This is a genomic window from Pseudomonas sp. 58 R 3, assembly GCF_900006605.1.
Classification (GTDB): Bacteria; Pseudomonadota; Gammaproteobacteria; order Pseudomonadales; family Pseudomonadaceae; genus Aquipseudomonas; species Aquipseudomonas salomonii.
The window spans coordinates 1-57,671 of sequence record NZ_CVTT01000022.1; the positions used below are offsets into that span (position 1 = coordinate 1).

General features: G+C 62.0%; 26 protein-coding genes and 2 riboswitches (1 of these 28 running past the window's edge). Of the genes, 11 read left to right on the forward strand and 15 right to left on the reverse strand.

The window, feature by feature from the left end; all coding sequences use genetic code 11:
• Nucleotides 1-191 precede the first annotated feature (191 nt).
• Complete coding sequence (locus BFP92_RS01970) at nucleotides 192-833, reverse strand: FMN-dependent NADH-azoreductase (protein WP_065911397.1); 642 nt, start codon at nucleotides 831-833, stop codon at nucleotides 192-194.
• 95 nt (nucleotides 834-928) lie between these two features.
• Here BFP92_RS01970 and BFP92_RS01975 point away from each other — a divergent pair, with 95 nt between their 5' ends.
• Complete coding sequence (locus tag BFP92_RS01975) at nucleotides 929-1,783, forward strand: LysR family transcriptional regulator (protein ID WP_058421483.1); 855 nt, start codon at nucleotides 929-931, stop codon at nucleotides 1,781-1,783.
• A gap of 3 nt (nucleotides 1,784-1,786) precedes the next feature.
• Here the strand turns inward: BFP92_RS01975 and poxB are convergent, their stop codons facing one another.
• The 7 genes from poxB to BFP92_RS02010 all read right to left on the reverse strand — a co-directional run bounded on the left by poxB (nucleotide 1,787) and on the right by BFP92_RS02010 (nucleotide 11,624).
• Complete coding sequence (poxB, locus tag BFP92_RS01980) at nucleotides 1,787-3,511, reverse strand: ubiquinone-dependent pyruvate dehydrogenase (protein WP_065911399.1); 1,725 nt, start codon at nucleotides 3,509-3,511, stop codon at nucleotides 1,787-1,789.
• Nucleotides 3,512-3,629: 118 nt separating this feature from the next.
• A complete protein-coding gene (locus BFP92_RS01985) occupies nucleotides 3,630-5,183 on the reverse strand; it encodes a type VI immunity family protein (RefSeq protein ID WP_065911401.1) in 1,554 nt (517 codons plus the stop codon).
• 2 nt (nucleotides 5,184-5,185) lie between these two features.
• Nucleotides 5,186-6,064, reverse strand: coding sequence for a VRR-NUC domain-containing protein (locus tag BFP92_RS01990; protein ID WP_065911403.1), 879 nt, complete (start codon nucleotides 6,062-6,064; stop codon nucleotides 5,186-5,188).
• Nucleotides 6,064-8,430 (reverse strand): type VI secretion system Vgr family protein, encoded by a 2,367-nt coding sequence (gene tssI, locus BFP92_RS01995; RefSeq protein WP_065911405.1) that lies wholly within the window; start codon nucleotides 8,428-8,430, stop codon nucleotides 6,064-6,066. Before tssI ends, BFP92_RS01990 begins: the two co-directional genes overlap by 1 nt.
• A gap of 23 nt (nucleotides 8,431-8,453) precedes the next feature.
• A complete protein-coding gene (gene icmH / locus BFP92_RS02000; RefSeq protein WP_083221682.1) occupies nucleotides 8,454-9,245 on the reverse strand; it encodes a type IVB secretion system protein IcmH/DotU in 792 nt (263 codons plus the stop codon).
• A gap of 242 nt (nucleotides 9,246-9,487) precedes the next feature.
• Complete coding sequence (locus tag BFP92_RS02005) at nucleotides 9,488-9,982, reverse strand: DUF934 domain-containing protein (RefSeq protein ID WP_058421468.1); 495 nt, start codon at nucleotides 9,980-9,982, stop codon at nucleotides 9,488-9,490.
• Entirely contained in the window at nucleotides 9,966-11,624 is a 1,659-nt protein-coding gene (locus BFP92_RS02010) for a nitrite/sulfite reductase (protein WP_017136919.1), read from the reverse strand. Before BFP92_RS02010 ends, BFP92_RS02005 begins: the two co-directional genes overlap by 17 nt.
• Before the next feature lie 422 nt (nucleotides 11,625-12,046).
• On the opposite strand from BFP92_RS02010, the gene BFP92_RS02015 reads away from it, so the two are divergent.
• Nucleotides 12,047-13,114: an ABC transporter substrate-binding protein gene (locus BFP92_RS02015; protein ID WP_065911406.1), complete on the forward strand. Its 1,068-nt coding sequence runs from the start codon at nucleotides 12,047-12,049 to the stop codon at nucleotides 13,112-13,114.
• Here BFP92_RS02015 and BFP92_RS02020 read toward each other — a convergent pair.
• Nucleotides 13,111-13,329, reverse strand: a complete 219-nt coding sequence (locus BFP92_RS02020) for a DUF2970 domain-containing protein (RefSeq protein ID WP_065911407.1) — start codon at nucleotides 13,327-13,329, stop codon at nucleotides 13,111-13,113. The two genes, BFP92_RS02015 and BFP92_RS02020, sit on opposite strands and share 4 nt — an antisense overlap.
• A 63-nt stretch (nucleotides 13,330-13,392) precedes the next feature.
• On the reverse strand, nucleotides 13,393-18,249 hold the full coding sequence (locus BFP92_RS02025) for a dermonecrotic toxin domain-containing protein (protein WP_065911409.1): 4,857 nt from the start codon (nucleotides 18,247-18,249) through the stop codon (nucleotides 13,393-13,395).
• Between the two features lie 236 nt (nucleotides 18,250-18,485).
• Here BFP92_RS02025 and BFP92_RS02030 point away from each other — a divergent pair, with 236 nt between their 5' ends.
• Nucleotides 18,486-25,646: an NEL-type E3 ubiquitin ligase domain-containing protein gene (locus BFP92_RS02030; protein WP_065911412.1), complete on the forward strand. Its 7,161-nt coding sequence runs from the start codon at nucleotides 18,486-18,488 to the stop codon at nucleotides 25,644-25,646.
• A 16-nt stretch (nucleotides 25,647-25,662) separates the two neighbouring features.
• On the opposite strand, the gene metH is transcribed toward BFP92_RS02030, so the two are convergent.
• Nucleotides 25,663-29,373, reverse strand: coding sequence for a methionine synthase (gene metH / locus BFP92_RS02035; RefSeq protein ID WP_065911414.1), 3,711 nt, complete (start codon nucleotides 29,371-29,373; stop codon nucleotides 25,663-25,665).
• A gap of 164 nt (nucleotides 29,374-29,537) precedes the next feature.
• Here metH and BFP92_RS02040 point away from each other — a divergent pair, with 164 nt between their 5' ends.
• Complete coding sequence (locus tag BFP92_RS02040; RefSeq protein WP_065911416.1) at nucleotides 29,538-31,829, forward strand: fatty acid cis/trans isomerase; 2,292 nt, start codon at nucleotides 29,538-29,540, stop codon at nucleotides 31,827-31,829.
• A gap of 94 nt (nucleotides 31,830-31,923) precedes the next feature.
• On the forward strand, nucleotides 31,924-32,508 hold the full coding sequence (gene nfuA, locus BFP92_RS02045; RefSeq protein ID WP_065911418.1) for a Fe-S biogenesis protein NfuA: 585 nt from the start codon (nucleotides 31,924-31,926) through the stop codon (nucleotides 32,506-32,508).
• 117 nt (nucleotides 32,509-32,625) lie between these two features.
• Here nfuA and cobM read toward each other — a convergent pair whose 3' ends face one another.
• From cobM to BFP92_RS02065, 4 genes are all read right to left on the reverse strand, one after another.
• Nucleotides 32,626-33,372, reverse strand: a complete 747-nt coding sequence (cobM, locus tag BFP92_RS02050) for a precorrin-4 C(11)-methyltransferase (RefSeq protein ID WP_065911420.1) — start codon at nucleotides 33,370-33,372, stop codon at nucleotides 32,626-32,628.
• A 71-nt stretch (nucleotides 33,373-33,443) separates the two neighbouring features.
• Complete coding sequence (locus BFP92_RS02055; RefSeq protein ID WP_065911423.1) at nucleotides 33,444-33,836, reverse strand: cobalamin biosynthesis protein; 393 nt, start codon at nucleotides 33,834-33,836, stop codon at nucleotides 33,444-33,446.
• On the reverse strand, nucleotides 33,833-34,534 hold the full coding sequence (locus tag BFP92_RS02060) for a CbtA family protein (protein ID WP_065911425.1): 702 nt from the start codon (nucleotides 34,532-34,534) through the stop codon (nucleotides 33,833-33,835). Before BFP92_RS02060 ends, BFP92_RS02055 begins: the two co-directional genes overlap by 4 nt.
• An 11-nt stretch (nucleotides 34,535-34,545) precedes the next feature.
• A complete protein-coding gene (locus tag BFP92_RS02065; RefSeq protein ID WP_056859468.1) occupies nucleotides 34,546-34,734 on the reverse strand; it encodes a CbtB domain-containing protein in 189 nt (62 codons plus the stop codon).
• A 96-nt stretch (nucleotides 34,735-34,830) separates the two neighbouring features.
• Nucleotides 34,831-35,049, reverse strand: a riboswitch (cobalamin riboswitch).
• Nucleotides 35,050-35,091: 42 nt separating this feature from the next.
• A riboswitch (cobalamin riboswitch) is annotated at nucleotides 35,092-35,292 on the forward strand.
• A 91-nt stretch (nucleotides 35,293-35,383) separates the two neighbouring features.
• On the opposite strand from BFP92_RS02065, the gene cobW reads away from it, so the two are divergent.
• From cobW to BFP92_RS02095, 6 genes are all read left to right on the forward strand, one after another.
• Nucleotides 35,384-36,451 (forward strand): cobalamin biosynthesis protein CobW, encoded by a 1,068-nt coding sequence (gene cobW / locus BFP92_RS02070; protein ID WP_065911427.1) that lies wholly within the window; start codon nucleotides 35,384-35,386, stop codon nucleotides 36,449-36,451.
• 3 nt (nucleotides 36,452-36,454) lie between these two features.
• The gene (cobN, locus tag BFP92_RS02075) at nucleotides 36,455-40,216 is read left to right on the forward strand and encodes a cobaltochelatase subunit CobN (protein ID WP_065911429.1); all 3,762 of its coding nucleotides are present in this window, start codon (nucleotides 36,455-36,457) and stop codon (nucleotides 40,214-40,216) included.
• Between the two features lie 136 nt (nucleotides 40,217-40,352).
• Complete coding sequence (locus BFP92_RS02080) at nucleotides 40,353-41,351, forward strand: magnesium chelatase ATPase subunit I (protein ID WP_065911431.1); 999 nt, start codon at nucleotides 40,353-40,355, stop codon at nucleotides 41,349-41,351.
• A 53-nt stretch (nucleotides 41,352-41,404) separates the two neighbouring features.
• Nucleotides 41,405-42,007, forward strand: coding sequence for a vWA domain-containing protein (locus BFP92_RS02085; RefSeq protein ID WP_065911441.1), 603 nt, complete (start codon nucleotides 41,405-41,407; stop codon nucleotides 42,005-42,007).
• 215 nt (nucleotides 42,008-42,222) lie between these two features.
• A complete protein-coding gene (locus BFP92_RS02090) occupies nucleotides 42,223-55,128 on the forward strand; it encodes a non-ribosomal peptide synthetase (protein ID WP_065911433.1) in 12,906 nt (4,301 codons plus the stop codon).
• Nucleotides 55,125-57,671, forward strand: partial view of a non-ribosomal peptide synthetase gene (locus BFP92_RS02095; RefSeq protein ID WP_065911435.1) — the 5' portion only. It continues 8,778 nt past the right edge of the window; only the first 2,547 of its 11,325 coding nucleotides appear in the window; its start codon is at nucleotides 55,125-55,127; its stop codon lies off the right edge, out of view. The genes BFP92_RS02090 and BFP92_RS02095 overlap by 4 nt, the downstream gene beginning before the upstream one ends.

Here is a 57,671-nt window from a genome sequence, read left to right on the forward strand (position 1 = left end):
CGCCATGGATGGCGCGTGGCGGCGGCCCCCCAAATCAGTGTCGGATTGCGGGCATGCCGAGCCACAGCGAGGCACCGAGTGTTGGGGCGAGGACCTTTTGCTTACTTTTCGGTCCTTCGAAAAGTGAGTCGCTGTAAGAGCGAAACCATAAGCCGCCGTTACCTAAATAACGGATATACACTCAGCAGACCCTAACCCCCAACCAACCCCAATCGGTCAGCAAGCTTCAGCGCCACCCCCGCACTTTCAAGGCGCGACACCAGATCCACCTCCGCCCCCAAAATAGTTTTTTCCACATAAAGCGAGTGCACATCGGTCACCCCGATAAACCCCAGCCAAGCCTCCATATAGGGCTTCTGAAAGTCCATCGCCTGCGCGCCAGGCGCCGAAAAATCCATCCCCCGCGCATACACATTCACCGCGATTTTGTTGTGCAGCAAGCCCCGCACCCCATGCTCCGGGCTGAACTCAAACAGCACGTCCTTCTGCGACACCACGTCGATAAAGTGCTTGAGCTTGTAGGGGATCGCGAAATTCCACAACGGCACCGAGAACACCAACACATCTGCCCGATGCAGGTGAGCCGCCAGCGCTTTGAGGGTGGTCCACGCCGCGCTTTGCTCATCGCTTAATGGCGTACCCGCAATGCCCGCGTATTTGGCGTCCATCACCGGCCCGGCAAACTCCGGCAAGTCCAGCGCCCATAAATCCAGGGTCACTACTTGAGTATCCGGGGCGTTCTGCTGGTAGCGGGCGATAAACTGGCGAGCGATTTCCAGCGACGCGGAGCGCTGTTTGCGCGGCGAACATTCGATGTGCAGGAGCGTGGTCATGGTGGGGCCTCGGGTAAGTTGACCAGAGCATTGCAACATAATGCTGATTGGAATATAAATCGTCTTTTCATCACCTATTGATCACCAATCAGAATATGTTCGACGCCTTGTTGCTCAAAACCTTCGTCGCTGTGGTCGATGAAGGCGGTTTCAGCCGCGCCGCAGAGCGCCTGCACCTGACGCAATCGGCCGTCAGCGGGCATTTGCGCCGTCTGGAAGAGCAGGTGGGCAAACCCTTGCTCACCCGCACCACGCGCTCACAGCAATTGACGCCCGATGGTGAACGGCTGATGGCCTATGCCCGTGGCATCCTCGCCCTGAACCGGGACGCCTGGGCCGAGCTGACGCGTTCGGCGTTTGAAGGAAACCTGCGCGTAGGCGTGTCGGAAGAGTTCGCGGACGCGCGCCTGTTGCGTGAGCTGCAAAACGTCGCGGCGCAATACCCTGGCATGCATATCAGCGTGCAGGTGGGCATTCCCGGTTCGTTGCTGAGTTTGATGAAGCAGGGTGAGCTGGATGTGGTGGTCGGCTCGTTGTGCGAATCCAGTGAGCCAGGTTTGGCGCTGTGGCGTGAGCCATTAGTCTGGGCTTGGTCCGGGCAGCCGCTGGTGGCCTTGCCGAACCCGTTGCCACTGGCCTTGTTCCCTGAGCCATGCCCGTACCGCGAGGCGGCGCTGACCCGTCTGGCCCAGGCCGGCATCGCCCAGCGCAGCGCCATGCAGTGCAGCAGTTATGCGGCGCTGCATGCCGCCGCGTTGGCCGGGTTTGCGATTGCACCCATGGCGCAGAGCCAAGTCGGGCCGGGCTTGACGGTACTCGGCGCCGAACACGGTTTACCCGCGTTGCCGGATGCCGAATTCCGCCTGTTCAGCGCGCCCGAGGCGGACCCGCGCCTGGTTGAGATAATCACCCAGGTGGTGGTCCGCTACGGCGCTGTGCGTCGCCACTGACGCTCAGCGCAACCAGTTGGTGCGCGCCAGTTCGAGCACTTCGTCGCCACGCCCGCTCATCACCGCCTTGAGCATGTACAGGCTGAAACCCTTGGCCTGTTCCAGCTTGATGGTCGGCGGCATCACCAATTCCTGGGTAGCGGTGACCACGTCCACCAGCACCGGGCCGTCATGGGCCAGGGCGCGGCGCAAGGCCGGTTCGAGGTCTTCGGACTGTTCCACGCGAATGCCGAGGATGCCCATGGCATTGGACATGGCGGCAAAATCCGGGTTTTTCAGCTCGGTGCCGGTGTCCAGGTAGCCGGCGGCCTTCATCTCCATGGCGACAAACCCGAGTGACGAGTTATCAAACACGATGACCTTCACCGGCAATTTCAATTGCGCCAGCGAGATGAAGTCGCCCATCAACATGGCGAAGCCGCCGTCGCCGGACATCGAGATCACCTGGCGCCCGGGGAACGCGGCCTGCGCGCCGATGGACTGGGGCATGGCATTGGCCATCGAACCGTGGTTGAACGAGCCGATCAGGCGACGTTTGCCGTTCATCTTCAAATACCGCGCCGCCCACACGGTGGGCGAGCCGACGTCGGCGGTGAAGATCGCATCGTCATCGGCCAGCTCACTGAGCAAGCGCGCCACGTACTGCGGGTGAATCGGTCGGTCGGCCTTCGATGGCTGCGCCAGGTCATCCAGACCTTGGCGGGCTTTCTCATAGTGCTTGAGCGAGGTGTCGAGGAAGCTGCGGTCGGTCTTGCGTGTCAGGCGTGGCAGCAGTGCGTCGATGGTCTCGCTCACGTCGGCGGCGATGCCCAGGTCCAGGGTGGCGCGACGGCCCAGCGCCTGCGGGTTGCGGTCGACCTGAATGATCTTGGCATCGGTCGGGTAGAACTGGCGATAGGGGAAGTCGGTGCCGAGCATGATCAGCGTGTCGCAGTTGAGCATCGCGTGGTAACCGGAGCTGAAGCCGATCAGGCCGGTCATGCCCACATCAAACGGGTTGTCCCACTCCACATGCTCCTTGCCGCGCAAGGCATGCACCACCGGCGCGCCCAGGGCATCGGCCAGGGCTACCACCTGGTCGTGGGCGCCGGCACAGCCGCTGCCGCACAGCAGGGTGACTTTCTCGCTGCTGTGCAGGATTTCGCTGAGGCGCTGCAGGTCTTGTTCCGCCGGCAAGGTGCGCGGCGCGTGCAGGGCCGGCCAGGGCTTGAGTTTGTCTTCCACTTCGAGCAGCGAGATATCGCCTGGGATCACCACCACCGCCACGCCGCGATTGAGGATCGCCGAACGCATGGCGCGGTGCAGCACCTGGGGCATCTGCGCCGGGTTGGTGACCAGCTCGATAAAGTGGCTGCACTCTTTGAACAGTTCCTGCGGATGGGTTTCCTGAAAGTAGTTCAGACCGATCTCGGAGGAGGGGATTTGCGCGGCGATGGCCAGCACCGGCACATGGTTGCGATGGCAGTCGAACAGGCCATTGATCAAATGCAGGTTACCCGGCCCGCAGCTGCCGGCACACACCGTCAACTCGCCGGTGGCAGCGGCCTCGGCGCCGGCGGCGAAGGCGGCCACTTCTTCGTGGCGCACGTGCATCCACTCGATGCTGTCCATGGTGCGCAGGGCGTCGGTCAGGCCATTGAGGCTGTCGCCGGTCAGGCCCCAGATGCGCTTGATGCCCGCCTGTTCAAGGGTGGTCGCCAACTGCTGGGCCAGGTTGATTTTCGCCATGAAGAACTCCAATCGTCAGTGAGGTTAAAGGCTGCTGATCAGTAGAGGACAGTTTGAACAGGGCGGATGTTCAGCCTTTAATGTGAAGATTGGGTCATGGCGGCGCAGCAGGTGTCACTCAAACCTGCACTATTCCCAGCCAACGCCAGACAACTTTCTCATCATCAACCTGGGGAAGTCGGACCCCGTATTCGAATACCTGTTCGGTTCCCGCTTTGTAATCGCAGACCCACAGTCCTGGATAAGGGCAGGTTTCACCGCTGCATGCACGCATGCCGCTCACGGCCCACAACCAGCGCACGCTCCTGCCTTCATGCAGTGGAAGGTGTTCATTCAGCTGGACCGTGCAATTCACGCAGCGATCAAGCTCCATTTCCCAGTGGCCGGCGCGAGGTGCCGGTTCGTTGCTGTGAGCCTGCCGGGCGGGTTCTGGCGGTGTCTGGTCTGGATCGCGTTGCCAAAACACGAGATTGTCTGCGAGCGTTGGCAAAATATCCCCTTGTTTGAATTCGCGCCGCGAATCAGCCAGCTCCGGTACCCACCACCATCCGGCTTGGTTGCATGCCATACCCGCAACCATACTCAACGGCACGGACGTTCCCGACGTTTTGGCTGGGGCGGTGGGCGCAGGTGCTATGTGGCGGGATGCAGTCGTTGGCCAGTCGCTGTTGGCATCGAAACGGGCCATCCAACGTCGACTGTCGGCGTCGGTAAAACGCTCATTGGGGTCACCGTCCCATTGGCCGAAGCCCAGTAATCCCAAGTCGTCATAGCGGATAGGCTTGAGCAGTTTGTTCAAGAGCATGGGCAGCTCGGGCACGCCGTGTTCGACGGGATAAAGCTCGGGTTGTTCACCCAGCTCGATCCACTGGCCGCTGTGCAGTTCGGTGATGCTGATACGTGGGTGAGCCAGCGCGTCGCGTACCTGTTCACGGGTGAGGTTGAGTTTTTCGCGCCAGTGGTCGGCCAGCAGGAAGGCCCAGGTGGGAGGGCGGATGCCGTTGGGTAGTTCGTCGCGCATGCCAAAAGGGTATTCGATGTCGAGCCCATAGAAAGCCGAGGTCAGCGCGCGCTCCCAAGTGGTAACTTCCGCCCGCGTGCCATATTCCATTGGGTTGGCCATGGCGAAACCGCTGTAGACCTGATGAGCCTTGAGCAGGTCAATGGTCCTGAGCACGAACTGGCGCCACGCATCGCGGTTGTCCAGCCACCATTGCCAGCGGTAGTAGAATGAAATTGAGGAATAATTGGTTCTGGTTCCCTCTGCCTCGAGCGGACTGCGCCAGAAATGACCTGCCGTCGTCGGGGAGGAGGCATGGTTTGCTTCGTCTGTGAACCAGAAAGCGAAGGTAAGGCTTGGATGGGCATCCATGGCCTGCTTGCGCAGCTCAGGTTCCTCCTCGGGGTAGGGATGAGGGCGATCTGCGTCTGGATGAATTGTCATGGTGTATGGGTGGCCAAGCAGTTGCTCGAAGGCTTCGTGAATATCCACCATCAATAGCGCGACATCCCGATGGTCGTCACGGGAGGGATGGAAATAGAAGCTTAGGAAAGGGCTGATGCTATGACGGGCTACCTCATCAGTACCCCAGTCGGTGTTGGGCCACTCTTTAAGCTCTGCAATAAACTCATCACGCTCTTCTTCGTCAAACAGTCTATGAGTGGTACTCACGGCTATCTCCTGTTTTTGTTGCCTTTGGTTGTTGAGTTGTTCTTCTCATCTGCTGCGAAACCAACGCAATCCTCCGGCACCCTCAAAAGCGCAACTTTCTCCTTGCCGACTTTGGGTGGATTGACGCCTGTTTGCGGTGTCATGAGCCGGACGTAATCATTCAGTTGTTCGTCTCTCACCCAATCCCCCGGAAACTTGATCTCCACCGCCGCAAACACATTCTCGGTTTCAAAAGGCTCCTGCCGGTACTCAACCACCACCAGGTCCGGCGCAAGCAAACCCTTGGGCCGTGGCCAAAAAGGCTGTACTGCACTTCCAAAGCGTTTGGGCCGCGTAGCCGGGTCACCCAACAACGCCTTCTTGCTGTTGCCGTTGTAGTTGGGCTCTGCCTTGAGCGGGCTACGCCACCCCAGCGCCTCGTCCACGGCTTCAAAAAACAGTGAGGCGGTGAATTGCTTCAGGGCGATTTCAATGGTGGTTTCCACGGTATCGCCGGCGATTTTCTTGCGAATCCGGCGTGGCACCTTGATTGGCATCTGCAACGCAACGGTGCAGACCTGGCTGATCGCCGGGCGAAAAGGCACCTTGCGTTCGATGTACTCCTTGAACGTAATGTTCTCCTGGCCTCGCCGGGAAACCGTGCTGTTGCCGCCGCGATCCACCACGGCAAAGGTTGAGCTTTTGACCTCGATTTCATGGGTCATCGCTTCAATGGTGGCCCGAAGCGTGTCCTTGATCTGTTTCCTGCGCTCGGCAATCTCCAAGGCGAGCTGGGCGAGCTCGGCGGCGGTTTTGGTGTTTTCAAATGCTTGATTAGTACGATAGGCGCGATAGGCACCGTCGATAATCCGAGCGACAACGGGGGCTAGAGGACCTGGCATCAGTCACGTTCTCCCTTGTGTTGATCCAGAAAACCGTCGGGGAAAATGGCGGTGGCTTCAACGGGGGAGCCTTGGTCATCAACGGCCATCAGATAGGGCTGCCAGGTTTCGGTAATTTGCTGGTCGTCGCGCATGATTGCCTTGTGGGCCTGCACGGAGGTGGATGTCTCAGTCACTGTCCACTCAGTTCCACCCCGAGGGCAGGTCAGGCCTTCGGCAAGGAGCGCCGTGCCGTCCGTGATGCGATATCGATAGCCTGCAAAAGCACGTTGATCGTTTTTGAGCAACGTGTAGCGTCCCAGGAACGCTCCCGTCGGTAGTGCAGGATTCTGTGGAAGGCCAAGTGGGTTAGCCGTGCCGAGCGGGTCTGTGGTTACGGGACCTTTGATCCTGATGGCCAGACCATCGAGCGTAATGCCGTTGCCATCGATTGTGATGCTGCCCCCGGGAGCTCTCAGAACAAGGCGCTCGCCCGATGCAAGATCAAACACTCGAGTTTTTTGCTCAATACATTGTCCTGCCGAGAGGTGGAAACGGTTGCCCACGGATTGCTCAACGTTGCCGCCAATCTGCACGTTGTGGTCAGCAGCAATATTGTCAGATCGATCATTGGCAATTTCCTCGATTCGGTCACCACCAATGCTGATGTGATGGTTACGCCCCAGTTTGTGTGTTCGATCGCGGCCCACTTCCAGATGCTGGTCCTGAACGACAACAACGCGCTCATCGTTGCCCACTCGCTCGTTACGGTCGTGACCTATTTCTATTTGTTCGTTACGCTCGACTTTTTCGCTTCGGTCGTTACCCACGAAAGTGGTGTTGTTGTGCTTGATGTGGATGTTCTTGTCTTTTTCAGCATGGATAAACACCTCTTCCTGGCCCAACTCATCCTCGAAGCGCAGCTCATTGAAGCCAGAGCCCTTGTGGGTGCGGCTTTTGATGGTCATTCGTGTCTTGTGTTTGGGCAGTTGATAGAGCGGCAGATTGGTCTGTCTGTAGGCCGCCCCAGTGGCGATCGGCTGGTCAGGATCACCGTCCAAATAGCTGATCACTAGCTCCTGACCCACACGTGGAATGGCCATGGAGCCCCAGGTCGCCCCGGCCCAGCTTTGGGTGACACGGATCCAGCACGAGCTGTGGTCGTTGTTTTTGTCCGCGCGATCCCACGGGAACTGCACCTTGACCCGGCCCCATTCATCGCAATAAATCTCTTCCCCTGGCGGGCCGACCACCGTGGCGATCTGCGGGCCGTCGATGCAGGGTTTGTCACACAGCGGCGCTTTCCAGTCGGACATCCAGTGGATCGCGCTGGCCGTCATTTCGTAGGAGGTGCCGCTGTCGCTGCCGAATGCTTCCTCCTCCAGGCTGCAGTGCTGTTTGCCTTCGTGTGTGACAGTAACGGTGCGCCAGCGATCATTGAAGTCTTCACGCGGATGCTCGTTGAGGTCGAACGCCAGCCCCGGTTGCAGGCGCGCATCGTCACCGGCCACGTGCGCCAGCTTGGCGTCATTGCGCAGGGCGGTCAGGCGGGTCTTGGTAAAGGGCTTGCCGGCGATGTCGCGTTTGTAGCGGCCGGGATAGTCGTAGCGTTCGTAGTCCTTGTGCTGGTTGTTCAGGTCCTGGTCGCCGGTGGCGGTGTGCTGCTGGTTGTAGCGCGGATGGGTGAAGGTGTAGTCGCGCTGCACCTGGCGCGCAGTGCGTACCTGTTCGGTGTAGTGGAATCGGGTCAGTGCCGGTTCCGTGGCGTCGCCGCCGCCCATGGGTTGGTAGATCACCGGGCAATCGGTATGGGTGCCGATGGTGCCCAGGCCGCCGACGCGGTCGGTGAGGATGAGGGTGTGGCCGTCGGCGCGGTGTTCGAAGGTGTAGAGCAAGCCCTCTTCGGCGGCGAGACGGGCGATGAAATCGAGGTCGGTTTCACCGGCTTGTACGCAGTATTCGCGGGGTTGGTGCTCGAAGCAGATTTCGCTGCGGATATCGGTCAGCTTATGCTCGGCCAGCATGCTGGTGATGATGTCGGGCACGGTCTGGGCCTGGAAGATGCGCCAGTTGGAGCGCAGATCAAAACGCTTCAGGGTCGGCTCGACCACGGCGGTGTAGCGGGTGCGGCGAAAGCCGGTATCACCCTGCTGGAACAGGCTGACCAAGCCGTGGACGTGACGCACCGGGGTTTCATCGCGCCAGAGCGTGAACAGCCCGGCCAAATCGAGTACCCGGTTAAAATCGATGGCGGCATTATGGGTTGCCAGCTCCAGTGTTAACTTGAACGGTTGGGACAGGCCTTCTTCGAGCTTGAATGAAACAACTTCTAAGGCATCGCCTTTGAGCGGCTCAAAAGTGAAACGCAGATCGCTGTGACGGGACATGGCGGTTCTCTGGGGGGAAGGTGTTAGAGCTCCAGCACCCGCTCCAGGGATACGAGCACTTCTTGAGTGATTGCATCCAGGCGTATTGCGTAGATTGTGTATGCCACGCTCAGCACAACGACGGCCAAGGCCCAAGGTGTCCACAGCGGCCAAGTGCGTTTGATCCGATAATTGCGTGGTGCCACGTTAGTCAGCGGGTCAGTCAGGCGTGTGGGTGTCTCGCCGCGCAGGGGGCGCAGCAGGCTATGCAAGTGGTCGATGATTTTCTGTATTTCATCATCACCGTTGGCCTGGGTAGCGTATTTGCCTTGCAGGCCGGAAATCAGGCACTGGTACATGAATTCCAGGATGTGTTGGTATCTGGCGGCGTCCTGGGTCATACGCGTCAGCACCGTAAAAAATCGCTCGCCGCCCCAGGTTTCCTGGTGGAAGGCGTTGAGCAGCGAGCTTTGGCTCCATTGCGAGGATTTTCCCCACGGCGTGCGCATGACCACTTCATCCAGCAACAGGCACAGGCTGTAGGAGTAGGCCTTGAGCGTGCCGGGTTCATAGCCCAGTTGGCCTACTTCCTCCATTATTGCGGCGATATCGTTGTGCACGCTTTGGTATAGAGCCGGCACATCATTGTGTTGGTCCAGCCTGCGTAGACGGATGACCAGTCCGATCAAGGGGGTTGCCGCATCGCACAAAGGGTTCCATGCCACGCCACGCAAATCGAACTCAGGATCCGATAGCAGTGGAGCGGTTACGGTGGACACAGGAGCGGGCTGATCGCGCAGTGCTTGTGAGTCAGAGGGGGAGAGCAGTTCCGACATTGGAAAAATCCTGTTCTAAAGTGCCGCTATTAGAAACGCCGGAGTTCTGTTTAGTCATGTCGGATGGGGCTGGTTTTGTTGTGGTTCTTGGATGTAGGAAATTCCTCTTTTTCAATAGGCTTTATTGGATATTGCGGGTATGAAGGTTGCTCGGCCGAGGGCGTGGGTATTTGGTTCGTGTATTGAACTAAATGCAGCCCATAAAAAACCCTGGCAAGCCAGGGTTTTTCACAGCAGCAGGCTCAGCGGCGACGGAACAGCGGCAACGGTTCATCCGTGGCAGCCTGGTAGGTCACCGAAAAGTCCTTGAGGCTTTCCAGCGCTTCATACGGGTCTTTGTCGGCGCGCAAGGCGAAGGCATCGAACCCGCAACGGCGCAGGTAGAACAGCTGGTCGCGCAGCACATCGCCAATCGCGCGCAATTCGCCCTTGTAACCATAACGGTCACGCAGCAGGCGCGCGTTGGAGTAGTTGCGCCCGTCAGTGAAGGCCGGGAAGTTCAGGGCGATGACCTGGAAGTGCTGCACGTCGTCGCCGATCTCTTCGGCTTCCTCGTCGGCGTCCAGCCACACACCCAGGCCGCCGTCGCGGGCCTTGAGGGCGTGTGCGTGTTCGCGCCACAGGGCCAGCGGCACAATCAGGTCGTCGCAGTTGGAAATGCCGTCGAAGCTCGCGTCCTTGGGCAGCAGGTGCCAGGTTTCGTCGAGGACTTCGTTGTTCTTAATGATTCGCTGCATAGACGCGCTCCTTGAACAGGTCGATGCCGATGCGCTGGTAGGTGTCGATGAAACGCTCATCTTCGGTGCGCTGTTCGATGTACACGTCGATCAGTTTGCCGATCACCTCGGGCATGGCTTCCTGGGCGAAGGACGGGCCGAGGATCTTGCCCAGGCTCGCATCGCGGCTGGCGCTGCCACCCAGGGACACTTGGTAGAATTCTTCGCCTTTCTTGTCCACGCCCAGGATGCCGATGTGGCCGACGTGGTGGTGACCACAGGCGTTCATGCAACCGGAGATGTTCAGGTCCAGCTCGCCGATGTCGAACAGGTAGTCCAGGTCGTCGAAACGGCGCTGGATCGATTCGGCTATCGGGATCGACTTGGCGTTGGCCAGGGAGCAGAAATCGCCGCCCGGGCAGCAGATGATGTCGGTCAGCAGGCCGATGTTCGGCGTGGCAAAACCGCCTTCGCGCAGCTCGCCCCACAGGGTGAACAGTTGGCTCTGCTCGACGTCCGCGAGGATGATGTTCTGCTCGTGGGAGGTGCGCAGTTGGCCGAAGCTGTAGCGCTCGGCCAGGTCGGCGACGGCGTCCAGCTGCTTGTCGGTGATATCGCCCGGGGCAACGCCGGTAGGTTTGAGCGACAGGGTCACGGCCACATAGCCCGGTTTTTTGTGCGCCAGGGTGTTGCGCGTGCGCCAACGGGCAAAGCCTGGGTGCTGCTGGTCGAGGGCCGCCAGTTCGGCGTCCTGATTGCTCAGGGCCTTGTACTCAGGGTCGACGAAGTGCTTGGCCACACGGTGGACTTCGGCTTCGGTCAGGGTGGTCTGGCCGCCGCGCAGGTGTTCCATCTCGGCGTCGACCTTCTGGGCAAATACCTCAGGGGTCAGCGCCTTGACCAGGATCTTGATCCGGGCCTTGTACTTGTTGTCACGACGGCCATAGCGGTTATAAACCCGCAGGATGGCGTCGAGGTAGCTCAACAGGTCCTGCCAGGGCAGGAACTCATTGATGAAGGCGCCGACCACCGGCGTACGGCCGAGGCCGCCACCCACCAGCACACGGAAGCCCAACTCGCCGGCGGCGTTGTGCACCGGCTCAAGGCCAATATCGTGCACTTCGATCGCTGCGCGGTCCGAAGTCGAGCCATTGATGGCGATCTTGAACTTGCGCGGCAGGTAGGCGAATTCCGGGTGGAAGGTGGTCCACTGGCGCACGATTTCGCACCACGGGCGTGGGTCGATCAGCTCGTCAGCGGCAACGCCGGCGAATTGGTCGGTGGTCACGTTGCGCAGGCAGTTACCGCTGGTCTGAATCGCGTGCATCTGCACGGTCGCCAGCTCAGCGAGGATGTCCGGCACGTCTTCCAGCGCCGGCCAGTTGAACTGAACGTTCTGGCGGGTACTGATGTGGGCGTAGCCTTTGTCGAAGTCGCGGGCAATCTTGGCCATCATGCGCGTCTGGCGCGAGGTCAGTTGGCCATAAGGCACGGCAACCCGCAGCATCGGCGCAAAGCGCTGAACATAAAGGCCATTTTGCAGGCGCAGAGGGCGGAACTCTTCTTCGCTCAGTTCACCTGCTAGGTAGCGTCGGGTCTGATCACGGAACTGCTTGACGCGGTCCTCGATGATGCGCTGATCGTATTCGTCGTATACGTACATATAGGTCCTGTTCTCGGCAAATCTGCGCGCACGGCCGCGCACTCCCAACGGAGCCGGCGCACGATACCAGTTTGCGTTTATGCGCAAAAGTGATGTTTGAGTATATGTAAATAACCAAATTGACTAATGAGAACCGTTATCGCGATACCCACATTTGTCATGCGGGCAATCATCAACTTTACTGTGCTCGTGTCTTCGTGCAATCACCTATAAAACCGACAAGAGGCGATGCGATGAGCAACTCCACCAAAGCCCGTAAACCTGACAGTACCGTTGATGCCTGGGCCATTCTGTTTCTGATAATCCTGGTGGTTGGAACCGCCGTGTTCTGGGTTAGCCACCAATAAAGAAGGTTGATTGAACCTCGATTGACTGTCGCATTGCCACTATGATGGCGATCAATATTCGAGGCACAAACAACCATGTTGAAGGTTCTGATTGCGTGTGTGGGGTTGCTGGGGTCGGTCTATGGGGCGATGGCCCAGGCGACGTCAGTGGTGTTTCTCAACCCGGGCGCGTCCACGGAAACCTTTTGGGTCAGCTACGCGCAATTCATGCAGGCCGCCGCCAAGGACCTCGGCCTGGATTTGCGTGTGCGTTATTCCGACCGCAACGCGGATAACACGCTGGCTCATGCCCGTGAGGCGCTGCAAGGCGGCGAGCGGCCCGATTACCTGGTGCTGGTGAATGAGCAATACGTCGCCCCGCAGATTCTGCGCATGGCCCAGGGCACTGGGGTCAGGTTGCTGATGGTCAATAATGCGCTCACCGCCGACCAGATGCAGTTGCTCGATGCGCATAAAGACGCGCAGTGGATCGGCAGCCTGGTGGCCGACGACGAGCAAGCCGGTTATCTGATGCTCACTGATCTTGTGCGCCAACATGGCCCGATCGCCCCAGGCGAGTCGCTCGGCCTGCTGGCGTTTTCCGGCGCCAAAAATACCCCGGCCGCGCAACTGCGCGAACAAGGCTTGCGCCGGGCCCTGGCCGAGCACCCCGAAGTGCGCCTGCGCCAATTGGTCTATGGTGAGTGGAACCGTCAACGCGCCTTTGAACAAGGCACGCAGATGTTCAAGCGTTACCCACAGACAGCGCTGGTATGGTCAGCCAATGACGAGATGGCGCTGGGGGCAATGCAGGCCTTGCAAGACAGCGGGCGGGTGCCGGGCAAGGACGTTCTGTTCAGCGCGGTCAACAGCTCGCCCGAGATCCTGCAGGCGCGTCTTGGGGGGCGGCTGACCACTCTGGTTGCAGGTCACTTCACCTTGGGCGGTTGGGCCATGGTGCTGATCCATGATGATGCCCAGGGGCTCGACATCAGCGCCTATGGCGGGCGTGATCGCCAGCAGGCGCTGTTCCAGCTCATCGACAGCGCGCAGGCCCGCCGCTTGTCAGGGCCGACAACGGCGGTGGATTTCCGTGCGCTGTCGGCCGTGGGCAAGCCCGCGTCCTATCGCTACCCGTTCAGCCTGCAACTGCTGCTGCGTTAGGCGCCGGCCAGGTGCAGCACCAGCTTGACGATGCCAAACAGGGTCAGGGCAAACACTGCCGTGAACAGAATACCCAGGATCACAAAGTGGCTGGGCTTGCCGTGGGTGAAATCGCGGGCGCGGTTCTTGCCGCTTTGCACGCCGAAAGCCGCCGCCATCACGCTGTGCAGCATCTGCCAGAAGGTCGGCGGCTTGTTATCGATTGGATCGTCCATACAGCCCTCGTCAGCCGGATTATCCTACAGAGCATAGACAATCTGGCCGCCCGACCTGGAACTTCACTCAGGTATCAGTACCTCCAGCTTGAGAAACAACTCTTGGTCCAGTGGTGGCCGGATTTTAGCGGTCTCGTAGATGACTAACGCGCGGTTGCTCGAGCGTGCCTTCTCGATCAGTTGAGCACGGGTGAAACGCCGATCCTCTTTGGTCTTGAGGTGGCCGAAAGGCGATTGCGAGGGCGGCGTATCGACGGCTGGGTAGTGGAAGTGGGCGTACCACAACACGGTCTCTTCGAACGTTGCTCCTGCTTTGATTTTGCTCCGGTCACGAATCACGTACTCGGTGAGGAAGTCACCGGCCGCCAGTGGAATACGACTGCCCAGCAGATTGATATCGACAAAGCCATGCTTCCATAAATAGGCGACTTTATCGGCTTTGGGCCGCTGTAGTTTGTAACCCTCGGCGCAGGCTATGCGGGCCGCTGTTGTGGCGTCTCCGGCCTTGGCCTGGTATTCATCGATCAACACGATGGCACCGGTATTGGCACTGTGGTCGCGTTTGAGTTCTGTGGCGAGGGCTTCGAATTTTTCCGCGTGTTGGCTCAACATAACGTCCCATTCGTAAGGACTCAGGCTTTCCACTCGGCTGGGCTCTCGAAGCCCTCTCTGTTGGAAGAGAATGCTCGCATCAATACCGGCCCGCTGGCCGTCGAGGGTCTGTGCATCCGCCTTTATCCTCTTCAATGATCGAGCCGCAGGCGCGGGAGCCTTTGCTTTCGGACCGTCGGGATCGACAATTTTCCAGACGTTTTCACTGGCATGTTCATGGTAAGTGGCGAAGATCTCATTGGTGAACGGGTCCTTGATGTCGACGTAATTACCTGAAGCGTCAGCCGTCCTCGGGCGCATGTCGCCCACCAGGCTCTTCTTGTCGACGGTTTTGATCACCCTCCGGTTGCTTGGTTTTTGCCGTTTGGTTTTATCCTGCGCAGGTTGAGGGGTAATCTTTTCTTCAATCAGGATCAGGTTCGCAAGCCGTGCTTCAACATCGGCGCGGGCCTCGCTGAGCTGTTCCAGGAACGGCGCGCTATAGTCCTCTTGAATGAGCGGGGAACCCATTTCAATTAACGAGCTGACGGCACTTCCCAGCTGTTCATATTGCTGAAGTAAGTTCTTGAATACGTCCATTTGCTCTGAGGTGGAGTAGCCGGTAGTCGTCTGTATTTCCGTATGCGTGTTAATACTGGCGTAGAGTTGGCGATCCGTGAGCACGTCGAGGAAAGGGCGCTGTTCCGGTTTATCGGTATCCAGTGCACGATTCACTAGCAGTTCAATAAACGCTAACAAAATGTTTTGCTTTATCCGGAATGAGGATATGGGTTGACTAGGGTTGAAGTCTCTCAACAGTTTTTCATGCAGTGCCGCGCCCGCTTGCTTAAGTGTGGCTTCGTATTTTTCTGTGGCATCGAGGGCTTCTTTAAGCGCTTCTAATCGTTGCGTGGCGCCACGGATGAACGCCTTGTAGCCGTCCGTGACCTTGTCCGGCAGTTCTCTGTTCATACGATTGAGCAATTCAAGAAGGCTTTCGCCGCGCGGGGTTTGCAGCGTCAGTGAGATTTTTTTATGCAGGTAGCCATAGGTAAATAGCCAATGCTGGTAAATGTTAGTTATGACGTTATTTCGTAAATCGGTGTATTCCTTTTCTACCCTGTCCACTGCTATCAGTTCGTCAACTTTGGCCACCGACGCTTCCAGTGCGTTTATAAAGGGCTGTGTATTTTCCTGATAGTTTTCGAATGCAAGGCCCCATGCGCTTTTGGCGTGCAGTGTCGAGGCTTGCCTTTGTTCATGCCGCTCAGCGATTCTGGGGCGTAATGCGGGGAGTAATTCGGGGTTGCTGAGTAATTCCCAATCTTTCCTCAAGGCGAGCAGCCGCTCGTCAAGTTGAGCCCCACTGCGCACGACGGCTTCGTTGAACGGTTGGGCATGTTTTGCCAGGACCTGCGCTTCTTGATTGAGGATGGCCAGCTCCGAGCTGAGCTCGGCGATGCGTTGGGTCTTATGCGCTCGCAGTGCGCTGATGCCGGTCCTGCGCATGCCCCCCTCCAGCCTGGCATGTCGGTCCAACCGCCAATGCCCCTGGCCGTTGGTGACCAGCCTGAAGCCTGGATGCAACGGATGCTGCGGATCAATCAGATAGACGTCGCCGAAACCGGGCACCACGCTCACCTGAAACAGCAGCCCGCCAACGCTGGCATGCCATTTTTCGTCAATCCAATAGAGCCCTTTGAGAACACCCGTGGGCAGTGGGGATGGTGGTGGGTCGGGCCAAGGCACCTTCACTTCCAACAGTGCCTTGAGCAATTTTGCGCTGGCTTGAGGGCTGGCAATCGAGCGGCTGAAGTCCAGCGTCGTATGGCCTGTCGCCGGCGGCTCGCCGGGAAATGCCACTGAGCCGATGCGGACCTCTGCGATAGGTTGCTGGTGGGCCAGGCCCACGGTGCGACGCCAGGCTCGCAATGGTAGGGTGTGCTCCGCTGCGCTCGGTTCCGACAGCGGTTGGTGTGACCTGTTGGTGGGTGTCGCCGTGTGCAGCAACACCATCGCGGTGTTGAGCAACAGATCAATCAGCGCCAACTCACGGGTGGTTGGGTCTTCACTGTCCAGGCCGGCCAAATCCTGCTCCAGGCTGCTGACCAGCACCATGAACCACCCCACCAGCATGGCCGGCCCCTGTACCAAGGGCAGCAACAGGGTATTGAACAGCAGCCAGGCACCTTCCATCATAACGGCCCAGCGGCTTTCGCTGTTGGATACCGACTCGCGATCCGCCAGGTCAACCAGGGCCCTTGCAGTACTGCCGAATAGATGGCTGAGCAGTTGTCCATTGATTTGCGACTGCATCCATTCGCCAGCGCCCTCATCGATGGCCAGGGTGGCAGGGCTTGGTTTTTCAGGGGGGGTGAACTCGTCTCCAGGCAAGAAATGAACGATGTGAGGTTCCTTGATTCCGCCGTGGTCATAGATGGGGCGGGCCTTGTCGGTTAGCCACGTCAGTATGCTGTCTTGCAGTTCGCCGGGTGTGACCAGCGCATCCAGCAGGGCTTGGCGGGTCGGAAATTCATGTAGGGCCTCGTCATACAGCGGCCGATACAGCAAGTGCGGGCCGACGCTGGCGTCACGCGGTTCAATGATAAATACATTGTTGACTTCATCGGGCCTGGCCCCGGGTTTACGACACAGGGCCAGAGGGCGCAGGACGATCTCCTGTTCGTCGACGACTCTGTCCGTTGGCATCTCACCCATCAATGCCTTCACATACCGGTAGCCTGTGACAGTAACGCCGTTAAGTTGCCGGATCTTGCACTCCAGCGCCAGCATCGGCAGCTTGACCTTGAGTTCGCGGGTGAACAACGTCTCGCGTTGCCGGGCGTCATCCGTGTCGGACAACAGTAGATCCTTGATTTTTTGCGGGTAGGTGGTACCGATGTCGACGCGCTGGATCAGGCCGGTTCTGCCTAAGAGATACTCTTCGTTCAACCATGCGGGCAACGGCGTGGCGCCTTTGGAAGATAGCTTCAACACGCCAGAGGGTTTACCGGCCAGGTTCTTCAGGGCCAGTTCTGTCAACGACATACGCACGTGCTCGATTATACCGGCAGTGCCTGGAAGCCCGGCCGCCACGGTGAAGTCCAGCACCACTTCATCGGGGTCGAAATCTTCATGATCGGCCTGCATCTGCTTGCGCAGCGCTTCACGGCTGAAGCGGTGGATGCTTTCAATGCCCTGATCGAATGATCGGCCTTGGTTTTGTCGCAACACCCGCGCCATGTCCTGAAGGTGGCGGTGGTAGGCAAAGCTGTCAGTGGCTGTGGCTTGCTTGAACCATTCAGGCAGGTGGTCACTGACTTTTTGCATGAGCGGGGCTGCGGGTGTCGGGATGTTGGTAAAAAGCAGCGCCGGATCGGTGATTTTGTCCAAGCGTCGCTCAAGGGTTTTCTCGTCTTGCCCCTCAAACACAAGCGTCGCCAAGTCTTCAAGTTGTTGATTGAGGATCAAGCCGGCTTGCTGTTCGAACACATTGCCGTCTGGTTCATTGCGCCTCCAGGTCATGCTGTCGAACTGGTACTGGTCCTGCATCCGCGTGCCCCAGGCCTGACCGAAGGCATCAATGGAGTCAAACGCCTCGATAACGCCGGCGACGCTGTACAGCAACACTTGTTTTTCACGGACCAGCAGCAGGTGCGGCGTCAGCAAGCGCGCTTGCTTATCGGCGGTGGTGAAAGTGTTTTCAATGAAATAGGTGTAGGTAGGGGGCGAAGAATGGGGCAGACGCTCGAGTAATACCGGCCAGGCGGCGACGACAGTCAGCATATCCCGCTGGGTGTCGTTCAGGCTTGATTGGCCCGCTGCCGCTGCGGTCATTTGACCGTTGAGAAAGGTGCCCAGCCATTGCCAGCGGCTGTTGCCGTGGCTGTCAATAACGCTCCAGTAGTCGGCCAGGTCGTACTGAAAATAGAGGTACAGCGATGAGCGCAGTTCGTCGATGATTTGCGCGATGACTTTCATGTCGATGAGCGCGGGCGGCACAGGTTTCAGAATCTTGGGGATTTGCTGCGTCAGGTAATAGGGCAGTTCGCGTTTTGAGTGAAGGTCCAGCGATTGCGGGTTCAGGACATGCGCGAGGGTGACTTCCATCAACGATCGGTAGGTGTAGTGGCCGGTGGAGGTCGGAATGGCTAGTTGCACGTCGAGCAGGTTTAGCTCAAGGGTAGGGTAGCGCTCCAGGATGAGGTTGCGCAGTGCGTTGAACACGACGGAATACAACACCGGGCGGGTGGCGAAATGTGCATGAACGGCTTTGGCGGGTAATTGGCTCAGCGCCACGGGTAATGCAGGAGCAGTTGGGTCGGGCATGACGAAATCCTTTTTCTGTGTGAAACCGGTGTTTTTCAGGCTGCCGGCTCAGCGAACCGGGGGTGGTCCGGTACAGGAAATCGCATTTCGTCATCGCAGATGCGGTAGGCGATTATCGCCTACCGCCCCACCGTGGGTTTCGCTCAGTTTGGCAACAGTCAGCTTCTCTACATAGTCACCACCGACCAAGGCCTGGACGGTGATGTTCTGTCATTCCCTATCACAGGAGTGACCGAATGTCTGATTTACCCACCCCGCGCGCTGCCGACAGGCAGCTCGCGGCGACCTTGAGTATTCATGGCGACTTTCTCGAGAAAGCCGTGCCCCGATGGCTGGTCGATGCAACGCCTGCGCGCAGGTTGGCGCTTAAGCACGCTGCGCCGGTCACGCCGCCCGTGTACCAGAATGCCTCTGCCTTGCAACGCCAGGCCGTCGCTGCAAGCGCCCAGGCCAGTGCAATCGCCCAGGTTCAGTTGGACAGCGCGATGTCAACGTTCCAGGACGTCGACGCCTTCGCCAGGCCGTTGTTGCTCAAAGCCTTGAAAGACCAGTACCAGGTAGAGGTCGATGTCGACAAAACCTTTCTGTGTCTGCGACGCCCGCTGGCGATCAGTGCGCTGGAGCTTGAAGTCGCTTCGTTCGAGTTTCTGAGGATATCGATGCTGCAGGCGGCCCTGCATAACTTTGAAGCCTGGGAGTGCCGGGCAGGGGCGTACCATTCGACTTCTGGTTATGTGCGGGAAACCGCCGAAGCCGCAACCTTTGAAGTTGCGACCGTCAATCTGACGGTCAGCCAGTTCATGACCCTGTGTCGCAGCCTCGATATCGGCGCAAAGTATCAGGCCTACCTCACGTCGTTCTTTGAACCGGTCGACACCCAACCTGAGCCGCCTCTTCGCCAGCACTTCATCGCCTGCCAGAAGGCAACCATGAAGGCCGCCGCCGACTATGCCGTGTTGGCCGGTGATATCGAGCCGGCCGACCATGCGATGATCCTGGCGGTGATCGGCGGCAGTCTTTACCCCACGCTTGGTGACAAACGTGTGTGGGTGCTCGACATGAGCCTGATGAAAATAAGACTGACAGGCTGTGTCTATTTTTCCATCGGTGACACCTACAGCAACGAGTTGATCCTGTATATCCCGCACGACCCGGCCCACCCGCTCAAGCGCTATACCAGGCAGCAAATGCGCGACGAGCTCAAGCGCCTGTTCACGGACCGTAAAGGCATGGCGACGGATGATCCTGCACCAACGCCCTATCAGCGCTTTTTCAGCCAGTTCGTACCCTATGAGCAGCGGCCTTACTATTTCAGTCAGTTTACGCAGACGTCTGCCGACTCCCCGAGCAGCCCCTTCAACTCGCCGTGGCGAGGGCTGGTGGAGTTCATCTTCGGGTTGTCGCCGATTACACGTATTAAGGAATTGCCGCCGGAAAAACCGGCGAAACGAGAGCCGGCAAGCGACCCTTACATTGCGCCCGGCAGCCAGATGCCTTACCGCGGTGTAGGCATATATTCCGGGCTTCTCGATCTTTGGCCATTTCTCTACGAAAAACAGCGTAACAAGATCCTGGCCGACGCCCGTGCCCATGCAGTGCCCACCGCCGACGTTGATGCAAAGGCGCGGGAAGCCAAGCTGGCGCACCTGCTGGAGGTCGGCATATTGGCGCTCAACGTGGTCTCCATGTTTGTGCCGGTGTTGGGTGAAGTCATGCTCGCAGTCATGGCTGAGCAATTGCTCTGGCAAACCGTGGAAGGCGTGGCTGACTGGGCCGAGGGCGATAAACGGGCGGCCAAGGCGCATCTGGTCGATGTGGCACAGAACCTGGCCCAGATCGCGGTGATGGCAGGCGTGGGGGCGGCGGTAGGCAAGTACCGCGCGGTCAAGGCTGAACCGGTCCTCGAAAACCTCAGCCCCGTGACCCTGCCCAACGGTGAGACCCGTCTCTGGAAACCAGACCTGACGGGCTACGAAAGCCCCGTGACGCTGGACGCCGGGACAGCTCCGAACGCAATGGGGCAGTACACGCTCAACGGCAAGACTTATGTGCGCCAGGGCGGTCAGGTTTATGAACAGGTTTTCGATGAGTCGACCAAGCATTGGCGGATCAAGCACCCCACTAATCCCGAGGTGTACCAACCGGTGCTGCAAAGCAACGGCAGGGGGGCCTGGCGTCATACCCTCGAGCGACCTGCCGAGTGGGATCGTTTGACGCTGTTGCGGCGCATGGGTCATGAAACCGAGGCGTTTTCCGATACTGAGTTGCTCAAGGTCGCGCAGGTCAGTGGGGTGAGCGACAGCGCTTTGCGTAAAATGCACACTGACCTGGCGCCGCCGCCTCCGCAGTTGCTCGATGCCATGCGCTTGTTCAAGGCTGAGGCTGACAGCTCGAAAGTGATAGCGCAGTTGCGAGGCAGTCAACCAATCGACGACCATTATTTATTTGCCCTGCCTCTGATCACCGAGATGCCGCGTTGGCCGAAAACGCGCGTGCTGCAAGTGTTCGAGGGGGCAGCGTTCACTGGCGATTCGGTGAAGTACGGCTCTGAGCGCTTGCCGCGTGGAGCGGGGACGCAAGTGCCGATCCAGATTACCCGTGCCGATGTACTGAACGGGAAATTGCCCACGGTGATTCTGGCTGCGCTGGATGAGTCGCAGGTGACCAGCCTGCTGGGCGGCGAAGCTGCCCGCGTCGGTGATTTGCGGCCGCAGGAGTTTACCCGGCAAATCGCCGATTATGCCCAGACCCGCAAACCGGCTGTTTTTGACAGCATTTACGCGGGCACCGAACCTGTAGACAGCCAGGTCAAGCTGCTACAACGCCTCTGTCCCGGGCTCAGCGAAGCCGCCGCCGAGGAAACCCTGGCCAACGCTTCTGTGGAGGACCTCAAACGTTTGCAAGCGACGCGCCGGCCGTCTTTGGCGATGCTTGAGGAGGCGCGCTGGTACGCGCTTGAGGGGCGACAGACGCGTGCGTATGCCGGTTTGCGCAGCGAAACCATGGCCTCGGCAGATAGCCGTCGGCTGGCGCTGCACACCCTCGAGAAACTGCCTGGTTGGCCGGACACCTTACGTCTGGAAGTACGCGAAGGCAGTGAGAGTGGTGCGCTATTGGACAGCATCGGCAGTGACACCGCCCGGGACAAGAAGTACCTGGTGAAAAAAGGCCCGCGCTTCCAGGCGTTCAACGAGCGCGGGGAGGAACTCAATAGCGTTCCCTCGGACGGCGATAACTTTTACGCCTCGCTCATGCATGCCATGCCCGATCAAGTGCGTCAGGGGCTGGATGTGCCGCATGTGGGTCAAAGCGCGCAACTGCGCGAAAAGATCATCGAATTCGCAGACCTGTATCGTAACCAGGCAGCACGATGGCTGGAGCCGCAGCGCAAATGGTTCAAGCCCCCCGTGCGGCTCAATGGCAAGGTGGTGGGCTATTACGCCAGTGGACGAGGGGCGGGGCTGGGGGCAAACCTTGAGTCACGCGCGCAGGCACTCTACGGGCTGAACGATGAGCAGGCTGCCGGCTATATCCGACACCTGCAAAGAGAGGGCAAGGATAGCAGGGCGATATTCAATTATCTGCAAACCCGTGAGCGTGAATACACCGCGCTGGTGTCGGCACTTGACGAATGGGCCGGGACCTGGGGCGGCACGGCGTCCGACACTGCCACGTTCCAATACAGAACTCGCCTGGCGCATCAGCTCAAGGAGGCCTGGCGGATGGAGCCGTTGGCTGGAAAGGGGGTCGGTGCCGATCACTTGCATCTCTATATCGATGAGCATCTGCCGCCATTGCCGACTGACTTTTCCCATATCCGTGAGCTGACGGTGATCGGAAGGAAGATGAACGATGCCGGAGTTGAGGCTTTCCTGGCGCGGTTTCCTGAGGTGCAGACCCTGTCGATTGGCGACACGACCCAATTGTGGGCGCCGACCATCCCGACAGGCCGAACGTCGTTGACGACACTGCCCCCGGCGGTCTCCAGGATGGCCCGTCTCAAAAACCTGAAGTTCGGTTCGGCGGCGGAGCAACTGGCGCCGGAGTTTTTCTCAAGGCTCAATACGCTGACTTCGCTGGAGGCGTTGCATATCGATTACCGTGGGTTCTCCAGCGACGCACTCAATAACCTTGACTTGTCGGGGTTGACGCAGTTGCAACGGTTGCAAATCGAAGCGCCGATAGGCCTTTCCCTGTGGCCGATCAATATCGAGAACCTGCCCCATCTGGAACGTCTCGATTTGAGCCGTACCGCAATCGGCGCGCTGCCTGAAACGCTGTATAGCGGGCATGAGCGACTGTGGGCGGGGCTGTCGATGGACTGGTCGAGGTTTACCCGCGAAACCTTCCAACCGGCCTATGAGTATGTCAGCGCTTACCGGGGCGAGCTTGGGCACTTGGTTGATTTGCACCAGATGGTCAATGGTTATGCCAAGGGCGAGTTGGCATCGCTGACCGGCAATACATTTTTGGCTGACGCACTGCGCGAAAAAATAATCTCAGCCGCGCAAACCCCGCAGGCACAGCTTGCCATTATTGATGGCCTCAGCGATCAGTACTCCGGCATTTTTGAGACGTTCTACTACTCGCCGGTCAAGACCGCCCGACAGTTGAGATTACGTTCCCAGTCATGGCAGGCGGGGCCGAGTGCTCAGATACTGAGTGTGCTTGAAACCAACTGGTGGGAGGCAGTGGGCGAGCGATACGGCATAGCGGGCAAGGCATCAGTGTTGGATTTGCCAGGACCGTCGTATCCAGCGACGGGCTCTGGGGGGCAACTGAGTAGCGTGAAGCTGCCCCGGTTACCGGCAGCGAGTTTTGCGCATGTACGCACGTTGCGCATGCGCTGGGCGGGTGAAACGCCCGCACAGATGCGTGCCTTCATACGCGCCTTCAGCGGTACGCAATCCCTTGAACTCAAAGGGCTTGGCTTGACTGAAATACCCATTGGCGCGGGCGACCTTCCCGCTTTGGCTCGGTTAGACCTGGCCGATAACAGCCTGGTCATGCCGGCACTGCAGGCACAACTCAATGACCTGGGCGGCCTGGAGCTGTTGGACTTGAGCCGGAGCAGCACGCCGCTCGACGAGGTGGATGTGAGCGTCTTGAGGCAGCTTGAGGCGCTGAATCTGCGCGGTTCAGCCTTGCAGGCATGGCCGAGCGGAGCCGAGAGCCTGCCGAAATTGGCCTGGCTGGACCTGCGGGACAATCTACTGGCGACCTTGCCGCCTCAGGTGTTGAGCAATGATGCGATACTGATGAAAACCCACTTCGCGGGTAACCGCTTCAGCACCTCGGGTGAGGCTGCGCTGTCCTCTGCGCGCCTGCGGGTCGAGGACGCGAAGGGGTTACCGGCGGGCGCGTTGGCGCGTTTTGACGCGCAAAATGTACCGGACGTGTTTCCCCCGCAGGAAACGGGCATGACGATGGCACGTTATTTATTGCCATTGCCTGAGCCGATTGCAGTGGCCGAAGGGGCTGAGGGGTTTGTCCCTCGGTTGCAGCAGATGAGCCCAGCGGTGACCGAACAAAACGCACGGCAATGGTTCGCGCAGCTCCGTCAGGGAGGCATGAGTGACGCGCAAATCGATAGCCTGTTGACGGGCTGGCACGAGGAGTACGTGACTTTGACGCGCCAGCTGAACGGCTGGCTGTATACCCGCCAATTGCCCGGCGCCGACATCAGCCAGTTGGCTGACGAACGTCGATTGATCGCGCTTAATATAGTTGAGTGCTGGCAAACCGGCGTGTCGGCCGAAGCCGGTTATACGTTGAGCCTGCAAGGCCTGCAAACCCATGACCTGCCTGAATTGACTGTGCAGTTCAACAACGTGCACACGCTGAACCTGACCGGTGTGCAGTGCACGGCATCGGGTGCCGAAGGTTTCCTGAATAGTTTTCCCGCGCTGCGCAAACTCACCTTGAGCGGCAATGGTTTGACCATGCTTCCTGAAGCGGTGGGGCACATGGCTCAGCTCGAAGCGTTGGAACTGGCCTCCAATGCCATCAGCGATCCTGAGCCTCTGTATCGCCAGTTGGGGGGCGGCCACCTGCGGCAGTTGGATCTGGCCAGAAATGACCTGCGTGAGTTCAGTACCGAGGCTTTCACTCGGCTTGAGCGTCTGGACCTTAGCTACAATCGCCTTGCAGAGTGGCCAGACGGCGCATTGGACACCCCGAGCCTGCGCAGGTTGAACCTGTGTGGCAATGACCTGACGACGTTTCCTGAAGCGTTGCTTGATGGCGACCATCACGCATTGGTTAGCGGCACGGACCTGTCCGAGAACCAGTCCCTTTCACTCGAGAGCTTCGAGCTGCTCAGAGGTTATAGCGAGGGCACCGTGATGGGGTGGACCCGGCGCGAGATCGAAGAGGAAATTGCAGCGGCCCAAAGTAATGACAGTGACTCGGGTTCCGACAGTGAGGATGACGAAGAGGCTGCCAACGAACCATTGGAAGTCATTCTCAACCCAGGCGCAGACACGAGCGAAACGGTGTTGGCATCTTGGCTGACACACTCCCCGGGCAGTGTGATTGAATCCAGGCGGCAGTTGTGGCAGCAACTGGCCGGGGAGCCGGGCCACGAGCGGTTTTTCCACTTACTCGAGAGACTGCGCGCGACTGATGAGTACCAGTATGTCCCCGCTGACCTGACCCGACGGGTATGGACTGTCATTGAAGCGGCGGCCGGCAGCGCGCAGATGCGTGAGTTGTTGTTCGTGGCCGCTGAAACCCACGGCACCTGTATCGACGGACGTATCCTCACGTTCAGCTCAATGGAAGTTCTGGTGTTCGAAACGGACATGCTGGGTGTGGCTCCGACGCAAGATTTGCACGTCAGGGGCCAGCGTTTGCTGAGGCTGTCCCGGCAATTGTTCCGGCTGGACCACGTCGACACGTTGGCCATCGCCGACGCCATAGGACGCGACCAGGCCGAAGTGCGCCTGCAATACCGCATCGGCATGACCGGTGGCTGGCCCGACGGACTCGAGCTGCCTGGGCAACCCAGGTACATGGCATTTGGTCGACCGATCAGCGGTCAGGCGTTGACCACCGCCCGCGCGCGGGTGCTGGAGGCCGAAGCTTCCGACGCGTTCTATGAAAGCCTGATTGCCCGCGACTATTGGACCCGGTACCTGAAGGACCGCTACCCCGATGAGTTCCAGGCGCTGCAGAGCGATGCTGCCGCGCGTTATGAGGCTTTGGAGGACGAGTATGCGCACAGGGTGCCGGGCACCGACAGCCAGGACAACTACGAGGCGGCACTGATCCGCCTGGAGGTTGAGCGAAGTAGCGCAAGGGCGCGGTTGTTGCTGGAGTTGTCGCGCAAAGAGGTCGCGGCATCGCAGGCGGCAGGCCCGGCGTCGCCACAGCCGGGTCCCTCGACACGGCCGTAACGAGCCGGGCAGGCCGTCAGTTGTCGTAGCCCAGGTTGGGTGCCAGCCAGCGCTCCGTCACGCTCAGGTCCTGGCCTTTGCGTGCGGTGTAGCTGGCAACCTGATCCTTGTCGACTTTGCCCACTGCAAAATACTGCGCCTGCGGGTGGGCAAAGTACCAGCCGCTGACCGCCGCTGCCGGGAACATCGCGTAATGCTCGGTAAGAAACACACCGCTACGGCCTGCGTGCATTTCGCGGGCCTCGGGGTCGAGCAATTGAAACAGCTGGGCTTTTTCGGTGTGGTCCGGGCACGCCGGGTAGCCGGGGGCAGGGCGGATGCCGCTGTATTGCTCTTTGATCAGTGCCTCGTTATCCAGCTGTTCGTCCTGAGCGTAGCCCCAGTGTTCCTTACGCACTTGCTGGTGCAGCCATTCGGCGCACGCCTCGGCCAGGCGGTCGGCCAGGGCCTTGACCATGATCGAGTTGTAGTCGTCGCCAGCGTCCTGATAGGCCTTGGCAACTTCTTCGGCGCCGATGCCGGCGGTGGTGATAAAGCCACCGATGTAGTCGGTCACGCCGCTGTCCTTAGGCGCAACGAAGTCGGCCAGGGAGAAGTTCGGCTTGCCGTCGGTCTTGATGATCTGCTGGCGCAGGTGGTGCAGCTTGGCAATCGGCTGGCCGTCGTCGCCGTAGACTTCCAGGTCATCGTCCTGCACCTGGTTGCTCGGCCAGAAACCGAACACGGCGCGGGCGCTGATGAGCTTTTCGTCGATCAGCTTGTTGAGCATTTCCTGGGCATCGGCGTACAGCGCAGTGGCGGCTTCACCGACCACTTCGTCTTCAAGGATGCGCGGGAACTTGCCGGCCAGGTCCCAGGAGATAAAGAACGGCGTCCAGTCGATGTATTCGGCCAGCACCCGCAGATCAATGTTGTCCAGCACCCTGGCGCCGGTAAACGTCGGCTTGACCGGGGTGTAGCTGCTCCAGTCGAACTGCGGCTTCTTGGCGATGGCGGCCGGATAGCTCAGGCGCTCGGTGCGCGCACTGCGGTTGGCGGTGCGCTCACGTACGTCGATGTATTCCAGGCGGGTTTTTTCGACAAAACCGGCCTTCAGTTCCTTGGACAGCAACTGCGTGGCCACACCCACGGCGCGTGAGGCGTCGGTAACGTAGATCACTGCATCGTTGCTGTACTTGGGCTCGATTTTCACCGCCGTGTGCGCCTTGGAGGTGGTGGCGCCGCCGATCATCAAGGGCAGGTGGAAGTCCTGGCGCTGCATCTCACGGGCCACGTGCACCATTTCATCCAGGGATGGCGTGATCAGGCCGGAAAGGCCGATGATGTCGCACTTCTGTTCCTTGGCCACCTGCAGGATTTTTTCCGCAGGCACCATCACACCCAGGTCCACGATGTCATAGCCGTTGCAACCGAGCACCACGCCGACGATGTTCTTGCCGATGTCATGCACGTCGCCCTTGACCGTGGCCATCAGGATCTTGCCCTTGGCTTGCGGTTTATCGCCTTTTTCCAGCTCGATAAACGGAATCAAGTGGGCCACGGCCTGCTTCATCACGCGGGCGGACTTCACCACCTGAGGCAGGAACATCTTGCCGGCGCCGAACAGGTCGCCGACGATGTTCATGCCGGACATCAGCGGGCCTTCGATCACTTCGATCGGGCGTGCGAACGACTGGCGGGATTCTTCGGTGTCTTCGACGATATGGGTGGTGATGCCCTTGACCAGCGCGTGCTCGAGACGCTTGTTGACGTCCCAGCCGCGCCATTCCTCGGTTTCGGCTTCCTTGACGCTGCCGTCGCCCTTGTACTTGTCGGCAATCGCCAGCAGGGCGTCGGTGCCTTCCGGCGTGCGGTTAAGCACCACGTCTTCCACCGCGTCGCGCAGCTCGGCCGGGATCTGGTCGTAGATCTCCAGCTGGCCGGCGTTGACGATACCCATGGTCAGGCCGTTGCGGATCGCATACAGCAGGAACACCGAGTGAATCGCCTCACGCACCGGGTTGTTGCCGCGGAACGAGAACGACACGTTGGACACGCCGCCGGAGGTCAGCGCATATGGCAGCTCGTCGCGGATATAGGCGCAGGCGTTGATGAAATCGACGGCGTAGTTGTTGTGCTCTTCGATGCCGGTGGCGACCGCGAAGATGTTCGGGTCGAAAATGATGTCTTCCGGCGGGAAGCCGACTTCATTCACGAGGATGTCGTAGGAGCGTTTGCAGATCTCTTTTTTACGCGCTTCGGTGTCGGCCTGGCCGGCTTCGTCGAAGGCCATCACCACCACCGCCGCGCCGTAGCGCTTGCACAGCTTGGCGTGGTGAATGAACTGCTCGACGCCTTCCTTCATGCTGATCGAATTGACGATGCCCTTGCCCTGAATGCACTTGAGGCCGGCCTCGATCACTTCCCATTTGGAAGAGTCGATCATGATCGGTACACGGGAGATGTCCGGCTCACCGGCAATCAGATTGAGGAAGGTGACCATGGCCTTCTTCGAATCGAGCATGCCCTCGTCCATGTTGATGTCGATCACCTGCGCGCCGGCTTCCACCTGCTGCAGGGCGACTTCCAGGGCTTCGGTGTAGTTGTCTTCACGGATCAGCCGGGCGAACTTGGCGGAACCGGTGATGTTGGTACGCTCGCCGACGTTGACGAACAACGAACTGCGATCAATGGTGAACGGCTCCAGGCCCGACAAGCGGCAGGCCTTGGGAATGTCCGGAATTTGGCGCGGCGCATACCCGGCCACAGCCTTGGCGATGGCCTCAATGTGGCCCGGCGTGGTGCCGCAGCAGCCGCCGACGATGTTGAGGAAACCGCTCTGGGCGAACTCTTCGATGACCTTGGCGGTTTGTGACGGCAGTTCGTCGTACTCGCCGAACTCGTTGGGCAGGCCGGCGTTTGGGTGCGCCGACACATGGGTGTTGGCCTTGTTCGACAGTTCTTCGAGGTACGGACGCAGTTCGCTGGCGCCCAAGGCGCAGTTGAGGCCCACCGAAATCGGCTTGGCGTGCGCCACCGAGTTCCAGAACGCTTCGGTGGTCTGGCCCGACAGGGTACGGCCGGAGGCGTCGGTGATGGTGCCGGAGATCATGATCGGCAGTTCGACGTTCAACTCCTCAAACACGCCTTGCACGGCGAAGATCGCGGCCTTGGCGTTGAGCGTGTCGAAGATGGTCTCGATCAGGATCAGGTCGGCGCCGCCTTCGATCAGGCCCTTGGTGGCCTCGGTGTAGTTTTCCACCAGTTCATCGAAGGTCACGTTGCGGTAGCCGGGGTTGTTCACGTCCGGCGACAGCGAGCAGGTGCGGCTGGTCGGGCCCAGCACGCCGGCAACAAAACGCGGCTTGGCCGGGTTCTCGGCTGTTTTGGCGTCGGCGATCTTGCGTGCCAGGCGGGCGCCTTCTACGTTGAGTTCATAGGCCAGTTCTTCCATGCCGTAATCGGCCATGGAGATACGCGTGGCGTTGAAGGTGTTGGTTTCCAGAATGTCGGCGCCGGCATCCAGGTAAGCCTTTTCGATGCCGCCGATCACGTCCGGGCGGGTGAGAACCAGCAGGTCGTTGTTGCCTTTGACATCACTGGGCCAGTCAGCAAAGCGTTTGCCGCGATAATCCTGCTCTTCGAGCTTGTAGCTCTGGATCATCGTGCCCATACCACCATCGAGGATCAGGATACGGTCCTTGAGGGCTTGATGAAGGGCTTGCAGACGAACGCTACGGTCGGACATGGGGCTACTCTGGTCAGGCATTTCGGAGGGCGTGAATCATAGCAAACCTGTGCCGATTTAGAGCATGTCGTGGTTTTGCATGAATATCGTTCATGTTGGTGCGGGCCTTGACCCGGTAGACTCGCCGGCACTTATAGCGCACGCATTGAATCGGGACCGGATACATGTCACTTCGTCTACTCACCAGCGCCGTCCTGGCACTGGTCGCCTGCGTTGCACAGGCCAACGGACCCGCCCCGGCGATTTCCTATACCCGCGACATCCAGCCGATCTTCACCGAAAAATGCGTGGCCTGCCATGCCTGCTACGACTCCGCGTGCCAATTGAACCTGGGCAGCGCCGAGGGCGCGGCCCGTGGCGCGAGCAAAACCCCGGTGTATGACGGCGAGCGCAGCCAGGCCACACCGACCACGCGTTTGTTCTACGACGCCTTCGGCAAGCAGGCCTGGCGGCAAAAAGGCTTCTATTCGGTACTCGACGCCCAAGGCAGCCAGGCTGCGTTGATGGCGCGCATGCTGGAACTGGGGCATAACGCACCGCTGCAACCGAATGCCAAGCTGCCCGACGAGATCGTGTTGGGCCTCAACCGCCAGAACCTGTGCGCCATGCCCGGCGAGTTCAATGCCTACGCCGGCAGCCATCCCAAGGAAGGCATGCCGCTGGCGGTCACCGGTTTGACTGACCAGCAATACCAGACCCTGCAGCGCTGGCTCGCCTCCGGTGCGCCGATTGATGAACAAGGCCTGGCGCCGAGTGCCAGGGAAGCCCTGCAAGTACAGCAGTGGGAAAACCTGTTCAACCAGCCCGGCGCCCGCGAAAGCCTGGTGGCTCGCTGGTTGTACGAGCATTTATACCTGGCGCATATCTACTTCGAAAACGGCGAGCCGGGGCATTTCTTCCAGTGGGTGCGTTCGCGCACGCCAAGTGGTCAGCCCATCGACCTGATCGCTACCCGTCGCCCCAATGATGATCCGGGCACCCAGGTGTATTACCGCCTGTGGCCGGTGCAGGGCGTGATCGTGCATAAAACCCACATCACTTACCCGTTCAGTGCGGCGAAAATGCTGCGTATCAAAGACCTGTTCTATTCCGGCGAATGGCAGGTGAGTGCCTTGCCGGGCTATGGCCCGGGTCGCCGTGCCAACCCGTTCGAGACCTTCGAAGCCATCCCGGCCAAGGCCCGCTACCAGTTCATGCTCGATAACGCCGAGTATTTTGTGCGCACCTTTATTCGCGGGCCGGTCTGCCGTGGGCAGATCGCCACGGATGTGATCCGCGACAATTTCTGGACGCTGTTCCAGGACCCGGACCATGACCTGTACATCACCGATGCACGCTATCGCGGCCAGGCCACGCCGCTGCTGGCTATGCCGGGGCAGAACGATGACGTGGGCAGCGTGCTCAGCCTGTGGCTGGCCTATCGCGACAAGCGCAACCAGTACGAAGCCTTGCGCCGAGACAGCTACGCGGACGTGCCGCCGCCGAGCTGGTCGACCTTGTGGGCGGGGAATGACAATGCCTTGCTGACGATTTTCCGGCATTTCGACAGTGCTGCGGTGACCAAAGGCTTGATTGGCGAAGTACCGCAGACGATGTGGTTGTTCGACTATCCGCTGCTGGAGCGCACCTATTACCAGTTGGCGGTGAATTTCGACGTGTTCGGCAATGTGTCGCACCAGGCCCAGACCCGGCTGTATTTCGACCTGATCCGCAACGGCGCCGAGCAGAACTTCCTGCGCCTGATGCCGGCCGATACCCGCGATGCCTTTATGGATGATTGGTACCAGAACAGCGGCAAGCTCAAGCTGTGGCTGGACTACGAGGCGATTGACGACGACAAGCCAAGCGGCTTGCATCTGGATGAAAAAGACCCGAAACGTGACTTTGCCAACCAGTTACTGACGCGTTACGGCAATTTGAATGCCAGCCCGGATCCGATCAACCGTTGCACGGGTGCTTATTGCTCGCGCGATGGTATCGACCCGGCGTTGCAGGACGCGGAGCAGGCGTTGAGCCGGCTGACATCGCGCCCGGCGGCGGGGCTCAAGGTGATTGATCAGTTGCCTGAGGCAACCATGCTGCGTATCGAGACCGCCAGCGGCAAGCGCGTGGTTTACAGCCTGCTGCGTAACCGCGCGCACAGCAATGTGGCGTTCCTGCTGGGCGAGGCTTATCGCTATCAGCCGGGGTTGGATACGGTGACGATCTATCCGGGTGTGCTTAGCAGCTATCCGAACTTCATCTTCAACATCCCGGCGCAGGAAGTGCCGGCGTTTGTGGCGGCCATGGAAAACGCCAAGGACGCCAAACGGTTCGAGAAAATTGTTGATCGGTGGGGTGTGCGGCGCAGTCATCCGCTGTTCTGGCAGTACTTTCACGACCTGTCGCAGTACATCCGCGAGACGACGCCGGTGGAAGAGGGTGTGCTGGATATGAATCGCTATGAAAATCTTTGATGAGGGGTTTGGGTCTTTTCCGACAAAATTACTCGGACTTTGTACCTGCGTAATATTTTGGCGTAAACTGCCGGCAAGCCTGTGAGGAGTTTCCATGACTGCCATAACCATTACCGACGCCGCCCACGATTACCTGGCTGACCTGCTGTCCAAGCAGAACACCCCAGGCGTCGGCATCCGCGTCTTTATTACCCAACCCGGCACCCAGTACGCCGAGACTTGCATCGCCTACTGCAAGCCTGGGGAAGAGAAACCTGAAGACACCGCTCTGGGGCTTAAAAGCTTCACCGCGTACATCGACAACTTCAGCGAAGCCTTCCTCGACGACGCCGTGGTCGACTACGCCACCGATCGCATGGGCGGCCAGTTGACCATCAAGGCGCCCAACGCCAAGGTGCCGAACGTCAACGCCGACAGCCCGGTCAACGAGCGCATCAACTACTACCTGCAAACCGAGATCAATCCGGGGCTGGCCAGCCACGGCGGTCAGGTCAGCCTGATCGATGTGGTCGAAGACGGTATTGCCGTGCTCAAGTTCGGCGGCGGCTGCCAAGGCTGCGGCCAGGCGGACGTGACCTTGCGTGGGGGCATCGAGCGCACCTTGCTCGAACGTATCCCGGAGCTCAAGGGCGTACGTGACGTGACCGACCACACGCAGAAAGAAAACGCCTACTACTGAGTAAGGTGTTCACTGCGAAGAAAAAACGGCGCCCCGTGAGCGCCGTTTTTATTCTTAAAATTCAGTGCCTTACGCGGTCTACCTAACAAAGCAGATTAACTGTGGGAGCGCGTTTATTCAGGGGCGATACAGGTGAGCATGCCCCGCCCGATACAGCGACGATTCGCTGAAACCATCACTGGCCAGCACCCGGCCCACCACAATCAACGCCGTACGCCGAAACCCTTTGGCCGCCACCTTCGCGGCAATATCCGCCAACGTGCCCATCACCCAATCCTGATCCGGCCACGTCGCGCGGTGCACCACGGCAATCGGGCAGTCCGCGCCGTAGTGCGGCAGCAGTTCGGCGACGATCTTCTCCAGATGGTTGACCCCCAGGTGAATCGCCATCGTTGTGCCGTGTTGCGCCAAACTGTCGAACGCTTCACCGGCCGGCATGCTGGTTTTATCGGCATAACGGGTCAGGATCACACTCTGGGCGATGTCCGGCAGGGTCAGCTCTGTCTCCAGCAATGCTGCGCAAGCCGACACCGCCGTCACCCCAGGGATGATCCGGAAGGGGATGTCCAACTCACGCAAATAACGGATCTGCTCGCCAATCGCGCCATACAGGCTTGGGTCGCCGGAGTGCACGCGCGCCACATCCTGGCCGTTGGCGTGGGCTGTCTTGATCAGCTCAATGATCTGCTCCAGGTGCAGTTGGGCGCTGTTGACCACCTGTTCGGCCTGATGACCTTGCAATACCGCCGCCGGTACCAGGGAGCCGGCGTAGATGATCACCGGGCAACTGCGGATCAGCCGCTGGCCCTTGACGGTGATCAATTCCGGGTCGCCGGGGCCTGCGCCGATAAAGTAGACGGTCATGGGAGTTCCTGTTGAAAAAAACGGGCGAGCATGAAAATTGCTCATGATCGAGGCGCGCAATTATCGGGATTTTAGTCGGCGCATGCCAATGCAAACGTCGCCTGGGCGGTTTTTTTGCGCGTGATCAACAGGCGAGCGGGGCGTTGAGACAGCTGTTCAGCCAGGGCCAGGGCCGCGCTTTCGGCGATGCCGTAGCAACCGGTATGCGCAAAAGCGACGGCTGACGTGTGGCTCAAGCGGTCTTGATAACCAGCCAATTGTTCTGCACTGAAACACCGCAAGGGCAGTTCCAGCAGCCGGGCCAGGGCCAGCAGGCCGGGTTCATCGTGTTTGTGATCAATGCTCGCCAACGCGGTGATGCGTTGGCGATCAATGCCGCCGTCGGCGAGGGCTGCGTCAAGCAGGCCCAGCAGGGTGTGAACATCACAGCCGCGCTGGCAACCCAGGCCGACCACCAGCGTCATGCCGAGTATTGGCCGTCGCGGTTGCGGCGAAACAGCCACGCGCTGATCCAGCCCAAGGCCAGCCAGAAGGCGACGTTGGTCAGTTGCGAGGCGATCTTGAACTGCGCTTCCAGGGCTTCGGGTGCCAGCATCGAATGCACTTGCGGTTGCGGCGCGCCGATCACGTGGGGCACGGCCAGGATCGCCACGCCCAGCACCTTGAGCAGCCAGCTACGACCAAACACCAGCAGTGCGATACCCGCAGCGGTAGAGGCCGCAGTGCCGATCCACCAGATCTGCCGTTGCGCCAGGTCGGCGGCAGCCGTGCCCGGCAACTCCGGCGGCAGCCCCAGGGTCGGCGCCAGTACAAACGTTGCGTAACCGGCCAAACCCCAGAGCAACCCTTGAGCTGTGCGGGTCGGCGCGCGCAAGGTGTAGAGACCGGCGAGCATCAGCGCGAAACCCACCGCTACCACCAGGTTGCCGCCGGTGGTCGACAGCACACGCTGCCAGCCATTTTCCGGCTCCCAGGCTTCGGCGTCGTGGGTGTGAGCTGCGGCCCCGGCGGCGTGTTCGTGCGCGACTTCGGCAACCGGGGCCTTTTCAAAGGTTTCCGCCTGCAAAATCAGCGGGGCGACCCAGAAACTTTGCAGCAGGGTCAGCAACAGGGCGGCCAGCAGGCCGGTGAAACCTGCGGTTTGAGCAATACGCTTGATCATGTCGGCAGGCCTCAGTGGCACGGGAACGCGGCGCTGTGGCGGGTATCGTGGGCGGCGTTGTGCACCGCTTCGATATGCGAGAAACCGGCGAAGTACACCAGGCATGCGCCGAGGATCGACGCGCCGATGGCGGCGCCCAGGCGTTGGCTCAAGGTGGCGGTGCTGCTGGCGGTGTGCGAAGTGCTGCTGATGATCGACATGGCGCGTCCCTTCAGGGTTTCAGGGTGGCGCAGGCGCATGAAAACCCCGCGAGGCAGGCACGCAGGGTTCTGAACAGCGCCCGCCCACCGCGGGTTTGTTATCTGATTTTTTCGGGCCGGTCTCCGGGCTTGCGAGGGGCGCTCTTGGGAAAAGAGCCGGGCCGTATCAAGCATCTCCTTCCCATGCACAGGCACAGTGGATTTGACGCTTCGCTCGCTTACCGTTGCGGGGGCAGCACCGGACTCGTCATCACGCTATGACTCACCGGTTTCCCGTTTCACCCTGTGAAGGGCACCCGAAACAAGATGTGTAGGAAAGCATGAGCGGGCGACGGTAGTCAAATGCCGCGAGCCCCTGTAGCCTTGCACCTTCGAGGTTCTTCGGCCCACGCCGAAGCTAAGAAGGGAACGCGGTCCAAGCCGCGGCTGCCCCCGCAACTGTGAAGGGTTCAGCTGACTGCCACGCCACTGCCATAACGGCGGGAAGGCGCAGCCGGCGCGGGTCACCCGACTCGCAAGCCCCAAGCCAGGAGACCTGCCTCGCAACTGAATTTCTACTTAACCGGGCGGGGTGATCCGGTGACGAAATCCGCTGCTGCGCGCCGTCGCAGGGCTTATCGTCCCGTATGCCCGCCCCAAAGGGCATCCGATGAAAACACTGGCCAAACTTCCCGTCACCATCGTTACCGGCTTCCTCGGCTCGGGTAAAACCACCTTGCTGCGCCATATGCTCGACAACGCCCAGGGCCGTCGCATCGCCGTGATCGTCAACGAGTTCGGCGAGCTGGGCATCGACGGTGAAATCCTCAAGCAGTGCTCAATCGGTTGCACCGAAGAAGAGGCCAACGGCCGCGTTTACGAACTGGCCAACGGCTGCCTGTGCTGCACCGTGCAGGAAGAGTTCTTCCCGGTGATGCGCGAGCTGGTGGCACGTCGCGGCGACCTCGACCATATCCTTATCGAAACTTCGGGCCTGGCCCTGCCAAAACCGCTGGTGCAAGCCTTCCAGTGGCCGGAAATCCGCAGCGCCTGCACGGTTGACGCAGTCATCACCGTGGTCGACAGCCCGGCCGTGGCCGCCGGCACCTTCGCCGCTTTCCCGGACCAGGTTGACGCCCAGCGCAAACTCGACCCGAACCTGGACCACGAATCGCCGCTGCACGAGCTGTTCGCCGACCAACTGGCCAGCGCCGACCTGGTGATCCTCAACAAATCCGACCTGATCAGCGCCGAAGACCTGGCCCGCGTGCGCCTGGAAGTCGCCGAGGAACTGCCGCCAGCCGTGAAAATCGTCGAAGCCAGCAGCGGTCGCCTGCCACTGGACGTGCTGATCGGCCTGGGCGCCGGTTCCGAAGAACACATCGACGGCCGCCACAGCCATCACGATCATCACCACGACGGTGAAGACGACCACGATCACGACCACGATGCGTTCGATTCCATCTCCATCGACCTGCCGCAGGCCGACGAAGCGCTGCTGCTCGACGCCCTGACCCAGTTGGTGGTGCAGCACGGCATCCTGCGCGTCAAAGGCTTTGCGGCGATCCCGAACAAGCCGATGCGCCTGTTGATCCAGGGTGTGGGCACGCGTTTCGACAAACATTTCGACCGTGCCTGGGGCGCCGACGAAGCGCGCATCACACGCCTGGTGCTGATCGGCCAGGCGCTGGACGCGGCGGGCCTCGAAGCGCAATTGCGCGCAGCGCTCAGCGTTTAACCCATGCACCTGCTCAGGACTCAGCCGGGTGGTTTCGTTTCGGACGACAATATTGCCGACTTGGGCCAAACCCCCGCCGAACTGGTGATCCTGTGCAGCGGTGATTCCAGCCTCGCACTGTTGGCCGAGGCCGGCCGGCAGTTGCCCGACGACTACCCCAGCTTTCGTCTGGCCAACCCCATGCAGGTGCAGAACCACGCCTCGGTCGACCTCTACGTCGACGAGGTGCTGCGCCACGCCAAGGTCATCCTGATTTCACTGCACGGCGGCATCGGTTACTGGCGCTACGGCATTGAGCGCCTGGTGGAGTTGGCGGAGCGCGGCGTGCAGCTGATTCTGGTGCCGGGCGATGATCGCCCCGACCCGGAACTCAGCGGCTTAAGCACCGTTGGCACGGCTGAACGCGATCGCCTCTGGCACTTCCTGCGCCAGGGCGGCTTGGGCAATGCGCTGGATTTTTATCGTTGCCTGGCCAGCAGCCACCTGGGCCGCGACTACGCCTGGGACGAGCCGCAAACCCTGGCGCGCACGGCGATTTATCACCCGCATAAACCCCACCCACGGCTGAACGACTGGCAGGCCGATTGGCACGCCGACTGGCCGGTGGCGGCGGTGTTGTTCTACCGCTCGCACCTGCAGGCGGCCAATACCAGTTTTATCGATGTTTTCTGCCAACGCTTGCAGGCGGCGGGTCTTAACCCGCTGCCGATAGCGGTGGCCAGTTTAAAAGAGCCCGGCTGCCTGACGGTGGTCGAGGACTGGCTGGATGAAGTGCAGGCGGCGGTAATCTTGAACACCACCGGCTTTGCCCAATCCAGCCCCGAGGCCCCGCACCTGCGGCCGTTTCGCCGCGATATCCCGGTGATCCAGGCGATTTGCGCCCAAGACAACCAGCCCGGCTGGGAGGCCAGTGAACAAGGCCTTGGCCCGCGTGACCTGGCCATGCACATTGCCTTGCCGGAGCTGGACGGGCGCATTATCAGCCGGCCCATCAGCTTTAAAGACTTGGCCTGGCGCAGCGAGCGCAGCCAATCCGACGTGGTGTGCTACCGCGCAGCGCCGGAGCGCATGGATTTTGTTGCCGAACTGGCGCGGCGCTGGGTTGAACTGGCGCGGGTACCGAATGCCGACAAACGCATCGCACTGATCCTGGCCAATTACCCGACCCGTGACGGCCGCATCGGCAATGGCGTCGGCCTGGACACCCCGGCGGCGGCACTGAATATCCTGCGGGCGCTGCAAGCCGAAGGTTACCCGGTGCCGAGTGAGTTGCCCGCCAGCGGCACCGCCTTGATCCAGGAACTGCTTGGCGGCGTCACCAACGACCTCGACAGCCTCGACCTGCGCCCGTGCCATCAAAGCCTGGGCCTGGACGACTACGAGGCGATGTTCCAGCGCTTGCCCGAAGCCAATCGCCAGGCGGTGCTGGAACGCTGGGGCGCGCCCCATAACGACCCGATGTGCCGCGACGGGCGCATGATGATCGCCGGCCTGCGCCTGGGCCTGACCTTTGTCGGCATTCAGCCGGCACGCGGTTATCAGGTGGACCACAGCGCGGTGTACCACGACCCCGACCTGGTGCCGCCCCACGGCTACCTGGCGTTCTACTTCTGGTTGCGCCACACCTACGGCGCCCATGGTGTGATCCATGTGGGCAAGCATGGCAACCTTGAGTGGCTGCCGGGCAAGGGTGTCGGGCTGTCGCAACAGTGCTGGCCGGACGCGCTGCTCGGGCCATTGCCGAATATCTACCCGTTTATCGTTAACGACCCAGGCGAGGGCGCTCAGGCCAAGCGCCGCACCCAGGCGGTGATCATCGACCACCTGATGCCGCCGCTGACCCGCGCCGAAACCTACGGCCCGCTGCGTAACCTGGAGCTGTTGGCAGACGAATATTACGAAGCGCAGCTGCTTGACCCACGCCGCGCCCTCGAGCTGCAAAAAGACATTCTCAAGCTGGTGCGCGAAACCCGTATCGACCAGGAACTTGAGCTGGATAAGGATGCCGACGCAGCGGTGTGGCTGCCGCGCCTGGACACCTACCTGTGTGACTTAAAGGAATCGCAGATCCGCGACGGCCTGCATATTTTTGGCGAGTCGCCCGAGGGCCGCCTGCGCATCGACACCTTGCTGGCCCTGCTGCGCATTCCCCGTGGCGATGGCCGTGGCCCGCAATCGAGCCTGCCGCGGGTGTTGGCCAAAGCCTTCGACCTGGGTTTCGACCCACTGGATTGCGCATTGGCCGAACCCTGGACCGGGCGCCGTCCCGAGGTATTGCAGAAGATCGACGCGCAGCTGTGGCGCACCGCCGGTGACACCCGTGAACGTCTGGAGCTGTATGCCGCGCGGCTGATCGAGCAGGCACTGGAAGGGCCGCTGGAACAGCTTGAAGAACCCGGCTGGGAGGACGTCAAGTCAGTCATCGAGAGCCTGCGCATTGTTGTCGCGCCGCGCCTGGACGCCTGCGGCCCCGCCGAAATGCGCGGCCTGCTGGATGCCCTCGGCGGTCGTTTTGTACCGGCTGGCCCCAGCGGTGCGCCAAGTCGCGGGCGCCTGGATGTGCTGCCCACCGGGCGTAATTTCTTCAGCGTGGATGTGCGCAACTTGCCCACCACCACGGCCTGGCGCATCGGTTTTCAATCCGCCAACCTGATCCTTGAGCGGCACTTGCAAGACCACGGCGACCATTTGCGCCAGCTCGGTCTCTCTGTCTGGGGCACTGCCACCATGCGCACCGGCGGCGACGATATCGCCCAGGCCATGGCGCTGATGGGCGTGCGCCCGGTATGGGCCACGGGCAGCCAGCGTGTGGATGACTTTGAAATCCTGCCGATCAGCCTGTTGGATCGCCCACGGGTCGATGTGACGCTGCGCGTGTCCGGGTTCTTCCGCGATGCGTTCGCCAACCTGATCCGCCTGTTCGATGCGGCGGTGCAGGCAGTGGCGGCGCTGGATGAACCGGACGATATGAACCCGCTGGCCGCCAAGGTGCGCAGTGAGCGTCAAGCGTTGCTCGAGTCGGGCCTGGACGACGCGGCGGCTGCGAAGCAGGCGGGCTGGCGCATCTTTGGCGCTAAGCCCGGTGCCTATGGCGCGGGCGTGCAGGGTGCGATTGACGGTCGCCTGTGGCAAAGCCGCGAAGACTTGGCCGAGGTCTACCTGAACTGGGGCGGCTACGCCTATGGCGGCTCCGACGAGGGAACCGCCGCCCGCGAACAATTCGCCCAGCGCCTGAGCCAGGTGCAGGCGGTATTGCAAAACCAGGACAACCGCGAACACGACCTGCTTGATTCCAACGATTACTACCAATTCCAGGGCGGCATGCTCGCCGCCGTGGAAACCCTGAGTGGCGATAAGGCCGCCAGCTACCATGGCGACCACAGCCAGCCGGACTTGCCGAAGATCCGCACCTTGAAGGAAGAGCTCAACCGGGTGATCCGCTCCCGTGCCGCCAACCCCAAGTGGATCGACGGCGTGAAACGCCACGGTTATAAAGGCGCATTCGAGATGGCGGCCACGGTGGACAACCTGTTCGCATTCGACGCCACCACTGCGCTGATCGACGATCACCAATACGCCTTGCTCGCCGACGCTTACCTGCTCGACGCCGACACCCGCGCCTTTGTACAGCAGCACAACCCGGCGGCACTGCGCGACATGACCGAGCGCATGCTCGAAGCCCAGCAGCGCGGCATGTGGCAGGAGCCGGGCGCGTATCGCGAGGCGTTGGAAAACCTGTTGCTGGACATAGAAGAAGACACCTGACCGATCTTTGACCGATCGTTCCCACGCTCCGCGTGGGAATGCAGCCAGTGACGCTCCGCGTCACAAAAGCGGACGCAGAGCGTCCATTGAAGCGTTCCCACGCGGGAGCGTGGGAACGATCCACTTAGAGTTGACTATGACCGATATCCCCCACTTCCCGCTGTCCGCCGTGGTCGGCGCCGATGAGCTGAAACTGGCGCTGTGCCTGACCGCCATCGACCCGAAAATCGGCGGCGTGCTGATCGAAGGCCCACGCGGCATGGCCAAATCCACACTGGCGCGTGGCCTTGCGGACCTGCTCGCCAGTGGCCAGTTCGTCACCCTGCCATTGGGCGCCACCGAAGAGCGTCTGGTCGGCACCCTGGACCTGGATGCCGCGCTGGGCGAGGGCCGTGCGCAATTTTCCCCAGGTGTACTGGCCAAGGCCGATGGCGGCGTGCTGTACGTCGATGAAGTCAACTTGCTTCCCGACCACCTGGTGGACCTGCTGTTGGATGTGGCCGCCAGCGGCACCAACCTGATCGAGCGCGACGGTATCTCCCATCGCCATTCGGCGCGTTTTGTGCTGATCGGCACCATGAACCCGGAGGAGGGCGAGTTGCGCCCGCAACTGCTCGACCGCTTCGGCTTCAATGTGGCGCTGAGCGGGCAGACCTTGCCCAGCGAGCGCGGGCAAATCATCCGGCGCCGCCTGGATTTCGACAGCGACCCGGCGGCGTTCTGCCGCCAATGGGCCGAACCGCAGGCGGCGCTGCGTGAGCGTTGCACCCAGGCGCGCCAGCGGCTCGACAGCATTGAGCTGGACGACCAGGCCCTGGCGCAGATCACCGAGCGGTGCTTTGCCGCCGGTGTCGATGGCTTGCGCGCCGACCTGGTCTGGTTGCGCGGCGCGCGTGCCCATGCCGCCTGGCGCGGCGCGGCTGCCATCGCCGAAGAAGATATCGAAGCGGTGGCCGAGTTCGCCTTGCGTCATCGCCGCCAACCGCAGTCAGCGTCGACAAGCCCGCCCGATCAGGGCCAGGCTGCAAAACCGTCTGACCCGTCGCCCGGCCAGGGCCAGTGGGGCGATATGCCCGCGCCCGCATTGCCCACGGGCGCCCGCCGGGAAGTACCCGCCTGGCCAAAAAAGCCCTAGGCATTCGCCCTCGACCTGACGCGGGGGCGGATGCCCGGCCCAAAGCAGGGCGACTGGAACACGGCAGGCACGGCAAGGCGCGCAGCGCCCAGCGTGGCGCGATCAATTGGCCGGGCACCTTGCTCGGCGGCCGGCCGCAGTGCCGTGAGGATCTGCTCTATCACCTGCGTAGCCGCACGCCTCATGAGCTGTGGCTGGTGATTGTCGATGCCTCGGCGTCCACCCGCCGCCATGGCGCGCTGAGCGACGCCAAAGGCCTGCTCGCCCAACTGTTTGATGACGCGTATCGACAGCGGGCGCGCATGGCGTTATTGACCGCCAGCGGGCACGCACCTGAATGGCAGGTGCAGGGGCTCAAGGCCGCCAAAGGCTTGACCGGCTGGTTGGCGCAGCTGGGCGCCGGTGGCGGCACGCCGTTGCTGGCGGCGTTGTCCGAAGCCGGCCAATGGCTGCAAACACGTCGCCAGCGTTACCCGGCCGAGCAGCAACGGCTGCTGGTGATCACCGATGGGCGGCTCAAGGCTATCGCCGGGTTGCCTGTGCTCGACTGCCCTGGATTGCTGGTGGATATCGAGCGCGGCCCGATCAGGCTCGGCCGCGCGAAGCAACTGGCGCTTGAGCTGCAACTGGACTATCGGCCTATCGATAGTTTGTAGGTTTAATAAAACCGAGCGCTGCCTGATTCCCGCTTGTCCCCGCTTCCCATGTCACCCCGCACCTGTCAAATCCCTTAATTTTCCAAGCCTGCCGGAAGCCACTCCAGGCCCCCGGCTGCGCCCGCGATTTTTTTACGGCGCCAGCACACCCGCTTCAAACGGCAGCTGAATACGGACGTTCTCCTCAACCGTGACTTATCAGGCAGGTTACCCCCATGCAGTTCAGTGAATTATTGGCAGCGATTTCCACCCATGCGGTCCGTCTTCAATTGGAAGAAGGCGACCTGATTATTCTCGGCGATGACCAAGCCCTGGATGACGCGCTATGGGATCAACTGATCGCGCACAAACCCCACCTGCTTGCCTTTGTGGCTGAACACGGCGGTGACTGGCTCAGCCCGGCCTACCGCATTACCCCGGACATGCTGGCGCTGGTCACCCTCGATCAGCCGGCCATCGACCGTATCGTCGCCACCATCCCCGGTGGTGCGGCGAATGTGCAGGATATCTACCCGCTGGCGCCGCTGCAGGAAGGCATGCTTTACCACCATCTTTCGGCGCAGCAGGGCGACCCCTACGTGCTGCATGCGCAATTCGTGTTCGACAGCCGTGCGCGCCTGGAGGCGTTTGCCCAGGCGCTGCAATGGGTGATCGACCGCCACGATATCCTGCGCACGTCCATGGCCTGGGAGCGTCTGGACGAACCGCTGCAAGTGGTGTGGCGCACGGCGACTCTGGCCTGCGAAGAGGCGCACTTTGCCGACGGCGACCGCCTGGCGCAGCTGCTCGCCCGCTATGATGCCCGCAGCTACCGCATGGACCTCGGCCAGGCGCCGTTGCTGCGCCTGGTTTACGCCAATGACCCGGCCAACCAGCGCGTGGTGGCGATGCTGCTGTTCCACCACACCATCCTCGACCACACCGCGCTGGATGTGGTGCGCCATGAAATCCAACGCTACCTGGCCGGTGAGCAAGCCCAGGCGGCCGAGCCAGTGGCGTTTCGCAGCTACATCGCCCAGGTGCGCCATGGCGTCAGCGAACAGGCGCACGAGGCGTTCTTTCGCGACATGCTGGCGGATATCGATGCCCCGACCTTGCCCTTCGGCCTGCAGGATGTGCAAGGCGACGGGCACGGCATCGATGAAGTGCGGGTGCCCGTCGACAGCAGCCTGAGCCGCCGCCTGCGCAGCCTGGCACGGCCCTTGGGCGTCAGCGTGGCAAGCATCATGCACCTGGCGCTGGCGCGCGTGCTGGGCGTGGTGTCCGGGCGCGATGCCGTGGTGTTCGGCACCGTGATGCTTGGCCGCATGGGCGCCGGCGAGGGCGGTGAACGCGCGCTGGGTATGTTTATCAACACCTTGCCGTTGCGCGTGGACGTGGGCGAGCAGGGCGTGCGCGCCGGGGTCAAGGCTACCCACGAGCGGTTGACCGCCTTGCTCAATCACGAGCACGCGTCCCTGGCGCTGGCCCAGCGTTGCAGCGGTGTGACGGCGCCGACGCCGCTGTTCAGTGCGATGCTCAACTACCGGCACAGCGCCGCCACCGACATGGCTGCGGTGATCGAGGTGGCCGAAGGCATCCAGGTATTGGGCGCCGAAGAGCGCACCAACTACCCGCTGACGGTCAACGTCGACGACCTGGGTGAAGACTTTGCGCTGACGGTGATGGTCGATGCGTCCATCGGCGCGCAACGCGTCGCCGGCTACCTGCACACGGCCCTGCACAGCCTGGCCGAGGCCCTGGAGCAGCGACCGGATATGCCGCTCTGCGGCCTGAACATCCTGCCTGATACCGAGCGTCACCATCTGCTGCACCGCCTCAATCAAAGCCCCGCGCACTACAGCGACACCGCCCTGATCCACGCGCAAGTCGAAGCCCACGCCGCCGCACAACCCAATGCCATCGCCCTGCGTTTCGACACCCGGCGCATCACCTACCGCCAACTCAACGAACGCGCCAACCAGGTGGCCCACCGCCTGCTGGCCCAGGGCATTCGTCCCGATGATCGCGTGGCCATCTGTGTGGAGCGCGGGCCGGACATGATCATCGGCTTGCTCGGCATCCTCAAGGCCGGCGGCGGTTATGTGCCCATCGACCCGGCTTACCCGCTGGAGCGCATCGCCTATACCCTGGCCGATAGCGCGCCAGTGGCGGTGTTGGTGCAAGCCGACACGCAGCATCTGGTCGGCGATCTGACCCGCATCGACCTCAACAACCTGCGCGCAGAATCCATCGTCAACCCGCGCGTTGCGCTCAGCCCGGCCCACCTCGCCTATGTGATCTACACCTCCGGCTCCACCGGCCTGCCCAAGGGCGTGATGATCGAACACCGCCAGGTGGCGCGGCTGTTCACCGCCACCGAGCATTGGTTTGGCTTTAACGCCAACGATGTGTGGGCGCTGTTCCATTCCTTCGCGTTCGACTTCTCGGTCTGGGAAATCTGGGGTGCACTGATGCACGGCGGCCAGTTGCTGATCGTGCCGCAACTGGTCAGCCGCTCGCCGGATGAGTGCTACGCGCTGATCTGCGACGCGGGCGTGAGCATCCTCAACCAGACACCCAGTGCGTTTCGCCAGTTGATCGCGGCCCAGAGCGACCAGGCGCATTCACTGCGCCAGGTGATTTTCGGCGGTGAAGCCCTGGAGCCGGGCATGCTCAAGCCGTGGTACGCCCGCGCCATCAACGCCGGCACCCAATTGGTCAACATGTATGGCATCACCGAAACCACCGTGCACGTGACCTACCGTGCCCTGGAGGCGGCGGATGCGCAGTTGGTCGGCGTAAGCCCGATTGGCGTGCGCATCCCCGACCTGCAGCTGTATGTGCTGGATGCGCGTCGTGAGCCGTTGCCGATCGGTGTAGTCGGCGAGTTGTATGTCGGCGGCGCGGGTGTGGCGCGCGGTTACTTCAACCGTGACGAGCTGAATGCCGAACGCTTCCTGGCCGACCCGGCCACCGGCCTGCGCATGTACAAAACCGGCGACCTCGGCCGCCTGCTGGCCGATGGCAGCGTCGACTACCTGGGCCGTAACGATGACCAGGTGAAGATCCGTGGTTTCCGTATTGAGTTGGGCGAAATCGAAGCCACTCTGGCCAGCGCCGACGGCGTGCGCGACGCGGTGGTGATCGCCCGCGAAGACGAACCCGGTGACAAACGCCTGGTGGCCTACGTGATCGCCGAGCGCGAACTGGGTGCCGCCGAACTGCGCAACCATCTGCTGCTGAGCCTGGCCGAATACATGGTGCCCAGCGCCTTCGTGCGGCTGGACCAGTTCCCGCTGACCACCAACGGCAAGCTCGACCGCAAAGCCTTGCCCGCGTCGGATGCCGACGCCTTGGCGCGGCGAGACTACGTTGCCCCGCAAGGCGCTGTGGAAAGCACCATTGCCGGTATCTGGCAGTCGCTGTTGAAGCTCGACAAGGTGGGGCGCGACGACAACTTCTTCGAGCTCGGCGGCCACTCGCTGCTGGCGGTCAAGCTGATCGAACGCATGCGCCAAGTGGAGTTGAGTTGCGACGTGCGCGTGCTGTTCGGCCAACCCACCTTGCGCGCACTCGCTGCGGCGGTGGGCGGGCAGCAGGAAGTGCAGGTGCCGGCGAATGTGATCATGGCAAGCAGCGCACACATCAGCCCCGAGATGCTGCCGCTGGTGACGCTGGACCAGGCCGCCATCGACCATATCCTCAAGCACGTGCCCGGCGGCATCGCCAACGTGCAGGACATCTACGGCCTGGCGCCGTTGCAGGCCGGCATTCTGTATCACCACCTGGCAACCACCGAGGGCGACCCCTACGTGTTGCAGGTGCAGTTCAAGTTTGCTGACCAAACTGCGGTGGACGCGTTTACCCATGCCTTGCACAGCGTGATTGAGCGCAACGACATCCTGCGCACCGGTATCCTGTGGGAAGGCCTGGATGAGCCGGTGCAAGTGGTGTTGCGCAAGGCGCAGCTGCAGGTCGAGCGCCTCGACGTGCCGGCCGATGATGCGCTGGCACAGTTGCAGCAACGCTTCGACCCGCGCCATTTCCGCCTCGACCTGAGCCGCGCGTCGCTGATGCATTTCGGTTACGCGCAACAACAGGATGGTTTGGTCGGCATCCTGCTGCTGCACCATATCCTGCTCGACCACACCGCCCTGCAGGTGTTGGTGGAGGAGATGAGCGCCAGTCTGGCCGGCCACGGCGCGCAGCTGCCGCCGGCGGTGCAATACCGCAATTACGTGGCCCAGGCGCGTTTGGGCGTGACCCAGGCGCAACACGAAGCCTTCTTCAGCGACATGCTCGGCGATATCGACGAACCCACGCTGGCGTTCGGTTTGCAGGATGTGAATGGCGACGGCAGCGGCATCGTCGAGGCGCATTTGCCGCTGGCCCCGGCACTCGGCCACGGCTTGCGCGAACAGGCGCGGCAACTGGGCGTCAGCAGCGCCAGTCTGGTGCACCTGGCCTGGGCGCAGGTGCTGGCCCAGGTCTCCGGCCAGCAGGAGGTGGTGTTCGGCACCGTACTGCTGGGGCGCATGCAAGGCGGCGAGGGCGCTGACCGGGCGCTGGGCATGTTCATCAACACCTTGCCGCTGCGCGTCAGCCTGGGCGCCACCAGCGTGCAGGCCGGCGTGCGCGCCACCCATGCGCGCCTGGCGCAGTTGCTTGGGCACGAGCACGCGTCGCTGTCCCTGGCCCAGCGTTGCAGCGGTGTGCCGGGTTCGTTGCCGCTGTTCAGTACCTTGCTCAACTATCGTCACAGTGCCGCGCACGAGGCGCCGGGAGACAGCCCGTTTGCCGCGCACGGCATCGAGATTCTCAGTTCCCAGGAACGCAGCAACTACCCCTTGGTGCTCAACGTCGATGACCTCGGCACCGGCTTTGCGCTGACCGTACAAGGCGTGGCCAGCGTGGATGCGCAGCGCGTGGGCGAGTACATGCTCACCGCCCTCAGCCACCTGGTGACCGCGCTGCAACAAGCGCCGACCACCGCGTTGCAGGCAGTGTCGATTTTGCCGGCGGCCGAGCGCCACCAACTGTTGGTCGCGTTCAACGCCACTGCCCGCCTATACCCGTCGCAGCTCACGGTGCACCAGCTGTTCGAAGCTCAGGCACTGGCGCGTCCCGAAGCGGTGGCGGCGGTGCATGGCGGGTTGTCCTTGAGCTACCGCGACCTCAACCGCCGCGCCAACCGTCTGGCCCATCACCTGATCAACCAGGGCGTGCAACCGGGTGACAGCGTAGCGATTGCGCTGCCGCGCTCCCTGGATCTGCTGGTGAGCCAACTGGCGATCCTCAAGTGTGCGGCGGTGTATGTGCCGCTGGACATCAACGCGCCGCTCGAACGCCAGGCCTTTATGGTGCAGGACAGCGGTGCGCGGCATGTGCTTCATACCCTGGCCGACCTCAACCTGGACAGCCTGTCGCCGCGCAACCCGGAGCTTGCGCAGTCTTCGGACGAGGTGGCGTACATCATGTACACCTCCGGCTCCACCGGCGCGCCCAAAGGTGTGCAAGTGCCGCACCGCGCCGTCTCGCGCCTGGTGCTCAACAACGGGTATGCCGACTTCAACGAGCGCGACCGTGTGGCCTTCGCCTCCAACCCGGCGTTCGACGCCAGTACCCTCGACGTGTGGGCGCCGTTGCTCAATGGCGGTTGCGTGGTGGTGGTCGAGCACGCGGTGCTGCTGTCCCAGGCCGCATTTGCCGAACTGTTGCAGGCACAGGCCGTCAGCGTGTTGTGGATGACTGCGGGCTTGTTTCATCAATACGCCGACGCCTTGCTGCCGGTGCTGCGCCAGTTGCGCTACCTGATCGTCGGCGGCGACGTGCTCGACCCGCTGGTGATCGGCCGGGTGCTCAAGCATGGCAAGCCGCAACACCTGCTGAACGGGTACGGGCCGACCGAAGCCACCACCTTCTCGACCACCTTTGAAATCACCACACCGGGCGCGGGCGCCGTGCCGATCGGCCGGCCCATTGCGAATGCCCAGGCCTATGTGCTGGATGCGCGCCAGCAGCCGCTGCCGCTGGGTGTGGTCGGCGAGCTGTACATCGGCGGTGCAGGCGTGGCCAAGGGTTACTTGAACCAGCCGCAACTGACGGCCGAAAAATTCATTCCCAACCCGTTCGGCGACGGCCTGTTGTACCGCACCGGCGACCTCGCCAGTTGGCAGGCCGACGGTACCTTGCTGTACCAGGGGCGCAATGACTTGCAGGTGAAGATCCGTGGTTTCCGCATCGAGCCCGGCGAAATCGAAACCTGCCTGGCGGCCTTCCCGGGTGTGCGCGACGTTGTGGTAATGGCCCGCGAAGATGAGCCCGGCGACAAGCGTCTGGTGGCGTACTACACCGCCCAGTTCCCGTTGGAAATCGAAGCCCTGCGCGCCCATCTGCAAGGCCAGCTACCGGATTACATGGTGCCGTCGGCCTATGTGTGGCTAGAGCTGTTGCCACTTACCGCCAACGGCAAGCTGGACCGCAAGGGCCTGCCGGTGCCGGACTCAAGCGCGCTGCTCAGCCGTGGCTACGAGGCCCCGGAAGGTGAAGTGGAAACCCTGCTGGCGCAGATCTGGCAGGACGTGCTCAAGCTCGAACGCGTCGGGCGCCATGATCATTTCTTCGAGTTGGGCGGGCATTCGTTGCTGGCGGTCAGCCTGATCGAACGCATGCGTCAGGTCGGCCTGAGCGCGGATGTACGTGTGCTGTTCAGCCAGCCGAGCCTTGCGGCACTCGCGGCGGCAGTCGGCAGCGGGCGTGAAATTGTGGTGCCGGCCAATGGCATTGCGCCGGGCTGCACGCAGATCACGCCGTCGATGCTGACCCTGGTGCAGCTTGACCAAACGGCGATCGAGCGCATCGTCGCCCATGTGCCCGGCGGTGCGGCCAATGTGCAGGATATCTACCCGCTGGCGCCGTTGCAGGAAGGCATTCTCTATCACCATATCAGCGCCGAACAGGGCGACCCGTATTTGCTGCAATCGCGCATGGCGTTCGACAGCCTGGCGCGTTTGCACGGTTTTATGGGGGCACTGCAGCAGGTAGTGGCGCGGCATGACATCCTGCGCACCGGCGTGGTCTGGGAGGGCTTGGACAGCCCCGTGCAAGTGGTCTGGCGCGACGCGCAACTGAGTGTGCAGGAGGTGATCCTGGACCCGGCCGAGGGCGGCATCATCGAGCAGTTGCATGCACGCTTCGATGCCCGTCATTACCGCCTGGATATTACCCAGGCGCCGCTGCTGCGCATGGTTTACGCCCAGGACCCGGCGAATAACCGGGTCGCGGCAATCCTGCTGTTTCACCATTTGGCGCTGGACCACACCGCCATGGACGTGGTGGGCCAGGAGATGCGCGCGTTCCTGTTCAACCAGGCGGATGCGCTGCCCGTGGCGGCGCCGTTTCGCAACTATGTGGCCCAGGCACGCCTGGGCGTGAGCGTGGCCGAGCATGAGCAGTTCTTCAGCGCCATGCTCGCCGATGTGGACGAGCCGACCTTGCCGTTCGGCGTGCAGGACGTGCAGGGCGATGGCCGCGATATCGAAGAGGCCGAGCAGCACCTGGACGCGACGCTGGCCGTGCGCGTGCGTGAGCAGGCGCGGTTGTTGGGCGTGAGTGCGGCGAGCCTGATGCACCTGGCCTGGGCGCAGGTGCTGGGGCTGGTGTCCGGGCGCGATGATGTGGTGTTCGGCACTGTATTGATGGGCCGTATGCAAGCGGGTGAGGGCGCCGACCGGGCGCTGGGCATGTTTATCAACACCTTGCCGCTGCGGGTGAATGTCGCGGCGGGTGCCGCCGTGGCGGTCAAGGCCACCCATTCACGTTTGAGCGCCTTGCTGGGGCACGAACACGCGTCCCTGGCGCTGGCCCAGCGTTGCAGCGGCGTGCCGACCAGCGTGCCGCTGTTCAGTGCCTTGCTCAATTTCCGCCACAGCCGCTCCGACGAAATGGCCCGCGATGGCCACGGTATCTGGGAAGGCGTGCAACTGCTGGGCGGTGAAGAACGGAGCAACTACCCGCTGACCTTGAGCGTGGATGATTTTGGCGCAGGCTTTGGCCTCAGCGTGCTGGCGCTGCCGCAGATCGGCGCCCAGCGCCTGTGCGGCTATATGCAGAACGCCGTGGAGCAACTGGTCGAGGCCCTGGAAAACGCCGCCGATACCGCGCTCAACCGCCTGCCGATACTGCCGTCGGCCGAACGCGACACCCTGCTGCGCGAGTTCAACGCAACGGCTGCGGATTTCCCCACCGGGCACACCCTGCACGGTGCCTTTGAAGCCCAGGTCGAGCGCCAGCCCCATGCGATTGCGCTGCAGCAGGGCGCGCTGTCGCTGACCTATCAGCAGCTTAATCAGCGCGCCAACCAACTGGCCCATCACCTGCTCACGCTCGGCGTACAGCCGGACGACCGCGTGGCGATCTGTTGCCGACGTGGCCCGCAGATGCTGATCGGGCTGCTGGGCATTCTCAAGGCCGGCGCCGGTTATGTGCCAGTCGACCCGGCTTACCCTGCCGAGCGCATTGCTTATCTGTTGCAGGACAGTGCGCCGGTGGCCGTGCTGGCCGAGTCCGGCACTCAAGCGTTGCTGGGCACGTCCGCCACAGTGGACCTGCTGGGCGAAAGCTGGCAGCACCACGCCGTCAGCAATCCCCAGCTCGCAGCGCTGACCCCGGCGCACCTGGCCTACGTCATCTACACCTCCGGCTCCACCGGCCAGCCCAAAGGCGTGATGGTGGAACACCGCAACGTGGAAAACCTGGTGCACTGGCACTGCGAAGCCTTCGGCCTGGACGCGCGCAGCCATACCAGCAGTGTCGCCGGTTTTGGCTTTGATGCCATGGCCTGGGAAGTCTGGCCGGCGCTGTGTGCCGGTGCAACCCTGCACTTGCCGCCTGCCACGGTGGGCAGTGAAAACATCGACGAACTGCTCGCCTGGTGGCTGGCGCAGCCGCTGGACGTCAGCTTCCTGCCCACGCCAGTGGCCGAATACGCCTTCAGCCGGCACCTGCAACACCCGACGTTGCGCATCCTGCTGATCGGCGGCGACCGTCTGCGCCAGTTCAACCAGGAGCGGCGTTTTGCGCTGATCAACAACTATGGGCCGACCGAGGCCACGGTGGTTGCCACCTCCGGCCGTGTCCGTGCCGGGCAGGCGCTGCATATCGGCCGGCCGGTGGCGAACGCCAGCACCTACTTGCTCGATGCACAGCTGCGCCCGGTACCGGTGGGCGTGGCCGGTGAGCTGTACGTGGGCGGCAGCGGCGTGGCGCGCGGTTACCTGAACCGTGCGGACCTGACCGCCGAACGCTTCCTGCAAGACCCGTTCAACCCTGGGCGCATGTACCGCACCGGCGACCTGGCGCGTTGGTTGCCCGACGGTAATATCGAGTACCTGGGCCGTAATGACGATCAGGTCAAAGTGCGTGGCGTGCGCGTGGAGCTGGGCGAAATCGAAAGCCGTATGGCGGCAGTGGAAGGCGTTGGTGCGGCCGTGGTGCTGGTGCGCGAAGGGCGCCTGATTGCCTGGTTCACTGAACACCAGCCGCTGGCGATCGAGACCCTGCGCGCACAATTGCAGGCGCAACTGCCCGATGCGCTGGTGCCCGCCGCTTACGTGAGGCTCGACGCGTTGCCCCTGACCGCCAACGGCAAACTGGATCGCAAGGCCTTGCCGGAACCTGATCAGACGGCATTGCTCTCCCGCGACTACGAAGCGCCCCAGGGCGCAGTGGAAACCACCCTGGCGCGGATCTGGGCCGAGGTGTTGCAGGTCGAACAGGTCGGCCGTCATGACCACTTCTTCGAACTCGGCGGCCATTCATTGCTGGCCGTGAGCCTGATCGAACGCATGCGTCAAGCGGACCTCAGCGCGGATGTCCGTGTGTTGTTCAGCCAGCCAACCCTGGCCGCGCTGGCGGCTGCCGTGGGCAGTGGCCGCGAAGTGCAGGTGCCGGCCAACCGGATTGCAGCGGATTGCGTGCGTATCACCGCTGACATGCTGCCCTTGGTGGATATCGACCAGTCGACCCTCGATCAAGTCGTCAGCCGCATCCCCGGCGGTGCCGCCAACGTGCAGGATATCTACCCGCTGGCGCCGTTGCAGGAGGGCATTCTTTACCACTACCTCACCGCCGAACAGGGCGACCCGTACCTGCTGCAATCGCACCTGGCCTTCGACAGCCTCGAGCGCCTGCAAGCCTTTGCCCAGGCGCTGCAACAGGTGATCAACCGCCATGACATCCTGCGCACCGGCGTGGTCTGGGAAGGCCTGGCGCAACCGCTGCAAGTGGTATGGCGTCAGGCTCAATTGCCGCTTGAAGAGCTGCAGTTGCAGGGTGATGTGCTCGCCGGCCTGCACGAGCGTTTTGATGCGCGGCGTTATCGCCTGGACATCAGCCAGGCGCCGCTGATCTGCCTCAAGTACGCCAAGGACCCGGCCAACCGGCGCGTGGTGGTGGTGTTGCTCTATCACCATATTGCGCTGGACCACACCGCGTTCGACGTGGTGCTGCGTGAGATGCAGGGGCACTTGTTGGGGCACGCCGCCCCGACGGTGGCGCCGATGCCGTATCGCAACTACGTGGCCCAGGCGCGATTGGGCGTCAGTGAGCAGGAACATGAGGCGTTCTTCCGCGAGATGCTCGCCGATGTGGATGAGCCGACCTTGCCGTTCGGCTTGCAGGATGTGCGCGGCGACGGCAGCGCGATTGAGGCGTTCAGCCTGCACCTGGACAGCGACCTCAACCGCCGCCTGCGGGCCCAGGCACGTTTGCTCGGCGTGAGCACGGCAAGCCTGTTCCACCTGGCCTGGGGCCAAGTGCTGGCGGCCACTTCAGGGCGCCACAGCGTGGTGTTCGGCACCGTGCTGGTTGGGCGTCTGCAAGGCGGCGAGGGCGCTGATCGCGCGCTCGGGGTGTTTATCAATACCTTGCCGCTGCGCCTGGAGATCGACGCGCAAGGCGCACGCGATGCCGTGCGTGCCACCCACACGCGGCTCACGGCGTTGCTCGGCCATGAACACGCGTCCCTGGCCCTGGCCCAGCGTTGCAGTGGCGTGGCGGCCCCGGCGCCGTTGTTCAGCTCGATGCTCAACTATCGCCATCGCGGCGCCGCCACGCGCTCTGCCCAAGCGCAACACGCCTGGGAAGGCATGCAGACGCTGGCCAACGATGGCCGCACCAACTACCCGTTGACCCTGAACGTGGATGACTTGGGCGATGGTTACGATATCACCGCCCTGGCGCAGGTTGACGCGCAACGGGTGTGTGGTTACCTGCAGAACGCCTTGGCCGGGCTGGTTCAGGCCTTGGAACAGGCGCCGCACCAGGCGCTCAATCGCCTGTCGGTTCTGGGCGCCGAGGAACGCCAAAAACTGCTGGTAGCGTTCAACGCCACCGAGGTCGATTACAACCTCGACCAGACCCTGCACGGTTTGTTCGAAGCCCAGGTTGAGCGCACGCCGCATGCGGTGGCGGTCAAGGCCGGTGACCAGCAGTTGACCTACCGGGCACTCAACGAGCGCGCCAACCGCCTGGCCCATCATTTGCGCGAACTCGGCGTGCGGCCGGATTCGCGCGTGGGTATCTGCGTCGAGCGTGGGCTGGACATGGTGGTCGGCCTGTTTGCGATCCTCAAGGCCGGCGGCGGTTATGTGCCGCTGGACCCGGCGTATCCACTCGAACGCATCGCTTATATGCTGCAAGACAGCGCACCGGTGGTGGTGCTGGCCCAAGGCGCGACCCGCCAGTTGCTGGGCGACGTACCAGTGCTGGACCTGGATCACGTCACCTGGCAACACCAGAGCGCGAGCAACCCACAGGTGCCGGGCCTTACCGCCCGGCACCAGGCCTATGTGATCTACACCTCCGGCTCCACCGGCCAGCCCAAAGGCGTGATCAACGAACACGCCGGCGTGGTCAACCGCTTGCTGTGGATGCAGGACGCCTATGGCCTCAAGGCCCATGACGCGGTGCTGCAGAAAACCCCGTTCAGCTTCGACGTGTCGGTGTGGGAATTCTTCTGGCCGCTGTTCACCGGCGCACGGTTGGTGATGGCGCGCCCCGGCGGGCACAAAGAGCCGGCGTACCTGTGCGAGGTGATCGAGGCCGAGCGGATCACCACCTTGCACTTTGTGCCGTCGATGCTCGATGTGTTCCTGGCCCATGGCGATGTCAGCCAGGCCATAGGGCTGGCGCGGGTGATGTGCAGCGGCGAAGCCTTGCCGGGCAGCCTGGTGCGGCGCTTCAAAGCGCAACTGCCGGGGGTTGGCCTGTACAACTTGTACGGCCCGACGGAAGCGGCGGTCGACGTCACCGCGTGGAACTGCGCACGGCCCGACGTGCCGGACAACACGCCGATCGGCAAGCCGATTGCCAATACACGCCTGTACGTGCTGGACGCCCAGTTGCAGCCGGTGCCATTGGGGGTGGTGGGCGAGTTGTTCATCGGCGGCGTGCAAGTGGCGCGCGGGTATCTGAACCGCCCGGAACTGACCGCCGAGCGCTTCCTCAAGGACCCGTTCACCGACGGGCGCATGTACCGCACCGGCGACGTCGGCCGTTACCTGCCCGACGGCAATATCGAGTACTTGGGGCGCAACGATGACCAGGTGAAGATCCGTGGTTTGCGCATCGAACTGGGCGAAATCCAGGCGCGCTTGCTGGAGCATCCGCAGGTCAACGAAGCCGCCGTGGTCGCCCGTGAAGAGCGCCTGGTGGCGTACTACACCGGAACACACACTGACATCGACAGGCTGTGCACCCACCTGTTGCAGCACTTGCCGGACTTTATGGTGCCCGCGGTGTTTGTGCACCTGGAGGCATTGCCACTGAGCCCCAACGGCAAGCTCGACCGCAAGGCACTGCCGGTGCCGGGCATGGACGCACTGAGTGTGCGCGAATACGCGGCCCCCGAAGGCGACACCGAAATCCTCATGGCAGCGCTGTGGGCCGAGTTGCTCAACGTTGAGCGCGTTGGGCGCCATGACAACTTCTTTGAACTGGGCGGGCACTCGCTGCTGGCCGTGAGCTTGATCGGACGCCTGCGCCAGGCAGGCCTGGAAGCCGATGTGCGGGCGCTGTTCGAACAGCCGAGCCTGGCCGGCTACGCCGCCATTACCGAACGAATGGAGATCGTCCTGTGAGCATTTTTGAGTTATTGACCACACTGAAAACCAAGGACGTGCAACTGGCGCTCAAGGGCGAGCAGTTGTCGGTGCAAGGCAACAAACAAGCGCTGAGCGACCCTTTGATCCTGGCGGCGTTGCGTGAGCACAAAGCGGCTTTGATCGAACTGATCAAGGCCGGTGAATATTCGGCCTCCAAGGCCGGTGAAGTGCAGGTGCCGGCCAATGGCATCCCGACGGGGGCCGAGCACATCACCCCGGCCATGCTGACCCTGTCGATGTTAAGCCAGGACGAGATCGAGCGCATCGTGGCCACGGTCGACGGCGGTGTGGCGAATATCCAGGACATTTACCCGCTGGCGCCGTTGCAGGAGGGCATTCTGTTCCACCACGTCAGCGCCGAGCAGGGCGACCCCTATGTGATGCAGTCGCAGTTTGCGTTCGACAGCCTGGAGCGTTTCGAGGCTTTTGCCCAGGCGTTGCAAAGCGTGATGGACCGCCACGATATCCTGCGCACCGGGGTGGTCTGGGACGGTTTGCAGCAACCCTCGCAAGTGGTGTGGCGCCAGGCACGCCTGCCGGTGCAGGCGCTGCAATTGAACCCGGCCGACGGCGATATCGCCGCCCAACTGCACGGGCTGTTCGACGCTCGCCATTATCGTCTCGACGTGACCCAAGCGCCGCTGCTGCGCCTGGTGCGGGCCGACGACCCGCTGAACCAGCGCATTGTCGCCACCTTGCTGTTCCACCATATGGCCCTCGACCACAGCGCCCTCGAAGTGGTGTGCCATGAAATGCAGGCGTGCCTGCTGGGCCAGGGCGCGGCGCTTGGCCAGGCCGTGCCGTTTCGCAACTATGTGGCGCAGGCACGCCTGGGCATCAGCGAGCCGGAGCACGAAAGTTTCTTCCGCCAGATGCTCGGCGACATCAGCGAGCCGACCTTGCCATACGGCTTGCAGGACGTGCAGGGCGATGCCCGTGGCATCAGCGAAGTCAGCCTGCCTTTGCCCGCAGCACTCAGCCAGCGGTTGCGCGCGCAAGCCCGGCAATTGGGGGTGAGTGCCGCCAGCCTGTTCCATATGGGCTGGGCGCAGGTGTTGGCTGTGCTGGCCGGTAAAGAACAGGTGGTGTTCGGCACCGTATTGATGGGGCGCATGCAAGGCAGCCATGCCACGGATCGGGCGCTGGGCATTTTCATCAACACCTTGCCGTTTCGCGTCGACGTAGACGCCCAGGACGTGCGCGCCGGGGTCAAGGCCACCCACGCGCGGCTCACCACCTTGTTGCGCCATGAACACGCGCCGCTGGCCCTGGCCCAACGCTGCAGCGGGGTAGTGGCGCCGACGCCGCTGTTCAGTGCCTTGCTCAACTATCGCCACAGCGCCCCGGCCGCGAGCGCCGAAGCCGTGTCGGCCTGGCACGGGATCGCCGCGCTCAGCGCCGAAGAGCGCACCAACTACCCGCTGACCCTGAGTGTGGATGACCTGGGTGACGGCTTTGGCCTGAGCCTGCTGGCCAGCCAGCGGGTCGACCCGCAGCGTGTGTGCGGCTACCTGCAAACCGCCCTGGAAAACCTGGTGACGGCGCTGGAGCAGGCACCGCACACCGCGCTCAATCAGCTGTCGGTGGTGCCCGCCGCCGAGCGGCAGTTGCTGCTTGAGCAGTTCAACGCCACCCAGGTCGATTTCGCTCACGGCAGCACCTTGCACGGCCGCGTCGAAGCCCAGGCCGCGCTCACGCCGGACGCGATCGCCGCCGTGCAGCAAGGCCGCCAACTGACCTACGCCGAACTCAACCAGCAAGCCAATCTGCTGGCCCATCACCTGTTGGCGCTGGGGGTCAAACCCGACGACCGCGTAGCCATCATCGCGCGGCGTGGCCTGGACACCCTGGCCGGGTTGCTGGCCATCCTCAAGGCCGGTGCCTGCTACGTGCCGGTGGACCCATCGCACCCGGCCGAGCGCCTGAGCTACCTGCTGAGCGACAGCGCCCCGGTGGCGGTGCTGACCCAACAGGCATTGCTTGAGCGCTTGCCTGCGCTGGACGCGCCGGTGATTCAGTTGGACCGCTACACCTGGCAGCACCATTCAGCCAGCAATCCGAAAGCCGCCGTCAGCCCTTCGAACCTCGCCTATGTGATCTACACCTCCGGCTCCACCGGCCTGCCCAAAGGGGTGATGGTGGAGCACCGCACGGTGGCCAACCTGGTGGACTGGCATTGCCGCGCCTTCGACCTGTGCGCCGGGCGCCACACCGCCAGTGTCGCCGGCTTTGGTTTTGATGCGATGGCCTGGGAAGTGTGGCCGGCGCTGTGTGTCGGCGCGACCCTGCACTTGCCGCCGGCCACGGACGGCGCCGAAGATATCGATGCGCTGCTGAGCTGGTGGAGCGCGCAGCCGCTGGACGTGTGCTTTTTGCCCACGCCGGTGGCTGAGTATGCGTTCAGCCAGCAAATCGAACACCCTACATTGCGCACCCTGCTCATCGGTGGTGACCGCCTGCGCCAGTTTGCGCGGGCCCAGCGGTTTGAACTGATCAACAACTATGGCCCCACCGAAGCC

Excerpts from the sequence above, each read along its gene's own strand:
- cobW (WP_065911427.1), top strand. The coding sequence starts at position 35,384 with ATGAAAACACTGGCCAAACTTCCCGTCACCATCGTTACCGGCTTCCTC.
- BFP92_RS02015 (WP_065911406.1), top strand. The coding sequence starts at position 12,047 with ATGTTGAAGGTTCTGATTGCGTGTGTGGGGTTGCTGGGGTCGGTCTAT.
- BFP92_RS02090 (WP_065911433.1), top strand. The coding sequence starts at position 42,223 with ATGCAGTTCAGTGAATTATTGGCAGCGATTTCCACCCATGCGGTCCGT.
- BFP92_RS02060 (WP_065911425.1), bottom strand. The coding sequence starts at position 34,534 with ATGATCAAGCGTATTGCTCAAACCGCAGGTTTCACCGGCCTGCTGGCC.
- metH (WP_065911414.1), bottom strand. The coding sequence starts at position 29,373 with ATGTCCGACCGTAGCGTTCGTCTGCAAGCCCTTCATCAAGCCCTCAAG.
- BFP92_RS02020 (WP_065911407.1), bottom strand. The coding sequence starts at position 13,329 with ATGGACGATCCAATCGATAACAAGCCGCCGACCTTCTGGCAGATGCTG.
- cobM (WP_065911420.1), bottom strand. The coding sequence starts at position 33,372 with ATGACCGTCTACTTTATCGGCGCAGGCCCCGGCGACCCGGAATTGATC.
- poxB (WP_065911399.1), bottom strand. The coding sequence starts at position 3,511 with ATGGCGAAAATCAACCTGGCCCAGCAGTTGGCGACCACCCTTGAACAG.
- nfuA (WP_065911418.1), top strand. The coding sequence starts at position 31,924 with ATGACTGCCATAACCATTACCGACGCCGCCCACGATTACCTGGCTGAC.
- BFP92_RS02040 (WP_065911416.1), top strand. The coding sequence starts at position 29,538 with ATGTCACTTCGTCTACTCACCAGCGCCGTCCTGGCACTGGTCGCCTGC.
- cobN (WP_065911429.1), top strand. The coding sequence starts at position 36,455 with ATGCACCTGCTCAGGACTCAGCCGGGTGGTTTCGTTTCGGACGACAAT.
- BFP92_RS02055 (WP_065911423.1), bottom strand. The coding sequence starts at position 33,836 with ATGACGCTGGTGGTCGGCCTGGGTTGCCAGCGCGGCTGTGATGTTCAC.
- icmH (WP_083221682.1), bottom strand. The coding sequence starts at position 9,245 with ATGTCGGAACTGCTCTCCCCCTCTGACTCACAAGCACTGCGCGATCAG.
- BFP92_RS02025 (WP_065911409.1), bottom strand. The coding sequence starts at position 18,249 with ATGCCCGACCCAACTGCTCCTGCATTACCCGTGGCGCTGAGCCAATTA.
- BFP92_RS01970 (WP_065911397.1), bottom strand. The coding sequence starts at position 833 with ATGACCACGCTCCTGCACATCGAATGTTCGCCGCGCAAACAGCGCTCC.
- BFP92_RS01990 (WP_065911403.1), bottom strand. The coding sequence starts at position 6,064 with ATGCCAGGTCCTCTAGCCCCCGTTGTCGCTCGGATTATCGACGGTGCC.
- BFP92_RS02030 (WP_065911412.1), top strand. The coding sequence starts at position 18,486 with ATGTCTGATTTACCCACCCCGCGCGCTGCCGACAGGCAGCTCGCGGCG.
- BFP92_RS01975 (WP_058421483.1), top strand. The coding sequence starts at position 929 with ATGTTCGACGCCTTGTTGCTCAAAACCTTCGTCGCTGTGGTCGATGAA.
- BFP92_RS02010 (WP_017136919.1), bottom strand. The coding sequence starts at position 11,624 with ATGTACGTATACGACGAATACGATCAGCGCATCATCGAGGACCGCGTC.
- tssI (WP_065911405.1), bottom strand. The coding sequence starts at position 8,430 with ATGTCCCGTCACAGCGATCTGCGTTTCACTTTTGAGCCGCTCAAAGGC.
- BFP92_RS02065 (WP_056859468.1), bottom strand. The coding sequence starts at position 34,734 with ATGTCGATCATCAGCAGCACTTCGCACACCGCCAGCAGCACCGCCACC.
- BFP92_RS02080 (WP_065911431.1), top strand. The coding sequence starts at position 40,353 with ATGACCGATATCCCCCACTTCCCGCTGTCCGCCGTGGTCGGCGCCGAT.
- BFP92_RS02005 (WP_058421468.1), bottom strand. The coding sequence starts at position 9,982 with ATGCAGCGAATCATTAAGAACAACGAAGTCCTCGACGAAACCTGGCAC.